This window comes from Paenibacillus guangzhouensis (assembly GCF_009363075.1).
GTDB lineage: Bacteria > Bacillota > Bacilli > Paenibacillales > Paenibacillaceae > Paenibacillus_K > Paenibacillus_K guangzhouensis.
Window position 1 is genome coordinate 4,210,014 of record NZ_CP045293.1, and the last position, 57,671, is coordinate 4,267,684.

51 protein-coding genes (2 of these 51 cut by a window edge) are annotated in these 57,671 nt (G+C 50.9%); 10 read left to right on the forward strand and 41 right to left on the reverse strand.

What is annotated here, in order from left to right:
- The 8 genes from GCU39_RS18945 to GCU39_RS18980 form a co-directional block, all read right to left on the reverse strand.
- A protein-coding gene (locus GCU39_RS18945; RefSeq protein WP_193726545.1) for an S-layer homology domain-containing protein crosses the window boundary here: on the reverse strand, nt 1–2,523 show its 5' portion. It extends 2,121 nt beyond the left edge of the window; the window shows 2,523 of its 4,644 coding nt (coding positions 1–2,523); its start codon is at nt 2,521–2,523; the stop codon falls past the left edge of the window.
- 480 nt (nt 2,524–3,003) lie between these two features.
- Nucleotides 3,004–4,086, reverse strand: coding sequence for a sulfate ABC transporter substrate-binding protein (locus GCU39_RS18950; protein WP_152394951.1), 1,083 nt, complete (start codon nt 4,084–4,086; stop codon nt 3,004–3,006).
- Between the two features lie 38 nt (nt 4,087–4,124).
- Nucleotides 4,125–5,189, reverse strand: a complete 1,065-nt coding sequence (locus GCU39_RS18955; RefSeq protein WP_152394952.1) for a sulfate/molybdate ABC transporter ATP-binding protein — start codon at nt 5,187–5,189, stop codon at nt 4,125–4,127.
- A gap of 2 nt (nt 5,190–5,191) precedes the next feature.
- The gene (locus GCU39_RS18960; protein WP_152394953.1) at nt 5,192–5,989 is read right to left on the reverse strand and encodes a sulfate ABC transporter permease subunit; all 798 of its coding nucleotides are present in this window, start codon (nt 5,987–5,989) and stop codon (nt 5,192–5,194) included.
- Nucleotides 5,986–6,801, reverse strand: coding sequence for a sulfate ABC transporter permease subunit CysT (gene cysT, locus GCU39_RS18965; RefSeq protein ID WP_152394954.1), 816 nt, complete (start codon nt 6,799–6,801; stop codon nt 5,986–5,988). The genes GCU39_RS18960 and cysT overlap by 4 nt, the downstream gene beginning before the upstream one ends.
- Before the next feature lie 227 nt (nt 6,802–7,028).
- On the reverse strand, nt 7,029–7,628 hold the full coding sequence (locus GCU39_RS18970; protein ID WP_152394955.1) for a TetR/AcrR family transcriptional regulator: 600 nt from the start codon (nt 7,626–7,628) through the stop codon (nt 7,029–7,031).
- A gap of 11 nt (nt 7,629–7,639) precedes the next feature.
- On the reverse strand, nt 7,640–8,272 hold the full coding sequence (locus tag GCU39_RS18975) for a YigZ family protein (protein ID WP_152394956.1): 633 nt from the start codon (nt 8,270–8,272) through the stop codon (nt 7,640–7,642).
- 131 nt (nt 8,273–8,403) lie between these two features.
- Nucleotides 8,404–9,759, reverse strand: coding sequence for a glucose-6-phosphate isomerase (locus tag GCU39_RS18980; protein ID WP_152394957.1), 1,356 nt, complete (start codon nt 9,757–9,759; stop codon nt 8,404–8,406).
- 235 nt (nt 9,760–9,994) lie between these two features.
- Between GCU39_RS18980 and GCU39_RS18985 the strand changes: the two genes are divergently transcribed.
- Nucleotides 9,995–10,882: an NAD(P)-dependent oxidoreductase gene (locus GCU39_RS18985; RefSeq protein WP_152394958.1), complete on the forward strand. Its 888-nt coding sequence runs from the start codon at nt 9,995–9,997 to the stop codon at nt 10,880–10,882.
- A gap of 91 nt (nt 10,883–10,973) precedes the next feature.
- Here GCU39_RS18985 and ppnP read toward each other — a convergent pair whose 3' ends face one another.
- From ppnP to GCU39_RS19005, 4 genes are all read right to left on the reverse strand, one after another.
- Complete coding sequence (gene ppnP, locus GCU39_RS18990; RefSeq protein WP_152394959.1) at nt 10,974–11,300, reverse strand: pyrimidine/purine nucleoside phosphorylase; 327 nt, start codon at nt 11,298–11,300, stop codon at nt 10,974–10,976.
- 48 nt (nt 11,301–11,348) lie between these two features.
- The gene (gene tkt / locus GCU39_RS18995; protein ID WP_152394960.1) at nt 11,349–13,364 is read right to left on the reverse strand and encodes a transketolase; all 2,016 of its coding nucleotides are present in this window, start codon (nt 13,362–13,364) and stop codon (nt 11,349–11,351) included.
- Between the two features lie 194 nt (nt 13,365–13,558).
- The gene (purU, locus tag GCU39_RS19000; RefSeq protein WP_152394961.1) at nt 13,559–14,419 is read right to left on the reverse strand and encodes a formyltetrahydrofolate deformylase; all 861 of its coding nucleotides are present in this window, start codon (nt 14,417–14,419) and stop codon (nt 13,559–13,561) included.
- A 21-nt stretch (nt 14,420–14,440) separates the two neighbouring features.
- A complete protein-coding gene (locus GCU39_RS19005; RefSeq protein WP_152397326.1) occupies nt 14,441–15,562 on the reverse strand; it encodes a deoxyribonuclease IV in 1,122 nt (373 codons plus the stop codon).
- A gap of 142 nt (nt 15,563–15,704) precedes the next feature.
- Between GCU39_RS19005 and GCU39_RS19010 the strand changes: the two genes are divergently transcribed.
- Together GCU39_RS19010 and GCU39_RS19015 are read left to right on the forward strand one after the other, a co-directional pair.
- Nucleotides 15,705–16,178, forward strand: coding sequence for a DUF2621 family protein (locus GCU39_RS19010; protein ID WP_152394962.1), 474 nt, complete (start codon nt 15,705–15,707; stop codon nt 16,176–16,178).
- A 26-nt stretch (nt 16,179–16,204) separates the two neighbouring features.
- Nucleotides 16,205–17,113 (forward strand): TIGR01777 family oxidoreductase, encoded by a 909-nt coding sequence (locus tag GCU39_RS19015; protein ID WP_152394963.1) that lies wholly within the window; start codon nt 16,205–16,207, stop codon nt 17,111–17,113.
- Here the strand turns inward: GCU39_RS19015 and GCU39_RS19020 are convergent.
- Genes GCU39_RS19020 through GCU39_RS19065 form a run of 10 tightly spaced genes read right to left on the reverse strand, consistent with a single transcriptional unit; the run spans nt 17,110 to nt 27,630 of the window.
- Entirely contained in the window at nt 17,110–18,732 is a 1,623-nt protein-coding gene (locus GCU39_RS19020; RefSeq protein WP_193726546.1) for a DUF6382 and FHA domain-containing protein, read from the reverse strand. The two genes, GCU39_RS19015 and GCU39_RS19020, sit on opposite strands and share 4 nt — an antisense overlap.
- An 18-nt stretch (nt 18,733–18,750) precedes the next feature.
- Nucleotides 18,751–19,200: an A24 family peptidase gene (locus tag GCU39_RS19025; RefSeq protein WP_227793268.1), complete on the reverse strand. Its 450-nt coding sequence runs from the start codon at nt 19,198–19,200 to the stop codon at nt 18,751–18,753.
- On the reverse strand, nt 19,197–20,141 hold the full coding sequence (locus GCU39_RS32050) for a TadE/TadG family type IV pilus assembly protein (RefSeq protein ID WP_152394965.1): 945 nt from the start codon (nt 20,139–20,141) through the stop codon (nt 19,197–19,199). Before GCU39_RS32050 ends, GCU39_RS19025 begins: the two co-directional genes overlap by 4 nt.
- A gap of 34 nt (nt 20,142–20,175) precedes the next feature.
- Complete coding sequence (locus GCU39_RS19035; protein WP_152394966.1) at nt 20,176–22,494, reverse strand: hypothetical protein; 2,319 nt, start codon at nt 22,492–22,494, stop codon at nt 20,176–20,178.
- Nucleotides 22,495–22,501: 7 nt separating this feature from the next.
- The gene (locus GCU39_RS19040; protein ID WP_152394967.1) at nt 22,502–23,200 is read right to left on the reverse strand and encodes a pilus assembly protein; all 699 of its coding nucleotides are present in this window, start codon (nt 23,198–23,200) and stop codon (nt 22,502–22,504) included.
- A gap of 7 nt (nt 23,201–23,207) precedes the next feature.
- A complete protein-coding gene (locus GCU39_RS19045) occupies nt 23,208–23,399 on the reverse strand; it encodes a Flp1 family type IVb pilin (RefSeq protein ID WP_321575588.1) in 192 nt (63 codons plus the stop codon).
- Between the two features lie 33 nt (nt 23,400–23,432).
- Nucleotides 23,433–24,311: a type II secretion system F family protein gene (locus GCU39_RS19050; RefSeq protein ID WP_152394968.1), complete on the reverse strand. Its 879-nt coding sequence runs from the start codon at nt 24,309–24,311 to the stop codon at nt 23,433–23,435.
- A 30-nt stretch (nt 24,312–24,341) separates the two neighbouring features.
- Entirely contained in the window at nt 24,342–25,232 is an 891-nt protein-coding gene (locus GCU39_RS19055) for a type II secretion system F family protein (protein ID WP_193726547.1), read from the reverse strand.
- Between the two features lie 15 nt (nt 25,233–25,247).
- The gene (locus GCU39_RS19060; RefSeq protein ID WP_152394969.1) at nt 25,248–26,492 is read right to left on the reverse strand and encodes a TadA family conjugal transfer-associated ATPase; all 1,245 of its coding nucleotides are present in this window, start codon (nt 26,490–26,492) and stop codon (nt 25,248–25,250) included.
- Nucleotides 26,485–27,630: a P-loop NTPase family protein gene (locus GCU39_RS19065; RefSeq protein ID WP_152394970.1), complete on the reverse strand. Its 1,146-nt coding sequence runs from the start codon at nt 27,628–27,630 to the stop codon at nt 26,485–26,487. The genes GCU39_RS19060 and GCU39_RS19065 overlap by 8 nt, the downstream gene beginning before the upstream one ends.
- A 408-nt stretch (nt 27,631–28,038) precedes the next feature.
- Here GCU39_RS19065 and GCU39_RS19070 point away from each other — a divergent pair, with 408 nt between their 5' ends.
- Nucleotides 28,039–28,839: a thermonuclease family protein gene (locus GCU39_RS19070; protein ID WP_152394971.1), complete on the forward strand. Its 801-nt coding sequence runs from the start codon at nt 28,039–28,041 to the stop codon at nt 28,837–28,839.
- Between the two features lie 126 nt (nt 28,840–28,965).
- Here GCU39_RS19070 and mgrA read toward each other — a convergent pair whose 3' ends face one another.
- The 7 genes from mgrA to GCU39_RS19105 all read right to left on the reverse strand — a co-directional run bounded on the left by mgrA (nt 28,966) and on the right by GCU39_RS19105 (nt 39,884).
- Nucleotides 28,966–29,952, reverse strand: a complete 987-nt coding sequence (gene mgrA / locus GCU39_RS19075; protein WP_152394972.1) for an L-glyceraldehyde 3-phosphate reductase — start codon at nt 29,950–29,952, stop codon at nt 28,966–28,968.
- Between the two features lie 86 nt (nt 29,953–30,038).
- Complete coding sequence (locus tag GCU39_RS19080; protein ID WP_193726548.1) at nt 30,039–30,464, reverse strand: PaaI family thioesterase; 426 nt, start codon at nt 30,462–30,464, stop codon at nt 30,039–30,041.
- 45 nt (nt 30,465–30,509) lie between these two features.
- Nucleotides 30,510–32,207: a long-chain-fatty-acid--CoA ligase gene (locus GCU39_RS19085; RefSeq protein WP_321575589.1), complete on the reverse strand. Its 1,698-nt coding sequence runs from the start codon at nt 32,205–32,207 to the stop codon at nt 30,510–30,512.
- Between the two features lie 13 nt (nt 32,208–32,220).
- Nucleotides 32,221–34,002 carry an acyl-CoA dehydrogenase FadE gene (locus GCU39_RS19090; protein ID WP_152394974.1) on the reverse strand — a complete coding sequence of 594 codons (1,782 nt, stop codon included), beginning with the start codon at nt 34,000–34,002 and terminating at the stop codon, nt 32,221–32,223.
- A 36-nt stretch (nt 34,003–34,038) separates the two neighbouring features.
- Complete coding sequence (locus GCU39_RS19095) at nt 34,039–35,220, reverse strand: acetyl-CoA C-acyltransferase (protein WP_152394975.1); 1,182 nt, start codon at nt 35,218–35,220, stop codon at nt 34,039–34,041.
- Nucleotides 35,221–35,264: 44 nt separating this feature from the next.
- Nucleotides 35,265–37,670 (reverse strand): 3-hydroxyacyl-CoA dehydrogenase/enoyl-CoA hydratase family protein, encoded by a 2,406-nt coding sequence (locus GCU39_RS19100; RefSeq protein WP_152394976.1) that lies wholly within the window; start codon nt 37,668–37,670, stop codon nt 35,265–35,267.
- 21 nt (nt 37,671–37,691) lie between these two features.
- Complete coding sequence (locus tag GCU39_RS19105; protein WP_152394977.1) at nt 37,692–39,884, reverse strand: (Fe-S)-binding protein; 2,193 nt, start codon at nt 39,882–39,884, stop codon at nt 37,692–37,694.
- Nucleotides 39,885–40,082: 198 nt separating this feature from the next.
- On the opposite strand from GCU39_RS19105, the gene GCU39_RS19110 reads away from it, so the two are divergent.
- Nucleotides 40,083–40,856: an electron transfer flavoprotein subunit beta/FixA family protein gene (locus GCU39_RS19110; RefSeq protein ID WP_152394978.1), complete on the forward strand. Its 774-nt coding sequence runs from the start codon at nt 40,083–40,085 to the stop codon at nt 40,854–40,856.
- Nucleotides 40,857–40,868: 12 nt separating this feature from the next.
- Nucleotides 40,869–41,882, forward strand: a complete 1,014-nt coding sequence (locus GCU39_RS19115) for an electron transfer flavoprotein subunit alpha/FixB family protein (protein ID WP_152394979.1) — start codon at nt 40,869–40,871, stop codon at nt 41,880–41,882.
- A 75-nt stretch (nt 41,883–41,957) separates the two neighbouring features.
- Here GCU39_RS19115 and GCU39_RS19120 read toward each other — a convergent pair whose 3' ends face one another.
- From GCU39_RS19120 to GCU39_RS19175, 12 genes are all read right to left on the reverse strand, one after another.
- Complete coding sequence (locus tag GCU39_RS19120; RefSeq protein WP_152394980.1) at nt 41,958–42,740, reverse strand: SDR family oxidoreductase; 783 nt, start codon at nt 42,738–42,740, stop codon at nt 41,958–41,960.
- A 92-nt stretch (nt 42,741–42,832) separates the two neighbouring features.
- Nucleotides 42,833–43,741 (reverse strand): helix-turn-helix transcriptional regulator, encoded by a 909-nt coding sequence (locus tag GCU39_RS19125; protein ID WP_152394981.1) that lies wholly within the window; start codon nt 43,739–43,741, stop codon nt 42,833–42,835.
- 112 nt (nt 43,742–43,853) lie between these two features.
- Nucleotides 43,854–44,957: a Gfo/Idh/MocA family protein gene (locus GCU39_RS19130; RefSeq protein WP_152394982.1), complete on the reverse strand. Its 1,104-nt coding sequence runs from the start codon at nt 44,955–44,957 to the stop codon at nt 43,854–43,856.
- Nucleotides 44,958–44,961: 4 nt separating this feature from the next.
- A complete protein-coding gene (locus GCU39_RS19135) occupies nt 44,962–46,314 on the reverse strand; it encodes a glucuronate isomerase (RefSeq protein ID WP_193726549.1) in 1,353 nt (450 codons plus the stop codon).
- A 70-nt stretch (nt 46,315–46,384) separates the two neighbouring features.
- Nucleotides 46,385–47,557, reverse strand: coding sequence for a Gfo/Idh/MocA family protein (locus tag GCU39_RS19140; protein WP_152394983.1), 1,173 nt, complete (start codon nt 47,555–47,557; stop codon nt 46,385–46,387).
- A 37-nt stretch (nt 47,558–47,594) separates the two neighbouring features.
- Entirely contained in the window at nt 47,595–48,515 is a 921-nt protein-coding gene (locus GCU39_RS19145; RefSeq protein WP_152394984.1) for a sugar phosphate isomerase/epimerase family protein, read from the reverse strand.
- A 1-nt stretch (nt 48,516) separates the two neighbouring features.
- Entirely contained in the window at nt 48,517–49,572 is a 1,056-nt protein-coding gene (gene uxuA, locus GCU39_RS19150; protein WP_152394985.1) for a mannonate dehydratase, read from the reverse strand.
- Between the two features lie 970 nt (nt 49,573–50,542).
- Nucleotides 50,543–51,238, reverse strand: coding sequence for a response regulator transcription factor (locus GCU39_RS19155; RefSeq protein ID WP_152397332.1), 696 nt, complete (start codon nt 51,236–51,238; stop codon nt 50,543–50,545).
- On the reverse strand, nt 51,238–53,349 hold the full coding sequence (locus GCU39_RS19160; protein WP_152394986.1) for an ATP-binding protein: 2,112 nt from the start codon (nt 53,347–53,349) through the stop codon (nt 51,238–51,240). The genes GCU39_RS19155 and GCU39_RS19160 overlap by 1 nt, the downstream gene beginning before the upstream one ends.
- An 84-nt stretch (nt 53,350–53,433) precedes the next feature.
- The gene (locus GCU39_RS19165; RefSeq protein WP_193726550.1) at nt 53,434–53,937 is read right to left on the reverse strand and encodes a VanZ family protein; all 504 of its coding nucleotides are present in this window, start codon (nt 53,935–53,937) and stop codon (nt 53,434–53,436) included.
- 108 nt (nt 53,938–54,045) lie between these two features.
- Nucleotides 54,046–54,327, reverse strand: a complete 282-nt coding sequence (locus GCU39_RS19170; protein WP_152394987.1) for a hypothetical protein — start codon at nt 54,325–54,327, stop codon at nt 54,046–54,048.
- Between the two features lie 86 nt (nt 54,328–54,413).
- Complete coding sequence (locus GCU39_RS19175; protein WP_152394988.1) at nt 54,414–55,475, reverse strand: FAD:protein FMN transferase; 1,062 nt, start codon at nt 55,473–55,475, stop codon at nt 54,414–54,416.
- A 132-nt stretch (nt 55,476–55,607) separates the two neighbouring features.
- On the opposite strand from GCU39_RS19175, the gene GCU39_RS19180 reads away from it, so the two are divergent.
- The 4 genes in view from GCU39_RS19180 to GCU39_RS19195 are tightly spaced (each overlapping or abutting the next) and all read left to right on the forward strand, a layout consistent with a single transcriptional unit that may run on beyond the window.
- The gene (locus tag GCU39_RS19180) at nt 55,608–56,012 is read left to right on the forward strand and encodes a NusG domain II-containing protein (RefSeq protein ID WP_152394989.1); all 405 of its coding nucleotides are present in this window, start codon (nt 55,608–55,610) and stop codon (nt 56,010–56,012) included.
- A complete protein-coding gene (locus GCU39_RS19185) occupies nt 55,996–56,550 on the forward strand; it encodes a Gx transporter family protein (RefSeq protein WP_193726551.1) in 555 nt (184 codons plus the stop codon). The genes GCU39_RS19180 and GCU39_RS19185 overlap by 17 nt, the downstream gene beginning before the upstream one ends.
- Nucleotides 56,543–57,385, forward strand: a complete 843-nt coding sequence (locus tag GCU39_RS19190) for an ATP-binding cassette domain-containing protein (protein ID WP_152394990.1) — start codon at nt 56,543–56,545, stop codon at nt 57,383–57,385. Before GCU39_RS19185 ends, GCU39_RS19190 begins: the two co-directional genes overlap by 8 nt.
- Nucleotides 57,361–57,671 carry the 5' portion of an energy-coupling factor transporter ATPase gene (locus tag GCU39_RS19195; protein WP_152394991.1) on the forward strand. The gene runs 616 nt beyond the window's last position, so 311 of the gene's 927 nt are visible here — the first part of the coding sequence; the start codon lies at nt 57,361–57,363; its stop codon lies off the right edge, out of view. The genes GCU39_RS19190 and GCU39_RS19195 overlap by 25 nt, the downstream gene beginning before the upstream one ends.

Sequence of the window (57,671 nt, forward strand, 5' to 3'; positions counted from 1 at the left end):
TAGTTTGCTTACCCCATCGTACGTATTCGCCCATGTCGCAAGTAACATCGAGTCGCCGGTTAGCCCCTTCATGGATAGAAACTTCGGATGAATCTGGTTGCCCTGATGGAGGAACGTATCCTCCTCGATCTTCACATCTTCCCACCGCGACCCATCATACCGTTTCATCACGATCTGCTTCGTGTATGCCCGTAGATCAAAATCATATTCTGACGATTCTACCCATATCGCATATAAATGATCGCCATGCGCCATCAAGTTGATTGCCGAAGGCTCAACATTGTTCGGATTCGACAACACTTCGCTCCCGTCGGGCCCTGCTGGAGTCCATGATGTGCCATCCCATTGTTTTACATGAATCTGACGCTTCTCGATCCAAGCGGCAATGAGTCGGTCCTTGTATGATGTCAGTGCAATCGAATCTACGTGCGCATCTGGATCCGCGTTCAGTCCTTGCCCTATGAGATGCCAGGACCGCGACTTCGCATCCCACTGCTTCACGTTCAACTTTCTCGTGTAGGATTCATCATTTTCCGTCCAAGCCAAGTAGAGGCGATCTCCGAGCACTGCAAGCTTGGATTCCGCTGTGTACGCAGCAGGGTTAAGATTCTCTCCTTCTAGATTGTTCGGAACGAACTCCGTCGTGTTCAGCGCCCATTGCGCATAGAGATGCACATTTCCTTGCAATACCATGCGATCGTCGCGTTGATAAGTCGTTCCTTTGCCGTCAGGGTCCGAATTCCAGCCTGTGAATCGGTAGCCCGGATTCAGCATACTGATGTTCGTGCTGACTTCCACTTCATCGCCAATATCATATTTACCGCCATCCGTTACACCCACAGCATCCTTGGACTTGTGGTAATAAAGATGATACCCCTCGTAGCGAGCCACTTGGATTCGGTGATCCGGGTCTTCCCATGCGATATATGCGTCGCTCTCGTTAGGCTTACCGTACGCCGCAAGCACGGGCTTCGCATTCGGTGCTGCGCTAATACCTTGCTCGCCAATCGATGTCCAATTCCAAAAATCATTATTCTTCTGCTTCACGATCCTTAGAACAATTTCATCCAAAGCCAATTGCTCATTCCATGCCGCATAGCGAACTTGATCAATTTCGGCAAGATCCGGGTGGCCAGCTGCATCAAAAGCACCTTGCGGGATCGGATTCGTCGTGGTCCATCTATCATAAGTATTCTGCATATACTGAACATCTTGATCAATGATCATCGCATCCAACCCATTATTCGTGCCTAACGGGGCATAAGACTTGCCTGGCGTCGCAACGGACGCCCCCAGTACTCCCCATTTCACGCATCGGCTCACGATCTCTGAATCACTCTTCCAGAGATAACAAATGTCATTGGTATACGGAAATGAGACGACCTGCGGTTCATACCCATTCGCCTGATTAAGCGCATTCCCCTGTTCAATCGGGTTCCACTGCATCCCATCGAAAGCGATACCTTTAATCCAGTGTTTAGCTCCTTCGGCTTCCTCCCATACGATAGCCATTTGCCCATATGCGTTGCTTACGATATCCGGATTCTCGGCATTCGCATGAGCAGGGTATTGCATACCTAATTGTCCCTGCGGTTCAGCAGACACCCAATTGCCATTCTCCAGTTTTTTCAGATGGATCATGGATTGTCCCCACATCGTCTCGCTCCAGACGACATAGAGCTGATCATTGAACACGGTCATTCGAGGCGTATTCGCGTCTTCCTGTTTATTTACGTTCAAGGCGTCACCTACGGACTCCCAAGCTCCACCATTATACTTTTTGACATAGATCTGACTTTTCTGATTCGTCGCATCGCCCTTTTCAGACCATACCGCAAACAACGCATCGCCCCATTGCAGCATATCCGGCGCAGTCGCTTCCGAATCAGGGAAATGATTCAGCATGCCCACGGAAGACCAGCTTTGAGGTAAATTTACTCCAGGGGATCGCATGTTACGCAGCTTCGGTTTCGCTGGCATGGCCGCATCCGTCACCGTCACATAACCGGGGATCGTATTCACGGTGTACTCACGAGCTTGCGCGTTCGTAACACGGAAGGTTTCCGGTTGAATACGGATCGGTGTGTCCCCCAGCGATGCTGTGCCCTTAATCTGGAATTTTAGGATATTCACAACCTGATTCAGGGCCATTGTTGCATCCTGCTCCTGAGACCATGCAGCATGCGCCGTTCCTTCACTAATCATTTGCAAGTTGAAGGTGCCTCCGATTTGGTTCGCCATGCCGAGCAGCTCGAGTGCTTCATGATCATAGGTAAAGGTCATCTCATAAGAGCTAATCGTCCCTCCTGCAGGGAAGGTAATCGGCACTTCAACCTCTTGATATACTGCCCCAGTCACGCTGCCAACGGCGGCTGTTATCGATTCAACCTGCGGTGCTGCATCCGGGTTCGCGAATGCTTGTCCGCCGTACGGGATCATAAGACATATCGCCAGCACGATGGATAAGAGCGGTCGAAACCTTGCTGTGTTTGTCCGTTGATTCGGGTGAACATTCCACGACATTGATATTTCCATCCTTTCCCACACTTCGTTGTATTGGTGACATTTTAACAAAACCCTCTCTCAAAATTCTCACAAATTGTCGTATCGTGTCGATGAATGACCAAACATGAGAAGAACCGTCCAGCTTATCACTGGGCGGTCCCTTTAACCTTATATACCTTTACCTCTCTTCACCCACCATCCTATCATCATGGATATTTGCAGGATAGAGGACCTTCACGACGGCAATTTTCCACCTATAGTGGATATCTGCACGAACTTTCCCACTAGAAGTCACTCTGATGGCGAATTCGACACGCTATCGTGTATGAACTCCAACATAGAACACGATGAAGTCAAAATGGCGCTCCTACACTGTATGAAATCCATTGTAGCCTCCTACTCAACACATCTAAGAAGAAAGACTTCGCCGCCACACATTATCTTTCAAAGGAAAAAGCAGGAGCCCCAGCCCCTGCTTCTCATCATTATCCATATACGTTAAATCCCAGCCAGCACTTGATACCAAACGCCGCGCTTGGAATACAGCTTCTCCCGTACTTCCTTCCAACCGCCTAAATATTGAATATCGAATAATCCTGCCGGCGTTGCATACCGATCTTTGACTGCCGCATAGACCTCTGGATTCACGGGTCTAAACCCGGCATCCGCGAATGCCTTCTGCGCCTCGTCTTGCACGAGATAATCGATGAAGGCTTCAGCAACTTCCCTCGTTCCGTGCTTATCGACGTTCTTATCGACGACCGCTGCCGGATTCTCAATGCGAATCGTATTCGTCGGCACAACGATATCATACTTCTTCCCTTGCCCAATGCGTGCGAGGAGTTCGTTCTCATACGTCACAATAACATCTCCAACGCCGTATTCGAACGCAGCCATCGATGCGCGTCCGCTCTTATCGAGCGACTCAATGTTCTGATGCACGCGTTCCAGATACTGCTTGGCGAAGGCAGGGTCCTTCGCGCCCTTGGCTTCCGAAGCCTTGAGACCCGCGCCATAGATCGCATTGATATCCCACTGTGCGCCGCCGGATGTCTTCGGATTCGGGTACAGCACCTTAACCCCCGGCTTCATCAGGTCCTCCCAATCCTTAATCCCGAGCGGATTCCCTGGACGTGTACCGAGCACCACGATCGAATCCGTGATCATGCCTTGATTCGCACTCTTCTTCCATTCGTGCGTGATCAATTTAGCCTTCGTTAATTTGTCGATATCGCCTTCCATTGCGAGCAAGGTAACATCGGCCTCGAAGCCGCCGACAATCGCTCTCGCCTGCGTTCCTGAAGCCTCATAAGACTCTTGGAACGTAACGCGCTGGCCCGTCTTCTGGAGCCAATACGCCTGGAACCCCGGCAAAATATTCTGCAGCGCATCTTTCACCACGCTATAAGCGCCAATCACGAGTGTCACCTCTTGACCTTCAGCCGACGATTTCGGTGCGGCCGCAGCGCCGGCCGTCGAAGCCGAAGGCTGTGATGCGCCGCCGCAAGCCGTCGTAAAGGCGCTAAGCAGGCAGATCATTATGAGTAATATCAGCGCAGAGCGCGCACGCTTCGGTTGCATCACATTTCCTCTTTTCTCGGTTGTATTGGAGGCCTCATCTAAATATGAACCGGCATCGGATCAACCTTCATCCGATTCTCCATCATCCAGCTGTCCTGATCATTAAACAGATAAGCACGATGAATCAGCACATGGATCTCATCCCCTGGATGCAGCACTTCCTTCTCCAAAGAACGATACGTAATCAACGTATGCTGACCAACCACCACTTCAACCATCCATTCACTGCCGCGGAAATGAATATGCTTAATACGCCCTCTCTCCGTCGCAGAAGCAATCGGGAACTCCTGCCGACTGCCAATCTCGATATACTCCGGACGAATGAGCGCTTTGGTACTCGGCCAATGCGCCGCATCCTCGAAGCCTTTTAATTCTGAAATGTTGTCGACGATCGACGACTCACCGATAAAGCTCGCAACGAAAGGCGTCTGCGGCGACTTGTATATATCCCAAGGGGTACCCTTCTGCTCGACACGCCCCTGACTAATGATCATAATCTCATCAGCGACCTCAATTGCTTCATCCTGGTCGTGCGTAACAAAGATCGACGTAATGCCTACACGCTCAATCAGGTCGCGCAACCAAGTTCGTAGCTCCTGCCGAATTTTCGCATCAATCGCGGCGAATGGCTCATCTAACAGCAGCAATTGCGGCTCGGGAGCAAGTGCCCGCGCGAACGCCACACGCTGCCGCTGTCCGCCTGACAGCTGATGCGGATAACGATGTTCGAACCCGGACAGCCCCGTCAATTCGACGAGCTCCATTACGCGTGATTTGATCTGCTGCTTCGATTGCTTCTTAATTTTCAGACCGAACGCGATATTATCATAGACCGTCATGTGCTTGAATAATGCATAGTTCTGGAACACGAATCCAATGCCGCGCTCCTGCGGAGGCAGATCATTGACGCGTCGTCCATGGAAGAGGATATCCCCGGAATCCGGGGATTCGAGCCCCGCCAGCATCCGAAGAATCGACGTTTTTCCGCCGCCGCTCGGACCGAGCAGCCCGATCAAATGTCCTTTTTCAATCGAGAAGCTAACATCTTTCACCGCGTGAAATTGACCAAAATGTTTATTTAATCCCGACACTTCAATATGCATCGTTAATGCACTCCCCTTCTTCTTTTGGCCCATTCCATAAACAACAGCAGCAGCACGGAGAACACCGCAAGCACCAATGCCACGCCATTCGCGGACACCACATTGAAATTCTCGACATCTTGATAGACGAGGGTCGTCGCGGTCTGGGTCTTATTCATCACGTTCCCGGATACGACGAGCACCGCACCGAACTCTCCAAGCGACCTTGCAATTGTCAGTACGACCCCGTAGATCACGCCGAACCGAATGAGCGGCCACGTGACTTTCCAGAATGTCGTCCAGCCATATGCGCCAAGCGTCGAAGCCGCCTCTTCCTGCTGCGTACCGACTTCTTGCAGGACTGGCATCACTTCGCGCACCATCAGCGGAAAAGTAACGAATAGCGTAGCCAGCACCATGCCCGGGAACGCATAGACGATTTTGAAGCCGATCGATTCGAAGAACGCCCCAATGGTCGTACTCGGACCAAGGATCAACACAATCATCAATCCCCCGATGACCGGCGATACGGCAAAAGGTAAATCCACGATGCTATTTAAGAACTGTTTCAGCCGAGAGCCCATCCACGTCCCTCGAACTAAATACATCGCGAGCATGACGCCAAAGATCGTATTCAATAACGTCACGACCACGACAATCCAACCGGTCATCATCAGTGCGTGAATGGCCTCTGGTCTGGTAATCGCATGGATAAGTCCATCAAGCCCTTCCTGCCAGGCACCCGTACCAATTTTAATAAGGGGGACAATTAGCAAGACGATGAATACGAGATAGGTTAGCATGATTAACATACGTCTCACTTGGCATGCCTCCTCATCTGCACCCAGTTCACAAGCCATAAAATAAGGAACGATAACGACAATAATAGAATCGATACCGCTGCTGCACCCTGGGGATTATCACTCTCAACCTCGCCAAAAATGTAAACCGAAGCAATGAGCGTCTTGCCCGGAATATTCCCCGCGACAAGCACCACTGCACCAAACTCTGCCAGCGCACGCGAGAATGCGAGCATCGCTCCACTTAACACGCCTGGAAGAATCGATGGCAAAATGACACGACGAAACACATGGAACCTCGAAGCGCCGAGCAAATAAGCTGCTTCTTCTTCGGATTTATCTAGTTCTTCAAGCAGTGGTTGAATGGCACGAATAACGAATGGAAATGTCACGAAGACCATGGCGATCACGATCGCCGGCTCATGGAATACAATCGGCATACCCAATTGCTCTGCCAATGAACCTACCCAGCTATTCGGGCCGAGCAGCAATAGAATCATTAATCCGCCGACAGCGGTTGGTAAAGCGAAGGGGAGATCCACGAGGCTGTTCAAGAAGGTACGACCTATAAATTGATATCGATTCAATACCCATGCAATCATCGTGCCAATGAGTATATTGATCGCCGTTGCAATCAGCGACAGCTTCAAGGTCAATAGGATTGACTTCCAAGCAAGCGGATCGCTTACGCTATCCGTGAACGCGCTCCATCCGAGCGAGAATGACTTGGTGTATACACCGATAATTGGCAAGGCAATGAGTACGATAAAATACAGCATGACTGTACTCCGAAATCCCCAACTCCATCCTTTGTGACGCAAAATGCCATTCATGCCTAGATCCTCCTCGTGCAGCGAAGTTCATATAATTCCTATTTATTTACTTGGTATTATGAACACTCTACCACTTGTTACCGAATAACGTCAATGACTAAATCTCATATCCGTTTATCAGGTTTTCTAATGCATTCTATTCGTTTTCCTTATGATGTGTGAATGCCTATTATGCTATCTCCACGCAAACATGAAAAAACCGACCACCCTTATCGGGTAATCGGCTGCTATGGTTGAATCGCAGGTGATTCAATGATTTTCAATAATGATTGAATGTGGGATAAGGCCGCGGGCTTTACGTCGTCAAATGAGACGCGATCCTGAATATAATACGAAATGAATCCATGTACGGATAAAAATAGCGTTAATGGGAGCGTAAGCTTTAACGTCTCGGGATGTTTAGGTCCCATACTTTGACGAACGATGACAGAGAACAATTCCAGACTGCGAGCTTGCTCCGTTCTGCAATAAGCCAGCATCTCTTCTTCACGCATGAGGAACATAATCTCATAATGATGCGGCTTCTCAAGACCGAACCGGATTAACTCAAGCATGACATGTTCCAGCTTCGCAATGCCTTCTCCTGGCGCATGGGTATAGACACGTTCCATGACACGGATCAACGCATTGAAATCCTCTACGACGAGTGCATAGAACAGTTCAGCTTTTTCTTTAAAATGATAATATAATGACCCATGGCTGTAACCAAGTTGCTGTCCGATGCTACGCATCGAGATCGCACGATACCCTTTGGTTACGAATAAATGCCGAGCGACTTCCAATATGCGTTCCCGGGTGAGCTCCTGCTCAACTGCTCTTCTCGCCATACCCTTTTCTCCTATTCTCCCTCGATGAAATACACCTGTTCTCCAATCGTTATCAATCCTTGACCTTGCGTTAAATCCGTCATCCATGCGATGAAGTCATCCGTATCCTTCGCCTCTGGCAAGCACCGCAAGGCAACCTTATCGGTGAACGCTGTCTCGCCCATTCGCATGCCGCGATTTCGGAGTTCATTCTCAAGCTTCCCCAGCCAAGTGTATTCCACTTCCACGAATACTTCCTGATGCAGCACCTTCGTAATCGACTCCGCTGCTTCGATCGCAGCCACAGCACCGTCTGTATAGGCCCGGACAAGTCCGCCTGCACCTAACATGATTCCGCCGAAGTAACGCGTCACGACGATGGCAACATTTTTCAAACCTTGATTCTTCAAGACTTCCAGAATCGGCTTTCCGGCTGTGCCGCTTGGCTCACCGTCATCCGATTGCTTCTGAATTTCATCACGCTCGCCGATCATATAGGCGGAACAGTTATGTGTGGCATTCCAGTGCAATTTCTTGATCTCATCAATAAAACGAATCGCTTCATCTTCCGTCGCAACAGGTCTGCCGTAACCGATGAACCGTGACTTCTTAATGACGATCTCCTTACTGCCAAACGCCCTAACCGTCTTATATCGATCTAACATGACTGATCATCCTCTGCTAATACTACAAAAAGAGAAACAATTTGTAGACTTATATATTCCAAGAAAGCAGTCCACGCTGCCGTGAACTGCTTCTTGACATGATCCTTATCTGGTTGCTGCCTGGTTCAAGATTATTCGGAAAGTCTCGATTCGAGCTCCGCTTTTTCTTTTTCATATCCTGGCTTACCAAGAAGTGCGAACATGTTCTTCTTATAGGCTTCTACGCCTGGTTGGTCAAATGGATTGACGCCGGACAAGTAGCCGCTGATACCACAAGCAATTTCAAAGAAATACACGAGCGATCCGAATGCGTAAGGTGTCATATCCGGAATCGTCACGATCAAGTTCGGCACATGGCCGTCTGTATGCGCAAGCATCGTACCTTGGAAGGCCTTCTTGTTCACGAAGTCCATTGTCTTGCCTGTTAGGAAGTTCAAGCCGTCCAAATCATCTGGATCGCTCTCGATCGTAATGTGGGATGGCACTTCTTCCACTTGGATGATCGTCTCGAACAGGTTGCGGGATCCTTCTTGAATGAATTGTCCCATCGAGTGAAGATCTGTCGAGAAATCAACGGATGCCGGATAGATGCCTTTGTAGTCTTTTCCTTCGCTCTCGCCGTACAATTGCTTCCACCATTCGGATACGAAGTGAAGTGCCGGCTCATAGTTCACAAGGATTTCGATCGCTTTACCTTTGCGATAGAGCGCGTTACGAACAGCAGCATATTGGTACGCTTGGTTCTCCGCAACATTCGGGTTGTTATATTCTGTTGCTGCATCGGCAGCACCTTGCATCATCTCATCGATGTTGATGCCTGCTACCGCAATTGGAAGTAGACCAACGGCTGTTAATACGGAGTACCGGCCGCCTACATCGTCAGGAATCACGAATGTCTCGTAGCCTTCTTCATTCGAGAGCTTCTTCAACGCGCCTTTCTCACGATCTGTTGTCGCGTAGATGCGTTTGCGAGCGCCTTCCTTGCCATATTTCTTCTCGAGCAATGCGCGGAATACGCGGAATGCAATCGCTGGCTCTGTTGTTGTACCAGATTTCGAGATAACATTCACGGAGAAGTCGCGATCGCCGATCAATTGAATCAGATGATTCACATAGTTCGAGCTGATGTTGTTCCCTGCGAAGTAAATTTCTGGCGTTTTGCGTTCTTCTTTTGGAAGCATGTTATAGAAGGAATGCGACAGCATTTCGATCGCTGCACGTGCGCCAAGGTATGAACCGCCGATCCCGATGACAACTAAGACTTCGGAATCCGATTGAATTTGCTCTGCGGATTTCTTAATGCGTGCGAATTCTTCTTTATCATAATTAAATGGCAAGTCGATCCAACCTAAGAAGTCGGAACCTACGCCGGACTTATTATGAAGCTGTTCATGAGCAAGACGAATCGGTTCTGCGAAATAATCGACTTCATGTTGCCCTACGAATGCTGCTGCTTTGCTGTAATCAAACTGGATTTTTCTACTCATGGTATTTCCTCCTAGCCATTCTTTTTTTCTCTATAAACTTTCGTCCTTTAAACCGTCACATTATCGGTTAGCATTAGGATACTGGATTTCCGCCAATAATACAAGTTCAGACGATGCACTTCTTGCAACTTTTATCCAATGTAGACAAAACTCGTTTCCTCGAAACTTTAACTATACGATTGTGGTAAAATGATCTAAGCGTTTGACTACAATGTGTAAGGACGAGGTGAGCCTGATGAAAAACATCGGTTTTATTGGACTCGGGACCATGGGGGCCCCGATGGTCGCAAATCTACTAAGCAAAGGGTTTGCCGTAACGGTATATAACCGTACAGCATCCAAAACAGAAGAATCACGTGCACTTGGCGCAAAGGTTGCCAATACACCAGCAGAAGCTGCGCAAGCATCGGATGTTCTCATATCCATTATCAGCAACGATCAGGCAACGGAAGAGGTCTATTACGGCGAAAACGGAATTTTCGCAGGCCTTCATTCCAATCTGACAATCATTGATTGCAGTACGTTGTCGCCTGCGCTCGTGAAGCGTCTATCGAAGGATCTCTCCACGCAAGGCGTACGCTTCCTGGATGCACCGGTTACCGGTAGCAAGCCTGGAGCGGTAAACGGAACTCTCCTCTTCATGATTGGCGGAGAAGAATCCGTCATGCAGCAGCATATGGATGTATTCGAAGCGTTAGGCACGAAATTCTTATACATGGGTGAGAACGGCAGCGGTTCAATCGCCAAGCTCGCACATAATACGATTGTCGGTATTAACAACGTAGCGCTCGCCGAAGGCTTCTCGATCGCAGCCAAAGCGAACCTGCCCATGTACAATTTCATGGAACTCATTCAATCCGGTTCCGCCGGCAGTAAAGCCGCTGAACTCAAAGGCCGCAAAATCATTGAACATGACTTCAGCAATCAATTCTCACTTAACCTCATGCTCAAGGATATGAAGTTGTCTTCACAGCTTACCGATGAGATGCAGCTTCCTACACCGATGCTGGAAGCAGCGAAGAGCATGCTTCAGATGGGACAGACTCAAGGCTTCGGTGAAGAAGACCTGAGCGCCGTCGCCAAAGCCTATGAGCAATGGATCGGCAAACGTATCGGCGACTAGATCGATCATGATTTGGAAAAGGGTGGCTCGTCAAAGGTCCTGCGATGGACTGACGAGCCACCCTTTCCATATTCATGAAACATGTCGGTGGTTATTCTGTGATGTAAGAGCAGCAATAGTCCGTAACGGAAGCAATTTGCAGCTTGAATTTCGCGTTCGCCGGAACGGTGAACTCGCCTTCGCCTTGAATATGAATCCATTCATCGCTGCCAGGAAGCTGAACTTTCAGATCCCCAGCGAGAATTTCCATAATCTCAACGCAATCGGTACCGAACTCGTAATCCCCAGGCAGCATAATGCCGAGTGTCTTCTTCGTTCCGTCTGCGAACAATACGGTGCGGCTCGTCACCTTACCGTCGAAATAAATATTTGCTTTTTTGACTGCAGTTACATTCTCGAATTGTTTACTCTCCGCCATGTCTCTCTTCCCTTTCCCAGGAACCAATATTTAATTCGTGACTACCTCTTATAACAATGCTTTTACTTTGTTAACAACATTCTCAACCGTGAAGCCATATTCTTTGATCACGCGGTCGCCAGGAGCGGAAGCACCGAATGTGGAGATGCCAAGGATATCGCCTTGATCGCCAACATATTTCTCCCAACCCATTGGATGTGCCATCTCGATCGCAAGGCGTGCTTTGACGCCAGGCAAGATAACGGAATCCTTGTATTCTTTGGACTGCTTATCGAATAGATCCCAGCTCGGCATGCTGATAACACGTACTTGAATGCCTTCTTCAGCGAGTGCTTTTTGGGCTGCAACAGCCAATTGAACCTCAGAACCTGTTGCGATAAGTTGAGCTTGCGGCGTACCGCTCGCCTCAGATACCACATAAGCACCTTTCTTGATGCCTTCGCGGGACAATTCAGCCGTTGTCTCCAAGATTGGCAAGTTCTGACGTGTTAACACAAGCGCTACTGGGTTCTTACGGTTCTCAACCGCGTATGCCCAAGCTGCCGATGTCTCGTTGCCGTCTGCAGGACGAAGCACCGTCAAGTTCGGAATAATACGAAGCGAAGCCAATTGCTCGATTGGCTCATGCGTAGGACCGTCTTCCCCTACAGCGATGGAGTCATGCGTCAAGACATAGACCACTGGAAGTCCCATCAATGCAGACAGACGAACTGCTGGACGCAGGTAATCGGTAAATACGAAGAATGTACCGCCGTATATACGAACACCGCCGTGCAGCATCATACCGTTGATTGCCGTTGCCATACCGAACTCGCGAACGCCAAAGTAGATATTACGTCCTGCATAGTTCTCTGCATTGTAGACATCGATTCCTTTGAGGTGAGTCATCGTGGAGCTCTCTAAGTCTGCAGAACCACCCATCAAGTTCGGAACGTTCGGTGCAAGACCGTTCAAGGCATTACCGGAAGCAACACGCGTCGACAACGCTTTGTCTGCTGCTGTATATTTCGGAAGGTCGCGATCCCAACCTTCAGGAAGCTCGCCATTCACGGCTTGCTCGAATTGCTTCGCAAGTTCAGGGTAAGCTGCTTTGTATGCTTCAAACTGCTCATTCCATGCTTTGTTAGTCGCGATACCGCGATCTTTCACTTCTTGGAAATGAGCACGTACTTCTTGCGGTACGAAGAATGGCTCTTCGGAAGACCATCCGTAGAATTCTTTTGTTAATTTCGTCTCGTCAGCGCCAAGTGGAGATCCGTGCGTACCGCCATGGCCGCCTTTACCTTGTTTGTTCGGGCTGCCGAAACCGATGACCGTTTTCACTTCGATCAATGTCGGTTTGTTCAGCTCTTGTTGTGCAGCTGCGATTGCTGCTTCTAGCGCCGGAAGATCATTACCGTCTTCTACGCGAAGCACTTGCCAGCCATACGCTTCAAAACGCATTTGAGCGCTCTCGGAGTTCGATAAGCCTAGTTTACCATCAAGGGAAATATCATTGGAATCGTACAGAACGACTAATTTGCCAAGCTTCAAATGGCCTGCAAGGGAAGCTGCTTCATGGGATACGCCTTCCATCAAGTCGCCATCGCCGCAAATCGCGTAAGTGAAGTGGTCAACAACTTTAAAGTTATCTTTGTTATACGTTGCGCCGAGTTGCGTCTCAGCAAGCGCCATACCGACAGCCATCGCAATCCCTTGACCCAGTGGTCCAGTCGTTGCATCCACGCCTGCTGTGTGACCATACTCTGGATGTCCTGGTGTTAAGCTTCCCCATTGACGGAAATTTTTGATTTCTTCGAGAGGAAGATCATAGCCGCTCAAGTGAAGCAAGCTGTACAATAACATGGAACCGTGTCCCGCAGATAGAACGAAACGGTCGCGGTTGATCCACGTTGGGTTCGCTGGGTTATGGTTCATCACTTTCGCGAATAATTCATACCCCATTGGTGCTGCACCCATTGGCATTCCCGGGTGACCTGAATTGGCTTTCTCGATCGCATCGATCGCTAACGTACGAATCGTATCGATGGATAACTGTTCTACAGACTTATTGCTCGCTGTCATGTTGTGACTCCTCCATTCATTACTTTTAATAATATCAAATTGAGTATATTACATTGCTACTATTGTACCACGTATCTCCGATACATTCCAATCCTCATTTTTTGAGCAAGGAAAATCTGCCCATTGGCCCTTAATATCATAACCACTTTTTGAAAAAAATCCCCTCAATATTGAGGGGATTCCATGTGATGTCTTTAGTTGAAAACAACCGTTTTATTCTGATGTACCAAGACGCGGTCTTCAATATGCCAATGTACGGCACGCGCGAGAACGACGCGTTCAATCGTACGCCCGATGCGCTTCAGATCATCCACATCATCGCTGTGGCTTACGCGCTGCACGTCTTGCTCGATAATCGGGCCGCCGTCAAGCTCTTCCGTTACATAGTGAGCCGTTGCGCCGATAATTTTGACGCCGCGCGTATAAGCTTGCGCATAAGGCTTGCCGCCGACAAAGGCAGGCAAGAACGAGTGATGGATATTAATGATTTGGTTCCGATAATGCTCTATAAATTTCGGAGAAATGATCTGCATGTATCTCGCCAGAATGATCACGTCGGCTTTGCCGTCTACGACCTCAATCTGCTTACGCTCCGCCTCCGGCTTATTGTCCTTCGTCACTGGAATGTGGTGGTATGGAATACCGAACTGCTCCACATATTCGCGCATGTCATCATGATTGCTGACAACCATGGCGATATCCGCATCCAAATCTCCCGCTTGCCATTGCCATAGCAATTCCACCAGGCAGTGGTCTTCCTTCGATACAAAGATGGCGAGACGCTTCTTCTTGCTTACTTCGTGGATCCCCCACTTCATCTGGAATTTGCTCGCAATCTCTTCGAAATCTTGCTTCAGCTTCGGCAATACGTTGCTTAGCTGCTGCAGATCAAATTCGATGCGCATGAAGAACATGCCGCCTTCCGGATCCATCGTGTATTGGTCCGATTGTACGATATTGGCACCGTGGTCAAAAAGAAAGCGCGATACCGCTGCTACAATTCCAGCCTGATCCGGGCATGAAATAAGCATTCTTGCTCGATTCTGTTTATCCATCTCTCTACCCTCTGTTTCTATTTATTTAATAAGTTGTTTCCCAGCGAACCATCCCATAATACGTCGATTGATCTCTTCTTCGCTCAGCTCCGGGAACACGCTTGCTTCTGCCACCATATCATAGAGGCGGTCCATCGGTTCGCGAGGATCAGCTTTCTTCGCTTTGGCGTCATTCTTAAGCGTCGTCCACGTCGACAAGACGAACTCACGAGGATCTACCTCTGCTTTGTCATAGAACGCGTGCAGTCGCTCCACGTCCGCCAGATAAGCTTGTCCAAAGCGCTCTCCAATATCACCGCGGAGAAGCGCGATTTCGGCTTCATACATCGGACGTTGTTTTTTGTCGTCTTTCCCGATCCAAGGCGTCTCCAGGATGAACGGTCTGCCAGCCAACGCTTCATGGGAGATGACGCGTTTCATGGCATCATAGCCGATCCAGCCTGCCCCTACCGGAGCATGTCTGTCTTTTCCTGCGCCTGTCGGATTTTTACTATCATTCATATGAACGACGGCGATGCGATCCAGACCAACCACTTGATCGAACTTCGTCAGCACGCCGTCCAGGTCGTTCACGATATCGTAGCCCGCATCGTGAATATGGCATGTATCCATGCAGACCGTCAAGCGGTGATTGTCTTGTACCTTCTCAATGATCGAGGCAATCTCCTCGAAGCTGCGTCCGATTTCTGTCCCTTTGCCTGCCATCGTCTCGAGCGCAATGTTCACGTCGAGCTCTTTCGTTCCGTTCAGTACCAGATTCAAGCCTTCCGCAATGCGGTTAATGCCGTACTCCGGGTCTTTCTCGGTATATGCCCCTGGATGAAGGACGATATTGCGAACGCCGATCGCTTGGGTCCGGCGAATCTCTTCCTGTAAGAAGTTCACCGCCAGCTCGAACGTATCCGGCTTGTACGACCCGAGGTTAATAATATATGGCGCATGCACGACAATCTCATCGATGCCATGCTGCCCCATTACATCTCTACCTTCAGCAATGTAGAGCGAATCGATCGCTTTACGGCGTGTATTCTGCGGTGCGCCTGTATATATCATGAATGTGCTTGAGCCGTAGGAAATCGCTTCTTTTGCAGCCGTGAGCAAGCCTTTGTCTGAAAATGATACGTGTGATCCGATTTTCAACATCATTCATACCCCTTTTCCAAATAATCAACCCTTATTTTACCTTGAATATCGTCATAAAGCTAGAAATACGTTATAATTCTTAATATCCAATATTGCTCTATTTTCGGGCAATGCAATGCATTTACATAACGGTGGGGTGACGATGGTAGTGCAATCTACAATATTTTTCGCTGCAGCAGACAATATGCCAGGCACGGGTTATATGCGTTTTATCGCAATCTGGACGTTTGTGCTGATTTTCTTTATGTCGATCGGCGGATTTTTCATGTTCCGCAAATTCTTCAAGGTGCTCCCGAAGCAAGATGGGAAATCGAAATTGGATTGGCAGAATCACTGGGTGGATGCAAGCCGTCATCTCTGGACAGAAGACTCCAAAACATTTCTCGATCTCCTTGTGTCGCCTGTGCCAAATGCATTCCGCGATATTGCGAAGCATTCCATCGCAGCGAAGATCGGCCAGATCGCTGTGGAGAGCGGTGCGACTGAAGTTACACGCGATCATTGCCTCCAAGGCTATATTGAAGCAACGCCGAAGCGCGACTATCGCAGCTTAATTTCGTTCTTGGACAAACATCAAATTGACTATCAACCTTATAAACATCTATTGAATAAATAAATGATTGGGCGGGGGAGAGGAAAACGATGAAGATCGCGATATGTGGAGGAACGGGATTCATTGGAACGGCCCTGACAACCTATTGGCTGAATCGGAAGGATGAAGTCATTATTATAACGCGAAGAGTTCCTGAAGGGGCCAAGGCTAACCCACGTGTTCGATACGTGACATGGACGCAGTTAGATACAGAGCCTCAGCTCATCTCTGGGACGGACGCCATCGTGAATCTGACCGGCGAATCGATCAATCAGCGCTGGACGGCGAGTGCAAAGGACCGTATACTCCAATCTCGATTGCAGGCTGCTGCGCGCGTCGCCTCACTAGTTCAGTCACTCGATCCGAAACCCTCGGTCGTTGTGAATGCATCGGGCATTTCGATTCATGGTACATCTGAGGTGGAGGTCTTCGACGAGACGAGTCCCCACCGTATCACCGACTTCCTTGCCGACGTCGTGGAACGATGGGAACAAGCCGCGGATGCGATTCCTGTGGATCGTCTCGTGAAGCTGCGTGTGGGTTTGGTGCTGGGGAATCATGGCGGAGCCTATCCGCTCATGAAGCTGCCTTACTTGCTCGGCGCAGGTGGCCGCGTAGGCAGCGGGAGGCAATGGTTCTCGTGGATTCACCTCGAGGATATGGTACGATTAATCGACTTCTGCATCCGACATGAGACGATTACCGGACCTGTCAATGCAACCGCGCCAAGACCCGTTCGAAATGATGAATTTGGGCGTACGCTCGGCAAGATTTATCATCGGCCACACTGGTTCCCTGTCCCTTCCGTCCTCTTCAAGACATTGTTCGGCGAACTCTCCATTCTCTTACTCGAGGGGCAGCAAGTGTTGCCAAATGCAGCGTTACAGCAAGGGTTTGAATTTCGATATCCGACGCTTGAGACAGCACTCACTGCATTGAAGAACGATAAATCCTATTAAGTTATGCGAAATACATATTCCGACTCCGCAATCTTAAAACAATCCCCATCCTTTAATGGATAAGGCGTATACGGCACCATCGGCTCCTCAAGCAGCCGGGTGCCGTTTTTGGATCCAAGATCTTTCAGTTGATACCCTTCCTCTGTCCGAATAATCTCAACATGAGAACGAGAAACGCCAGCTGAGGAATCCTGATAATGCGCAACATCCCCGCTTCGACCAATGATAAAATGATTCTGATTCACGAGGATACGTTCATTCTCGCCATGCCCTGACAGCCGTCGTTCCAGGACAGGTTGCTTCACCGTCGTTGGCGCAGCCAGGACTTCGGTCTGTCCGTCATGCAGCATTACGGTTGCTTCATATTGCGAGCTATGGTTCACAGCTGCAGCTGGAAATCCTCTTCTTGACTTGAGGCTCTGCTCATCCTGTATCGGTCCTTCCATCAGCGCTCTCGCTTCCTGCCCTGCTGCCCGCAGCCCACTGGTCAATCGATCCGCTGTAAAAGCAGGTGCTTGGAACAACAGGCCCGACGCGTCATCGTCCTGTCCGTTCCAACGCCACGAATTCGCATTCAACGTACGGCTATCCGCCATCCCTGCTTCTACGGCAAGCGGTGTCTGCCTCTTGAACAGCCACGAAGGACGATACCCCCGCCAAGCTAGAAAAGCAGCATCCCCCAGCAGAACCGTAAGCCCTACGGTAATATAAAACATGCCTTGGATAGAAGCATACGCCTCATAAAGAAATTTCCATAACAGGACAATGACCAACAATATGCCGCCGATCATATAAACCGTATGTTTCGATGCAGCTGGCATGGGTGAAATGACCTCATCCTCTGCTTCTAATTGCTCTCGGGCACGATCTGCTGTTGGGTAATGCGGCTCCATCCGATTGTTCATTCCCTTGTTCAATGTCTGTGCTGCATTAGCTGTAGATTGAACCGACTCGCGTACTGGTGGAAATTCGTTCGACGCCAAAGCAGGCTGACGATCGACACGTATGGCGTGATCTTGTCGCTTCGTCGTCGGCACGCCTTCCTCATTCGTCAGAAGCTGAAGAAGCAGCGACTTCAATCCTTGGAGACTGAAATGGTCTTCATGGCAATAATGAATCAGCTGCTGAATGCCTTTGCCCGTGAGCTCCGTTACGGAGGCCATAAACAACGTCAACATATTGCCTAATCGATGCGGCAGCGATTCTGCCTGAATGGATTCCTGCGTCGGTACATAACACAACCACAACGAGCCCATATCCAAGGACCCTTCCACGAACATATAATCGGCGTGAAGAATATATTGTTCTGGTCGCAGCATATATCGCCGACTATCGTCCAGAATCGTTACAAGCTGCATGAGAAGCGTATAGTACGTCGTAAGAGACAACTTCTCACTACGAAGACATTGCGACAGCATTCTTTTGCCGGAGATGTTGTAACGAAGCTGAATCTGAAGATCCAGCTCATGCATATGCAATGGAATGAACTGCGGAATCGCCTGAGATTGAATCATTTTCACTTCGAGGCGCGCCATGTGACCAGCCTTTAACCCCTCTGCTCTCTCTAGAATCATCCACGTCGAGCCATCTTGAATAAATCGAACCCCAAAGTCTATCATCCACATCCTCCTCTCCTATCAGGGCATATATAGAAATGCAGTTACCGCGCCAGGCAGCACAGCATACATAAATGGAAACTTCAGCATCTTCCCCTCTTCAAACGATATCCACGTTTTGCGTCGAACTAACATGATAATCAATGCAATCGCCCCAGCATATAACACCGAATACATGAGAGACTGAAGCGTAAATTGCAGACCCGTTACTGCGCCAAGTGCAGCGAATAACTTTACGTCTCCGGCCCCAACCGCTCTGAACAAATAGAGCACGAATAGAATGGCAAAGCCGGCCCCTGCACCATATATTGCATATAAAAATCCAGTCCAGCTATCCGTCGCGACATGCAGACCCACCCCAAGAATGGCTATCGGTACCGTCAATCGATTCGGGATTTTCGAACGCGTCACATCTGTATAAAAAGCAATACATAAATAAATTGCGCATAATACTTCTACGATGATCGTCAACCTTTGTCCTCCTTCATCGATTCTTGGACCCCAACCTGCATCTCTGTTTTCTGACCATCTTCCGTCTCGATGACAATCTGCACCGTACTTCCCTTGGTCGTATTGCCGGATACGCGCCATGTCCACGCCACGTTGCCCTCCGCATCGGCGGTCTTCTCGCCCAAATATTTCGCCGTACTCTTCCCGCTCTTATAATAGACGACCACTTGCACCTTCTGATTTGGCTGTACTTTCACTCGTACCGTCGCGTTCGACCCGGGCTTCATCGGATTCGGTTCCATCCCGACGATTTGCGGCTGACCCGTTGCCCCCTCTGAACCCGTCCCTGCACCTGCGCCGGATGTATCACCGATCCATGCCCGTTCAGCCGCTCTAGTTCGTATAACCAGTTCCGTATTCAGAAACGGAATCCGCATCGGCATCGTGTACGAGAGCTCTAAGGCAACGAAGACATTCGACTTCGTCTTCAAGTTCGGAAAAGCAAACCGTGTTACATGGATTCGATCTTCACGCAGCGTGGCCTCTTGAAGGTATGGCTTGAGCAGCGGCTTCACGAGCGTATCCCCTGCGGCTTGATAAATCGCATCTTCTGTACGGCGATACAGCTCGGTATTCTTCACCCAGTCGCCAATCGGTGGTGGCAGAATCCGGTCATACGTCTGCGCAACCTCTTCCATCGTCAGTGATCCTCTATTACCTGTCTCGGTCCCTGAATCTGCGGCCACGCGATCCATGACAATAGAAACTGGATACAGATGGGCAGCCAGCTGTTTAGCCGTATTCGAGACGGTTAATTGCAGTGCCATCAAGGTATATACCATCTGGATCATATAAATTAGAAAAATAACAAAGAACAAAAAGATCGGCAGAACCATGGCAGCCTCAACCGTCATGCTCCCATGCTCTTGGTGCCGCATCTTCTTATAGAGTTGCTGTAGCATGCTTCGCCTCCTTGGGAACAGCCATGGAAAGTTCTTAATAAGTAAAAGCAGCTGATTTGGTTACATAGTAACGGCTCCCCTCCACTTCGCCTTGCGAGATCACCTGCGTAAGCCGCAGTGTCTTCATGACGCCAGGTAAGAACCAGAGCCGAATGGACGCCCTGACATCTCCAGCAACTGTCGTCGCACGTTGATTCGGATTAATGTTCGTATTGAATTGGATGACGGCGAGCATACGGGACATCATCGAAGTGTTGCGGCTATGCAGCATGAGGAACATTCGAAGATAGTCTTTGTACGTCAGACGCACCGGTACATATTTGGACAGCTCGATATCACCCTTGTTCACCAATTCGAGCATATCCTGAACGGCATGTTCAACCCCATAGAGAATCGCAGCAGCTAAAATTAAGAGTGGATTCCCAAGCTTACTGCATTCCACCAGCCCTTCCATCGTTCGAATCGCAAGTCGAACACTGAAAATCTCACCATAAGATGCCGCTAGATTACTGCCAGGGTGATGAAAACCATAAAGAATATATTCGAGTTCTTGGCTCGGCACTTGCATGGCTCCAACCAATTGATCGCTCATATTATTTGAGGTAAATAGCTCCTTCAGCTTCTCTGGCTCAAATCTCGTAAAGCGATTAACCGCATATTCATTCCGATAGAATTCATCTCGCAAGCCGATCAGCATCCCGGCCATCCCGCCATATAAATCGTCCATCATCGACATGGATTCCTTACTCGCGTCTTCAGGCTGTTCGTTCAGGCTAGATTGACTTGATTCTTGTTCTGCTGCTCTTGCATTGAAGTTCAAATTATCATTGTAATATTGCTGCAGCTGATTGAATTGCTCCTGACCTTTTCGCGCGCCCGCTCCTACTTCCTTTAACTTCTTCAACAACCCTGCAACTTCACCGAGCTTCGCTTTGGATTTGGCCTCTGTCTTCTTTCGCTCGGCATCCGAGCTGCGATAGGCTAGAATAGCCGCTTCACGAGCTTGCAGTACATTTACACCACCGTGCCTTACATAAGCATTCAAATAATCATTAATCGCGTGGCTAAGTCGGATCACGGCTTGCTTCAAAGGATAGGCGCTTCCGCTCGTACTTGGCACAGCCGATGATACGGCTGAATCAAAATCACGACTGACGCGTTCAAATCGCTCGAAAGCCTGCATCTGTCCTTGAACTTCCCGCTCAAATTGTTGAATGAATTCATCTGGGAGTACCAATTGATCCACTTGATTCCGAATATCCTGAATGGTCGACGATGTGTCGCTTGGGAGCGCTGGAAGACCACCATTGGGTGTGCTGCCTGTTCCTACCTGATCGTAAGCTTCTTTGTTCTGCGCCCTTGCTTCGGCGATCGTCCGCTTCATCTGCTCATTGACCGCTCTGATCTCGGCGAATTTCGGCAGCACGGCTTGCAACTTCTCTCCGTGCTCCCGCCGCACACGTTCTACAAGATCTCTAAACTCTCGCAGGAATGAGCGCACATCCGATTCATACCCCCATGTCTCATCCGAATAGGACGGTGATTCATCCTCATCCCGTATCGAGTCCGCATACTTCATCCGTATATAATCTTCATATTGTGCTGCAATATCGACTGCACGGCTAACCGTTCCTACCATCGTATCGGAGATGCTATAATGACCATTCGCACCTACATAGCGGACATCAAAATTGGCACGGGAAACTCGATCGCTAACTTGCTGCTGCGTCCTAAGAACCTCATCTATCAGCTTTTCCCTTGCCTCATATTGCTTCTGGAGTGATACAAGTAACTCTGTAGTTCGCGATGCTTCCTTCATCTGCAGCGACATCGGCTTCAACCGATTGATAATCTCAAGTGTAAAATCAATCGGTGCTTTATATTTCATATCCTCCTGAATCTGACGCTCGAACACAGGATAACGCCCCAGCTGATTACTCCCCTCGATACTCTGCGTATCAGGTGTGGCATCTAGTATTTGGACAGCCACGCCTTTGAGGGATTTCATGCCGGTTGCTTGTTTCACTGCGTCAGCCAACAAGGCATTCGAATCCGCTCCACCTTGGGCGAACAACCCATATTTTTCTTGCAAAATAGGTTCATAACTCGACATTACCGAACGCATACCGGATTTCGCCAGCTGCTCCGTCTGAAATTGAAAAGCAGCGATCCGGGCATAATCAATAAATACCGCAATAAACAAAAATATAAAGGCCACAATCATAATTAGAAATACTGTAACAGCGCCATGCTGCTGATCCCTGAACCCCCGAAAGGGGAGATAAATGCTTGAGGCGCCACTGTTCTTCTTTCGCTGTTTACGCAACTTCTCTCCCCCATGAATACGAATCATACCCCAGTTACTTCCTGCCTTTACTCCGCTGCTGCTCAAGCACTTGCCTCGCTTGATCTTGGGTGACTGGCGATCCTCCTCCACCGCCCGCGTTCTTGAACTTCGCACCGTAGTATCGAACCAACTCTACGGTCCGAATAAATTCGACGGGGTCCACAACAGAACTACGAACCTGTGTCTGCAAGGAGGCCTTCCCGCCTACCAACCACTCCAGCGGCCTAAATCGCAGCGGATTCAATACCTCCACCGTCACCGAACGTTTCCAACCTTGGTTCTGATACAGCATAGTCCCTTGAACGGCCTCAGGAACGACAGCAGATGCATTCGCCATCTTGCGGATCGGCAAACTGCTTCCTTCGTCACCAGGTCGATGAAGTGCGTAGGACGTTCCTAGTGCCTGCCCCGTTAAACCGAATAGAACATCCAAGGTCTGGTCGTCCGTCAACCGCCAATACAAGCCGTCGAACTGGCCATATGGGAAGGCGCCTGTCGAAGCTTCCTTCGAGGAATTATCCCAGTTATATACCGTTCGTTCCGCAGCCACCGATCCGATATAGACAAGAAAGACTTTCTGATAGGTATAGAGACAGAAGAAGAGCAGTCCCACAATGATCATGAAAATAAACGGGAACAACATCGATGCCTCGACGGTGAAGCTGCCTTCCTCTTGACTAAACTTGTTAAATTGCCGTCTGAAGTTACGCATCCTTAGCTTATCTGCTGAACAATTTATCCGATTCTTTTGTTGCATTCCCCATCAATGTCTTAATGAAAGTCATGATTTGATCCCTGAACAGGATAACGATGACCACCAATACAGCAATAATAAAAATAATTTCTACTGTTCCGAGCCCTTCTTCTTCTTTCCAGATCGCCTTAAGCGATTTCCCTAGATTAAACATCATCCAACACTCCTCATCTTTGTTAATCCCTTCGCCTTATGCATTCATCATCATGAAGACTGGCGTACACACCAATACCAACAACAAAAAAAACACAACGACCATGGGAAACACCAGCTTCGAGGAAGCCTCCTCCCCGCGAACGCGGCTCACGGCTTTCCGTTTCTCCCATAGAATGCGCGACAAATCGCGCAATGCAACGACGAACTCACCTCCTCCTCTTCGATAATTGAGCATGATGGTCGTCGTGAAGATCGATACTTCCTGCACCGCGCATCGTTTGCTAAATTGCTCGAAGGACTGCTGAAAGGAATAGCCCCCGCTCCATTCATGAATCATTTGAATCAGCTCTTTGTATAGCGGATGCGTCACTTGCGATCTTTTTCGATCGACACAGAGCGTAAGTGCTCGCTGTACGGTCTCCCCCGCATCCACGAGCAAGATCATTTGATTCAAAAACTCAGGCAGCTCTAGCAAAATTTCCTGTTCCCGATTCTTCACACGCTTGTCCAGTTCTTTCAACTGAGCCAGCGGCAGCAGAACTGCGAGTACCAGTCCCGCACCAAATCCAGCCGCACCGCCATCCGTCATCATCGGCAGCAGACAAGCAAACAGAAGCATAATGAGCGCATAGTTCAGCAATTCCGCCATGAACAATGCACTATACACGGCTGATACCTGGCTCCCGTATAACACCTGCATCGCACGTTGAATGCGATAGAAGATCGCTGGTACACGTTCAATCCAACGAATCCTTTCCAGTAGATACAGCATTGGCGGTGCAATTCGCAGCAACTTCAGATTCGGAACCGCCTCCGGAATTCGTTCCTTGAATCTCCCCCCTGCTCGCAGCCCGCACATTCCCCACCCGATCAACAGCAGCACAGCAAGGATCCCCCATCCTAGGGTCGGCATGGGATTACACCTCCTTTCCAAGGGGACAGATCATACCCGGATATCCATAATCTTCAAAATCCAGGCTGAGCAGGCCGTTAACCCTATCAGTACGATCGTTGAGACAACCAGCCCAATGCCTTGATACATCGGTTGCATATAGTCTGGTGAGCTCATATTCAAAAAAGCGAGGAACCCGACCGGCGCAATCATGATAATCTTGGATTCGAATTTCTTCTGAGCCACCATGACCGCAATCTCCTGCTTCACGTCCATCTTCTCTCCAATGAGATTCGACGTTCGTCGCACAACTTCAACAAGATCACCGCCAGTACGTTTGCATGCAGCGAACACTTCAGCGAAGTTCGTAATATCTTCGATGCCTGCCCGCTGACTGAGATCGAGCAAAGCTTGCTCAATCGGTTCTCCATTCTCAAGTCGTGAACGGATGATTCGAAATTCCCGGATCAAGTCAGTGTTCACATCAGGATACAAGAGCTGCAAATCTTGGATCACCTCATGGAAGCTATTCTCGACCGATCTTCCCGCGGCAAGGGATGAAGAAATCGAATACAACGCTTGCTTAAATTGCAAGCTAAGCTCGGTTCGGCGACGGAGCAGCAACGCTTCACGCCGGAATTTCGGATATAATGCACCCGCAGCGAAACACAGCACAGCAGCGACAACACTGTGGTAGAACAAATACCCTACGATGCTGAAGACCAGTCCCGCCCCCGCAAACGCAATCAACCACTGCATCTGAGACAGCTTATACTCGGTATAGATCGATAACCCGTCAGGCATGTGCCCTCCGAATTCCGGCGACGATGCCACTCGGTCATCATTCTCACCCTTCAACCGACGTCGCCGCATCCGTTCCTGCACTACGAAGAACGCGCCTGTAGCCGCAGCAGCGATGAACGCCAAGACTAATATGTTCATTCATCTCCCCCTCTTCTAACCACCCACTAGCTCACCATCGAATAATAAGCCCGCCATCTGAAGCTTGCTCCGATCCTGCAATGCATGACCCGTCGCTTGCAGCTCACCTTTCACTTTACCGGCTTCTTCCCCCTCTTCTTCGAATCGGAATAACGGAATCAACCTCACCTCCCCATGTTCAAGTCCGATCACTTCACTAATCTCCATCACATGTCTGGACCGATCACGAAGCCGTGATAAATGAACGATAATATCGATCGCAGAACAGATCTGCTGACGAATAACTTCAATCGGCAGCGGCGCACCGCTTAGCACCATCGTCTCCAAGCGGCTGATCATATCCTGCGGTCCATTGCTGTGACCTGTTGATAGCGAACCATCGTGTCCTGTGTTCATCGCCTGCAGCATGTCGAGGGCCTCCGCCCCGCGCACTTCCCCGACTACTATTCGGTTCGGACGCATCCGAAGCGAGGATCGAATCAAATCCCGGATCGATATCTCTCCTTTGCCTTCCGTATTTGCGTTCCGCGTCTCCAGCGCGACCAGATTCGGAACCGTGCGAATTTGCAGTTCGGCAGAATCCTCAATCGTAATGACACGTTCATCGCTCGGAATATACTGCGATAAGGCGTTCAAGAAGGTCGTCTTCCCTGAACCCGTTCCCCCGCTGATAAAGATGTTGTATTTGCCGCGAACGAGCCGCTGCAGAAATTGCGCCGCTTCCAAGGTCAGCGCCCCCTTCGCCACTAGATCATCCATCGTCATCGGCTGGTCCGGAAATTTCCGAATCGTCATCGTCGGTCCCTTCAGCGCAATCGGCGGCAGAACCACGTTGACACGCGATCCATCCTTGAGCCGTGCATCGACAATCGGTGATGACTCATTTACTACCCGGTTCACTTGCGCAACGATCGATTGAATGATATCTTCAAGCCGATCTTGGGATTCAAATACCACCTTCGCGCGCTCAACCTTCCCATCCATCTCAATGAAAATCTCGTCATGGCTGTTGATCATGATCTCGGTAATCCGGCGATCTTCCACATAAGGCTGTAATACGTCCAGTCCGCGAAACGTGTAGTATACGCGACGAACAATCCGCTGTTTCTCTGACGCCGTCCAACTCTGAGCATGCTCATGCCTGAATACGGCTTGTTCAATCATCTTGTACAACTCGTCATCACTCGTTGACCCTGATAAATTCAGTCCCGTCCGTACGGTCTGGCGAATCGAAGACACCCACGCCTCTTGCTCATCCATACATCGTCGCCCCTTCTTCAACGCACAACTTCATCACCGCCGATTGGAAAGTAGCTGCTTGCAACAAGACTTGCGGCTGATCGATCTGTTTCCATGCCGCAATATAGGGAAGATGAGCGCTTACGCGAATCCGCGATGATCGGACAGGATTCACCATCTGTCCAAGATATTTATTCACCGCAAAACAGGTCTTGTGCAGCAGCGCCGACAACGATTGGCTGGATTGATGGAGCTCCAAATACTGGAGTACCTGCTCTGTCTTCCAGAGCATTAAAGCATCGTCTTGCAGGAGCCAGAAGAGCTTATCACTGTATTCCATTGCTGCAATGGTCCGCTCCTCCATGGCTGAATCCAAATCTACGACAACCGTGTCGTACGCTCCCGATCGTTGAATCAGATCAAGTAGACGACGTGCATCCTGCTGATTTATCTGCTTCATTTCATCCAAATTATGCAGTGGATCAAAATAATCGAAGTTCATCGTAGCCCCGCTCGACTTGAAAGCATTCCACTCCGTTAACAATTCGTCCACGCTTCGCTCCGATTTCAAATAATAGAGGAGCTTCGACAAACGATTAGCAGGATCCACAGCTGGTGGACTGCGATATGCATCGAATAATAACGCGGATCCGTTCAACATCTCTAGACTCAAGTAGAACACCCGTTGCCCCTGTAATGTCAGCTGCCTGCAAAAGTTCAGCGCGAGTGTCGACTTGCCCATCCCAGCTACCGCAGAATATATTGAAATCACCTTCGTGCGCCCCGTCTTGTCTCCATCATTCAGACTCAGATTACGCTCCCCGCCGTACTTCGACAGTAAGGTGGAGAGAAGAACATGCAGCGGCTGGTATTTGCCAATCTTCTTCCCAGTCTCCGTCGCCCCCGATCCCCCAATATCTTCACTTAGGAGCAGAATTGGACACGCACAATTTGCGGTACTCTCCATTGCGAGAAATGCCTCCTCTCCCAAGATGAGATCCACCGAGGATTCATGCTGCACGTAATACCGGAAAGACTCCAGCTGCGTGAACGACTTCATCGTCACTTCATGAACAAATTCCGAGGACTGCACATAATGCATGAATAACTCCACATACTCTCGATCTGCGGAAGCTAATACAAGATTTAATTTCTTCATGCGTTCTCCCTCCTCCCATACCTGGATCTCATCACATCATGCCTGCCATCTTGAGCACACCGCCAATACAACACACCACACCTATCACAGCCATGAATACTGCCGTCTGAAGCTCCCATCGCTGCAAGCAGCCCCCTCCTTTCGCTCCGCCAAAACGCAAAAAAACCGCCACCAAACGCAGGATACCTGCGAATGATGACGGTGCTTCCGTTCATCTGTTCTGTATTTAACGATAGATTAGCATAAAAACACACGCATGACAAGAAGATTTATCCAATTCTACACGTAACTTACACTTCGAACCTGTGTTGTAAGACTTTGTTCGCTTGCCAAGGCCGCTTTTTGTGCGCATACTTAAGTTCACGATGTCAGTTCACGATGCCATCAAGAATTACATAAGGAGTGCCTATGAATTTGAAAAACCGATTTAAGAACTCATTCACCCCTGTCCGTCTAACGACGGCTATCTTATTGATCTTCATCATTGTATTAACTGGTTGCAGTACTGCTTCCACAAACGCCGGCGATACCAATGCGAAAGTCGTGAAGGTCGTCGACGGCGATACGTTAGATGTCGAGTTCAATGGCAAAACAGAGCGTATCCGGTTGCTGCTCGTCGATACGCCAGAGACCGTGCATCCCTCCAAGCCGGTGGAGCCCTTCGGACCTGAAGCATCTAAATTCGCCAAAGAAACGCTCTCCAATCAACGCGTGAAGGTAGAATTCGACGTCTCGGAACGTGATAAGTACGGTCGACTGCTGGCCTACGTCTGGATCGACGGCAAGATGTTCAACGAACTGCTGCTAGAAAAGGGCCTGGCTCGGGTCGCTTACGTCTATCCTCCTAACGTGAAATACGTAGATCAATTCCGCGCCATTCAATCCAAAGCCCAAAAAGCAGAGCTTGGCATCTGGAGCATAGAAAATTATGCAACCGATCGCGGGTTCGATGATGCAGCGGCGAAGAAATCGGAGCAGGGCGCAAAGTCGACAACCAAAGCGAAGGATACATCCGCGACGGACAATGCCAAAAAGCCTTCAACGATCGGCTCCTGCAAGAAACCAACGATCAAAGGCAATATCAGTAGTAAGGGCGATAAAATCTACCACGTACCCGGCGGTCAATCCTACGAATCGACCAAAGCGGAAGAAATGTTCTGCTCTGAGGCGGATGCCGAGGCAGCCGGATTCCGTAAAGCAAAGCGCTGATCCTGTGCCAGCTGACCCGCAAATGGGCTCTTTAAAAGGGAGCCATCTTGCGGGTTTTTTTCATTTTCTAGCACGTTCTACGAAAAAAGATGACCCCTCAGCCATTGAGAAGTCATCTGGTTTCCTCTATTTCAAAATCGCTTCAATCTCCGCCAGCTCATCGCTGCTGAAATCCAAGTTATTAATTGCTGCGACGTTCTCCTCGAGCTGCGGCACACGGCTCGCACCGATCAGCACCGACGTCACGCGACCGCCGCGAAGCACCCAAGCCAGCGCCATTTGCGCAAGCGATTGGCCGCGTCTAGCTGCAATCTGCTGCAGTTTGCGCGCCTTCGCAATCACTTCATCGGTCACGTCCTTCTTATTCAGGAACCCGCCGCGCCCTGCACGGGAATCTTGCGGAATACCATCGAGATAGCGGTCCGTCAACAACCCTTGCGCAAGCGGTGAGAAGGCAATGCTGCCAACGCCGTTTTCTTCGAGCACATCCTGCAGCCCATCTTCGATCCAGCGGTTGAACATGGAATACGAAGGCTGATGAATCAATAACGGCGTGCCTAGACTGCGCAGAATTTTTACCGCTTCCGCCGTCTGCTCCGCATTATAATTGGAAATCCCCACATACAACGCTTTCCCTTGACGCACAATCAAATCAAGCGCTGCCATGGTCTCTTCCAGCGGTGTATCCGGATCTGGGCGGTGATGATAGAAAATATCGACATAGTCCAGGTTCATCCGTTTCAGGCTCTGATCCAGGCTCGATACGAGATATTTCTTCGAACCCCATTCGCCATATGGCCCTTCCCACATGTAGTATCCCGCTTTGGTCGAGATGATGAGTTCATCCCGATACGGTGCGAGATCCTTCTGCATCATCCGGCCGAACATCGACTCCGCTGAACCCGGAGGAGGTCCATAATTATTCGCCAGATCAATATGCGTAATCCCGAGATCAAACGCTCTACGCAGCAGCGCTCTGCCGTTCTCCTCGGTGTCCACACCGCCGAAGTTATGCCACATGCCGAGCGAGACGGCAGGCAGCTTCAACCCGGATTTGCCCGTGCGATTGTATTTCATCGTGCTGTAACGCTCATGATTTGCCTGATAAGTCATTGTACTTGCCTCCCATGGATCTTATTGAAGTACATGCTTCTTCAACAAAATGGTAAGCCCAAGCAAAGGCAAAGTCAAATTTTACCTTAGTCGCCCGAAATAATACGAAATGTCCCCGTTCCAATCGAGCCCAACTGGCCCTCGCTGTCCGTAATGGAGCCGTAGACGGTTAACATTTTGCGGGATTGATGCAATAAGTCTGCGGTGACGATCAATTTTCCTGCATACATCGGCGCGACATAATGAACATTCAGATTCGTCGTTACCGTCTTCGCACCTGGCAGCAGGGAAGCAATCAACACCCCCATCGCATTGTCTAACAGTGATGACAACACACCGCCGTGCACCATGCCGATCAAATTCATATGATGCGTCGTCGCTTCGAGACTAATGATCGCTTGCTTCGGCGTCAACGACTCCACCTGGCAGCCCAAATACCCCCAGAATGTCTCCTCTGCTGCCTGCGCAATTTTTGCAATATAGGCCTCCCGTTCAGCCTCGCTCATATCCATCCTTCGCACCTCCCTACAGCCAACCGAGCAAGCACTTGCACCGTGCTATTTCCCTTTCGGGGTTTTATTCAATTCTTCCTCCAAGAGCTTGCGGCGCAGCACTTTTCCGATAATGTTCTTCGGTAGTGATTCACGGAATTCATACAACCGCGGTACTTTGTAAGCAGCCAGTCGCTCTCGGCACCATGCGGTAATCTCTTGCTCCGATGTGAACTCCCCATCCCGCAGCACGATGTACGCCTTGACCGTCTCGCCGCGGTAATCATCCGGGACGCCGACCGCAATCGCTTCTTTGATGCTTGGATGCTCGAAGAGCACTTCGTCGATTTCGCGCGGATAAATTTTGAACCCGCCAGCGATAATGACATCCTTCTTCCGATCTACAATGGCAAAAAATCCGTCCTCGTCCATCGTCCCCATATCCCCGGTGTAGAGCCAGCCATCCTGCAGCACTTGCTCTGTCTCTTGCGGGCGATTCCAGTACCCTTTCATCACTTGCGGACCCTTGACGAGCAGCTCGCCTACCGAACCAATCGGCAGCTCCTCTCCCGTATCGGGATCGATGATTTTGGCATCGGTATCGGGCAGCGGAATGCCGATCGTTCCGATCTTGCGCTTCTCCCAGACCGTATTCGCATGGGTGACGGGAGCAGCCTCCGTCAACCCGTAGCCCTCAACCAATCGTCCACCAGACAAGCCTTCGAACGTCTCCTGCACTTCAATCGGCAACGGCGCAGATCCGCTCACGCAAGCCTTAATCGAAGACAGGTCGTATTTCGCAATGTCCTTATGGTGAATAAGTGCGATATACATCGTCGGCGCCCCAGGGAAAATCGTCGGTCTATGCTTATCGATCGTCTTCAGCACTTGGCTGACCTCGAATCGCGGCAGTAGAAGCAGCATACCTCCGGAATACACGCACTGATTCAATATGACCGTCAGGCCAAAGACATGGAAGCAAGGCAGGGCGCCGAGATAACGTTCTTGACCGAACTCCGCGCGATAGAACCATTTGGAGACTTGGTACGTATTTGCAATGAGGTTCTTATGGGTTAGCATCGCACCCTTCGGAACCCCCGTCGTACCTCCGGTATACTGCAGAACGGCAAGATCTTCGTCTGCGTCCACCTGCACCATTTCGAAGACGGGAGAAGCACTTGCGAGCAGCTTGCGAAAGGAATGCACGGACCTGCCGTAGGTAACGGACAAGTTCTGACCGTCTTTTTTTGCTTTGACCGGATAGAGCCATTTCACCGGAATGGGCAGCACATCCCGCAGCGAGGCGACAATCACATGCTGAATCGAAGTCTGCGGCTGAACAGCCAACACGCGATGATGCATGAAATCGAGGGTTACAATGGCCTTCGCGCCGGAATCCTGCATCTGATGCCGCAGCTCCCCCTCCATATAGAGGGGGTTCGTCTGGACGACGATGGCGCCAATCGACAGAATGCCGAAGTAGGCGATCACCATCTGCGGGCAGTTCGGGAGCATAATCGCTATGCGATCCCCTGCCTTCATACCTAAGGCGAGCAGCGCATTCGCGAAGCGATTTGACTCGCATAGCAGTTCACCATACGTCATTCGTTTGCCCATAAAATCTATCGCTGGACGACTGCCGAACTTCGTGGCGGAATCGACGAGAAATTGAGCGACGTTCTGATCCGGATAATCATTCGATGGAGCGACTTCTTGCGGATAGTGCCTTAACCAAACCTTGGATGAATGCAATATCGAACACATCCCTTCCTATGGATTAAGACTGATATTTCTCCCCATGAATGACCCGAGCCCCGATCGCCCGTTTCAACTGCGTCGTATTGACCGGAGTATGACGAGCCAGCTTCTTCAAGATCGACAGCTGCGTCCGCAGGACATCGCCTGTTTCTAGCGTCGAGAGCGTAATTTTCGCTTCGGATTCGATCCGTTCGAACGCTTCCTGCGCGAACACCTGCGTCATTTGAATATAGTTCAGCGATTCCGCCTCGGATGATCTAGCGACCTGCTTCTCTGCGCGCAGCAGCGCGCTCTCGAGCGCATAGATCTGAATCATCATGTCTGCAAGGCTGCTCAGAATCTCTTGTTCCGCTTCGATGCGCGTACCGACCTTCTGAATCGCGACGCCGCCGGCGAACAAGAAGATTTTTTTCGCCATGCTTAGCAAATGACGCTCCTGTTCCAACACGCCGTCAAAGGTCTGGCCGGGAATCAGCTGCAGCAGCTCAGACTGTAAGGCTTCTGCTTTCTGGATGAGCGGCAATTCGCCTTTTAATGCCTTCTTCAGCAATGTTCCTGGAATTAGGAGCCGATTGATTTCATTGGTACCTTCGAAAATTCGATTGATGCGCGAATCCCGGTAGATGCGTTCAATTTTGTACTCTTGAATGAAGCCGTAGCCGCCATGGATTTGGACGCCCTCATCCGCGACGAAGTCAAGCGCTTCCGAAGCAAATACTTTGTTGATCGAGCATTCCAGCGCGTACTCCGATATTCCTTTGGCCGACTGCTTCCCCGCGTCCGGACTCGTATGATCCAGATCGCTGAGAATATGATCGATGTATCCAGCGGTGCGATAGACCATGCTCTCCATGACATACGTCGTTATATTCATCTCGGCTAGCTTCTTCCCGATCAACGGGAACGAGGCGATCGGCTTGCCGAACTGAGTTCGCACATTGGCATATTGCGCTGCGATGTGAATCGCTTCCTTCGCACCGCCTAGGCAGCCTGCCCCAAGCTTGAACCGACCGATATTGAGGATGTTAAATGCAATAAGATGCCCTTTGCCTATTTCACCGAGCAAGTTATCGACAGGGACATGCGCCTCTTCGAAAAATAAAGGCCGCGTCGAGGAGCCCTTAATCCCCATCTTTTTCTCTTCGGGCCCAAGGGTGAAGCCCGGCGTATCCTTCTCCACGATAAAAGCAGAGAAATGTTGCCCGTCAACCTTCGCGTACACGATAAATAGGTCCGCAAAGCCCGCATTCGTAATAAATACCTTTGAGCCGTTCAAGATGTAATGCTGGCCGTCATCGGACAGCTTCGCCGTCGTCTTCGCACCCAGCGCATCCGAACCCGATGTAGGCTCCGTGAGGCAATACGCCGCGATCTTTGCGCCTGTTGCCAGGTCAGGCAGATAGCGGGCCTTCTGCTCCGGCGTCCCGAAGAACACGATCGGTAATGTGCCGATCCCGACGTGAGCGCCGACGGACAATGCGAAGGAAGAAGCTCCTGCCAGCACTTCGTTAATGATGGTCGAGCTGACTTTGTCTAGGCCGAGCCCGCCGTAGATTTCCGGGATATCCGAGCTGAGCAGCCCGAGCTCCCCTGCCTTGCGCATGAGCTTCACCGTTAATTCATAGTCCAGCTTCTCCAGCTGCTCATCCTGCGGCAGCACATCCGTCTGCAGAAATTGCTTTGTCGTCTCGACGAACATCCGCTGTTCTTCGGTGAAGTCCTCCGGCGTAACAATCCGATCTGGCGAAATGTCTTCAATGACGAAGCTTCCGCCAATGATTCGATCGATCACTTTCCCCATCTTACTCCCTCCATGTACGCAAATTGTTGAATCGATCTATTCATGTACTTCAAATACCCCTGCGGCGCCCATCCCTCCGCCAATGCACATCGATACGACGCCAATCCCGCCGCCGCGACGTTTCAGTTCATAGATTAAGCTCGCGGACAGCTTCGTCCCAGTGCAGCCTAGGGGATGCCCCAGCGCAATGGCTCCGCCATTGACATTTACCTTCGATTCATCCAGGCCCAGTTCCCGAATGATATGGAGACATTGCGAAGCGAATGCCTCATTGATCTCGAATAGATCGACCTGATCGATTTCAATTCCCGCGCGTTTCAACGCCTTCGGGATCGCCTCAACAGGACCGATGCCCATTACTTCTGGTGCAACACCGGCCACCGCAAACGCACGGAATGTCGCGAGTGGCTTCAGCCCCAGCTGCTCCGCTCTGGCTCTGCTCATGACGACCGCTGCGGCGGCTCCGTCGCTGGTCTGCGACGCGTTGCCCGCCGTCACCGTCCCACGGGCTGCGAATGCGGGCTTCAGCTTCGCCAAGACCTCCTCCGACGTATCGGGCCGCACCCCTTCATCGCGGTCGAACACAATCGATCGCTCGACGAGCTGGCCCCGCTCATCCACATGCCGCAGCTTCGTCTCAAGTGGAACGATCTCCTCCTCGAACTTCCCAGAGGAGAGCGCCGCAGCTGCCTTATGGTGACTACTCGCGGCGAAGCGATCCTGATCTTCGCGGCTAATATTGAACTGCTTCGCCACCTGTTCGGCGGTATGCCCCATCGCCATGTAGACGCCCGGCAGATCCGAGACGATCTGCGGATGCGGAGACGGCTTAAATCCCGCCATCGGCACATGGCTCATACTCTCTACACCGCCTGCAATCACGACATCGGCTTCGCCAAGCATGATGCGATCCGCCGCGAAGGCGATGGACTGCAGCCCCGATGCGCAGAATCGATTAATCGTCAGTGCCGGGACCGATACGGGGAATCCTGCATACTGCGCCATAATCCGCGCAAAATTAAGTCCCTGCTCCCCTTCCGGCATCGCACAGCCGATGATTATATCCTCAACGTCCCCTTTCGAGAGTCCAGGCGCTCGTTCCACAACCGCATTTAATACCGTTTTTCCCAAGTCCTCAGCCCGCGTCTGTGCCAGACTTCCACGCTTCGCCCTTCCGACCGCCGTACGGGCGATTGATACGATGACAGCCTCCTGCATCACCCTTGCACCTCACTTTCTTCGAATCTTTCTCTCTTTACCTGTTAGTTGCGAAGCGGCTTCCCTTTCGAGAGGGTATATTGAATCCGCTGCATCGTCTTCGGTTCGCCCGACAGACTTAAGAAGGCTTCCCGCTCCAGATCGAGCATGTATTGTTCGGATACGAGTGAGCCCGCGGGAGCATGGCCTCCAGCCAGCACATGAGCAAGCTTCTTGGCGATTAAGAGATCGTGGTCCGAGATATAGCCGCCTTGATGCATTTGCAGCGCACCGAGCTGCATGACTGCGCGGCCATCCTCGCCAAGCACACGAATCGGCTCCTCCGGCGGCAGCGTATAACCGCTCCGGTCCATGGCCAGAACCGCCTGCTTCGCTTCATAGATGCGATAGTCGGGATGGATAATGACACGATCATGCAGCTGAGCAAAATGCAGGTTACGCGCATCATCGCCGCTGGTCGAGACTTTGGCGAGCGCAATCGTCTCGAACACCTTATTCATAAACGGCTGCATATCTTCATCACGGTCGATCGCGGATCGGCTGACGCGAAGCGCCATCTCTTTGCAGCCACCGCCCGCAGGAATTAACCCCACACCCGTCTCTACGAGCCCGAAATAGGTCTCTGCCGCGAACAGAATCTGATCTGCTGGCATACACACTTCCACACCACCGCCTAATGTCATGCGATGCGGCGCGGCAACGACAGGCTTATCGAGGCGCTTGAGCGTAAGCATCGTGTTCTGGAAGGTGCGAATGATGTTATCCACTTCATCCCATTCTCCATCTTGGGCTTCCATCAGCAGGAGCATCAGGTTTGCGCCAACGCAGAAGTTTTTGCCTTCATTCGCAAGTACGAGTCCGCGCCAATTGCGGCGGACCTCCTCCACGCTCTGTTGAATCATCGACAGAATATCAACGCCGATCGCATTATTCGGGGAATGAAATTCGAGACAGGCTACCCCATCCCCTAGATCAATTAAACTCGCACCCGAGTTGCTGCGAATGATCTTCTTCTGCTGCTTCAGCTGAGCAAGGGAGATGTATTCCGGATTCGCTTCGATGCCTTCCCATGTTTGCTGATGGGTGTAGAACAATCGGTCTTCCTGCTGCTGATAGAAGGTGTCATGCCCTTGCTCCACCCATTCCTTCACCCACGCAGGAACTATCGTCCCTTCTGCTTCCATCCGGGCGATCGAAGCGCGGACTCCGATCGCATCCCAGGTCTCGAACGGTCCCAGATCCCAGTTGAAGCCCCACTTCATCGCTTGATCAATCTCCACGATCGAGTCTGCAATTTCCCCGACTTTCTCCGCGGCATAGATCAAGACAGGTTTGACGATATTCCATGCCAGCTGGGAATACGTATCATTCGTTCCGAGCAGCGCCTTGATCCTCGCACGCGCGCCCTTCGCATTTTTCGCAGCCTCAAGGGAGGCGGATGTAATCTTGCGCGATGGCTCATACGTCAGCGTCTCTAACTGCAGCGCTTCGATGACGGATTTGCCGTCAGCGCCTTTCACCTTCTTATAGAATCCCTGCCCCGATTTCTCGCCGATCCAGCCTCGCTGCACGAGCTCCGTCAACACGCGCGGCGACTGAAATACAGCCCGTTCCTCCGCGGCACTCTCTGGCAGATTCGAATGCACATTGTTCGCGACATGCACGAACGTATCGAGGCCTACCAAATCCAACGTACGGAACGTGGCGCTCTTCGGGCGGCCTAAGGCTGGTCCGGTCACTGCATCCACTTCCTCCACGGAGTATCCCCCGCGCTCCATCTCCTGCAATGTCACGAGCAGCCCGTACGTCCCAATCCGGTTGGCGATGAAATTTGGCGTATCCTTCGCCTGTACGACCCCTTTACCAAGCCGCTTCTCAGCAAATTGCTTCATGAATGCCAGAATTTCCGGGTCGGTGTCCGGTCCCGGGATAATCTCGAGAAGCTTCATATACCGCGGCGGATTGAAAAAATGCGTCCCGAGAAAATGCGATCGAAGCCCTACGCCGCAATCCGCGACCATCTCGCGAATCGATATCCCCGACGTATTCGAGCTCACGATGGTCCCCGGCTTCCAGACTTGCTCCAGCCTTGCATAGAGTCCTTTTTTGATCGGCAGCGACTCCGTTACGACCTCAATAATCCAATCCACATCCGATAGGCTCGGTAAGTCGTCCTCAATATTCCCGATCTGAATGCGCTGCACAAATTCTGGACTATAGAGCGGAGACGGGTTCGTCTTCTTCAACCTTGCCACCGCATCCGCAGCCAACCGATTGCGAAATGTAGACGAGGCCGGATTCAAGTCCGCTGCTTCCTCTTCCTTCGTCCGTGAATCCGGTACGCGATCAAGCAATAAGCATGAGATGCCCACATTCGCTAGATGCGCAGCAATCGCTGCTCCCATCACCCCGGAGCCCAGCACCGCTGCTCTTCGAATCATTCTTGTCATTTCGTCCATCCCTCCACTTCACTAGAGCCGCAATACTTCATCGCCAAACACCGCGAGCGCCAAAATCTCCGCAATATCCATCGCCCGCACCTGCTCTTCCACGCCTTTCTGCTTCGTCCCATCCGATAGCATCGTTAGACAATAAGGACACGCGGACCCAATCATCGTCGGTGATACGGCAAGCGCTTGCTCCGTGCGAGCTACATTCACTCGCTTGCCCTCCGTCTCTTCCATCCACATTCGCCCGCCGCCAGCGCCGCAGCACATCCCATTCTCCCGAGACCGCTCCATCTCGAGCAGCGTTACCCCTGCAATTGCTCGCAGGATCGCGCGGGGCGGATCGTACACCTCGTTATAGCGTCCCAGATAGCAGGAATCGTGATAAGTAATTCGCTCTTTCAGCGCATGTTGTGGTGTAAGCGCTCCCGATTCGATCAATTGTGCGAGCAGCTCACTATGATGGATCACCTCGGCTTTCAATCCAAAGTCTGGATACTCATGCTTGAACGTGTTATAGGTATGAGGGCATGCCGTGACGATTTTTTTCACACCGTATTTCTCGAAGACAGCGATATTCTCTTGGCACAATTGCTGAAATAGCAGCTCATTCCCGAGCCGTCTAGGCGTATCGCCCGAATTACGTTCCTCCTGGCCGAGTATCGCAAAATTTACATGTGCTTCTTGCATAAGTCTTACAAAGGCTTCCGTGATTCGCCGTGAGCGAATATCATATGAACCCATTGAGCCGACGAAGAACAGGTATTCAAAATGCGGATTCTCTTGCACCGTTCTCACACGGTATCGATCAGCTTCATTCGCATTGACATCGGCACTTTTCCGCTTTGCCGCATAGTCCTCGGTCCATTTCGCTCGATCCATCCGACTCATGCCCCACGGGTTGCTCTGACGCTCAATATTCTGCATCGCCCGTTGACCGTCATGCGGCATGCTTCCCTGCATCAGCACGAGATGACGGCGCAGATCGATAATTTTATCCACGTGTTCGTTATCCACCGGGCATTGGTCCTCGCAATTCCGACAAGTTGTGCAAGCCCAGATCTCTTCCTCCGTAATGACATCGCCGATCAGCTGGATCGAATCGATCGTTGCAGTCGAATCTATGTGCCATGCCAATTTCTGTGCAAGCATGGTCGGTTCGATATTGGTCGCTTGATGCGATTCGGCATGGAACATGACGGCGGGTGCATCTTGCCCTATCTTGTGCACGCCCGTACTACCGAACCCAAAGGCAGGTACCCATGCGGAGCTTGAAGTCATCGCAGCGCCTTTGTCTGTGAGATGATCGCGAAGCTTCGTGATCAGATGCATCGGGGAGAGCCATTTGCCCGTGCTCGCTGCAGGGCACACATTCGTACATCGACCGCATTCCACGCAAGCATACAGGTCCAGCAGCTGCTTCTGGGTGAACTGCTCAATCTGATCCACGCCAAAAGTCTCGGCAGTTTCATCCTCTAGATCCAGCTTGGCAAGCCGCCCCGGCGGACCTTGTCTCCGGAGCCAGATATTCACGGGCGCAACGATAATATGGAAATGCTTCGATTGCGGGACATATACGAGAAATGCAAGAATCGTAAGCAGATGAATCCACCAGCTCACCTCCATCCCCGCGCTCACAGCATTCGAAGATAGACCTTCAAACAACCATGCGGCCATAGAAGAGAGCGGGGCGGTGAGCGATCCCTCCAGGTTGTTGTGCACCCGATCGAACCCGAGGAAGGCAACGACGGACAACATTAACGTACCGATAAAAAACACGACCAAACTCGGCTTAAAATCCCGCTGCAACCGCTTGAGCTTCTCTATGTACCGCCGATAAGCTGCGTAGAGGATGGCGAAGAGCACGAGTCCGACGGTGACTTCTTGGGTTATGGTGAACCATGCTGCTTCGAACCAAGGGATTCCTCCTCCGGCAACCCCTCTGACCAGAATGTCAATCGCTCCAAATTGCACAATGATGAACCCATAGAAAATAACAACGTGCATCACTCCACTGCGCCAATCCTTAAGCAGCTTGGATTGACCAAAGACCTGTGCTGCGAATCCATTACGCGCCGCGCCTTCGCGGGTCTGCTGTTCCATCGATTGACCGAGCCGGATATATTGCCATCGCCTGAACACGACTATGCCGAATAAGGATGCCGCATAGACCGCTACCGCAATCGCGATGAGCAGGCGCACAATGGATGGGCTCATAGGATATCCCTCCCTTTTTTACTTCTCATGTGGTGTGTGGTCACGTTTGCGAACCTCAATACTTGTATATGTCCAGTAAGGTTGAAAAATGAATTTGGATGAGCGGTATTTTAGCAGTGTTCAATTAATAAACTTACGGAAGAGGATGCTGTTGTGGGACTTACCCTAGGGGTGAAGCAAGCGAAAGGAGAATAGAGGATGAACATTTGGGTATTGCTCAAGCAAACGTTTGATACCGAGGAGAAAATTGTACTCGCAGGAGACGGAATATCCGAGGCTGGTGTGAAATGGATCATCAATCCATACGATGAATACGCCGTGGAGGAGGCCATTCGCCTTGTCGAACAACGTGGCGGTAAGGTTCATCTGTTATCGGTAGGTCCTGAACGGACAGGGGAAGCGCTTCGCACCGCACTTGCGATGGGAGCCGATGAGGCGGTGTTGATTCATGATTCACGCATCCCGCAAGATGAATGGGCCGTCGCTAAGGTGCTCGCAACCTTCTTAGCCGATCAAGGGGCTGATCTGATTCTCGGCGGCAACTTCTCCGTCGACCATGGCGCAGGGCAAATCGCGATTCGAATCGCAGAGCAGCTCGGCTTGCCGCATATTGGATCCATTACGAAGCTGGATATTGCGGCAGGAGGCGAAGCGGTCGTTCACCGTGATGCCGAAGGCGATACAGAGATCATTAGCGCTCCGCTGCCTGCACTGTTCACGGCGCAGCAAGGCTTGAACGAACCTCGCTATCCGACACTGCCGGGCATTATGAAAGCGAAGAAGAAACCGTTCAAGCAGCTGTCGCTGGACGATATCGCAGGCATCTCGCCTGAAGATCTGGCGCCTCGAACGACAAGAGTATCCTTAGGCTTGCCGAAGGCCAGACAGGCCGGGGTGATCCTGCAGGGCGATCTGGCTGCCCAAGCAGCGGATCTTATCCGTCGATTGCGTCAAGACGCCAAAGTGATCTAGGAGGGAATGATCATGAGTCGTACAATACTTACATTCGCGGAAGTACGGAATAACGAGCTGCGCCAGGTAGCTCTGGAAGCTGTCAGCGCAGCAGTGACCATCTCAGAATCCGCCCCTGCTGATATTGCGAGCTGTCTGCTCGTTCAGGAGAATACCGCAGCAGATCTTATTGCACGTTATGCTGCGAGTCTCTTCGCGCAGGGAGCTCGCCGCGTATATGTCGTGAAGCATGCGGGCTTTACAGCGTACCATGCGGAGCTCTATACAAGTGCGGTGCAGCAGATTGTCGCCGCAGCAAGCCCGGAGTTCATGATCTTCGGCCATACGGCGGTTGGCCGCGACCTCGCACCGCGCCTCGCTTCAGCACTGCAAGCGGGGCAAATCTCGGATATTACAGCCATTGCGCATCAAGATGGGCAGCTGCGCTATACGCGCCCGCTCTACGCCGGCAAGGCCGTGGAGCAGCGTGCCTTCGCAGCAGGCTCTTCCGCCGCCTCCATCCTGACGATTCGGCCGAATAACATCCCGCTTGGTGCGGTAGATCCGTCTCGAACCGGCGAGGTCATCGAGGTTGCGTTCACACCGCCATCCCTGCGCACCATCGTTCGCAATGTTGTTCGCAAGACAAGCGGTGCACTCGATCTATCCGAGGCGAAGATCATCGTCTCCGGCGGACGCGGCGTAAAAAGCGCGGACGGCTTCAAGCCGCTCGAAGAGCTCGCTGCCGTGCTGAACGGTGCCGTCGGGGCTTCTCGCGGCGCCTGCGATGCAGGCTACTGCGACTATGGCCTTCAGATCGGCCAGACCGGCAAGGTCGTCACGCCGGAGATCTACATTGCCTGCGGCATTAGCGGCGCGATACAGCATCTCGCCGGCATGAGCGGTTCCCGCGTCATTATCGCGGTGAACAAAGATCCCGAGGCTCCGATCTTCAAAGTCGCCGATTACGGCATCGTCGGGGATCTTTTCGAGGTCGTACCACTGCTTACGACGGCGTTCCGCGAGTTCCTGGAACATGAGGCCTAACGTTAGCGCGTTCTGAACATGAAGAAGCGTGGCAGATTCCATATCTGCCACGCTTCTTTTGGGTTTGATTCCATCCTAGATCGTTACCGCGCCGAACCCTCCGTCGACCCGAATGAGCGACCCCGTCACGAAGCTGGATGCAGCCTCCGAGGCGAGCCAGACCACTGCGCCTTGCAGCTCTGCCGGATCACCAAAACGGTTCATCGGTGTATGGCTCATGATCGAAGCAACGCGCTCAGGAGACAGGATCGATCGATTTTGCTCCGCTGGGAAGAATCCCGGCACGATCGCATTCACCCGAATCTTGTTCGGCGCGAATTCACGTGCAAGGTACTGCGTCATGTTGTTCAACGCCGACTTGGATGCGGAGTAAGAAAAGACACGCGACAGCGGCGGTCCGGAAGATACGGAGCTAATGTTAATGATGCTGCCCCCCGTTCCGTTATCGATCATCGCCTTGCCGAACACCTGACATGCGAGCATTACGCTCTTGGCGTTGACATCCATAATGCGATCCCATTCTTCCTCCTCGATCTCGAAGAACGGCGTTGCACTGTTCACCCCGGCCGTATTCAACAAAATGTCGACGCGGCCCGTCCATGCGTTGATTGCATGCAGCGCCTGCTGCAATTCCAGCTTACTGACAGCATCTGCCTTGAACAACCTCGCCTTACCGGTATCCAGCAGCGGCTGCAGATCTGACGCAGACTTCTCCAAGTTGCGGACGACAAGCGCCGCATACGCCCCATGGGCGATTAATGCTTCCGCCATCACGCGCCCGAGCGTACTGCCTGCACCAATGACAACTGCCGTCCGCCCAGACAAATCAAAAAGTGGGGATGGTGTGTAGATTTGCATCGGAACGTATTCCTCCTTTCCGTTTAATCATCATCAGGTCCCAGCAAGACATGCCCCAGCCGATAGATATACGACTCAACCATCGATTGACGTCATTTCCACTCCTGTATCTGCGACAAGAGCGCTTCTTGACCGGTTAACGACGATGCTTTTATGATGCCTTTGCGGTATGCCTCCGGACTGCACCCGGCCACCGCCTTGAACAATCGGCTGAAATGCGCCAAATGCCGGAAACCGACCATACGGCTAATATCCGACACCGAACGCTCCGGCTGCAGTCTAAGCCAGATTTTTGCCTGATTGATGCGACGGTTGTATAGATATTTGAATACCGTGGTACCCGTAACTTCTTTGAATAAATTGGATAAATATGGTTTGGATAAATGAAGCGTCGAAGCTATCGTTTCAAGCGTCATTTCCTCTGCGTAATGGTCCTCCAGGAATGAGATCACCCGCTGCACGTACCGTTCCTTGTCCGAACGATGCTCCCGCTCCTGCACATGATTTTTGCATAACCCGCCAACCACGTGCATTAATTCCATAAATCGCAGCGTAAACCGTTCATAAGCCGCATGAACCTCGGAGCTGTTCCGCTGCCGATACAACGTATTCATCTCGCTCAACAGCCGGTCGAATTCCGTCCGATCCCGCTCCTGTAGATGAATCCGAATATTGCTCAGTTCCTCGAACGGGCGCAGCAGCTGCGCAACCAGATCCGGCTGCAGCACGGTCGTCAGGTAGGACGGCTCGAAATGGAGCGTCGATCGTACATAAGGCATGTGCGGCGCAGGATTCGGACAATGTAGCGTCATCCCGTGCATTAAGATCAAATCGCCAGGAACAAGCGTCATAATTTTGTCTCCGATTAAATACGTGCACTCTCCCTGATGAAAAAAATACAACTCATAATAAGCATGGGCATGAAAATGCGCTCCTTCGATCGGATGCGCATTACGGTATGTGAGCTCGATGGGCTCATGCCATTGCAAAGATTGCGGCACAGAATCAACCTCCAGAAGCACGCGACGGCGCTCTTTTCAGATGGTATGCGTAGTTGTCATGATTTTACCATACGCGCGTCCTTTCGGTTACCTAACACTTTCGTGCTCAGTCCTACCTGATCACAACCGCTTGATTCTGTGCTTGAATACACAATTCAGCCGCTTTGAATGCATGTTCCTGTGTCATCGCGATTTCCGTACGATTCAGACAGTCCAAGATCAGCTCTCCGAAAAACGGAAATCCAACCTGACCCGCCACGGCAAAATGATGCTCTCCTTCATGATTCACCATATAGACTTGATCTCCTCGCGGATCGCGTGCCACATCAATATACTTGCGCAGCTCGATATAACCGTCTGTACCGAGCACGATCGCCCTGCCGTCCCCCCATGTGCCAAGACCATTTGGCGTCATCCAATCCACGCGAAAATAATTCGTCGCCCCGTTATCGCCGATCAGCGTCGCATCACCGTAATCCTCCAGCTCCGGGTAATCCGGGTTATTGTAGTTCGCTACCTTGCTATGCGCAACGCGGGCGTCCTTACAACCGGCATAATACAAAAATTGCTCGACCTGATGACTGCCAATGTCGCAGAGAATGCCGCCATATTGTGCCTTGCGGAAGAACCAATCCGGACGTGAAGCAGCATTCAAACGGTGGGGCCCCGTGCCAATCACCTGCACCACTCGGCCGATGGCGCCTTCTCGGATCAGCTGTCCCGCGTAAATGGAACTCTCCGAATGGAGACGCTCACTGTAATAAACCATATACTTACGCCCGGTCTCAAGCGCCTTGGCTCTAGCCATAGCAACCTGCGCAAGTGTCGTGAACGGCGTCTTGTCTGTAAAATAATCCTTGCCATGATCCATGACCATCAGTCCGAGTGTGCACCGTTCGGAAGGAATCGCTGCCGATGCGACGAGCCGAACCTCCTCGTCTTGCAGAATAACGTCAAGCGATGACGCCACCTGAGCTTGCGGGTATGTGCGGCAAAATGCCGCCAACTTAAACGGGTCCGGATCGTATACCCATTTGAGCGTCCCTCCCGCTTCGATCAACCCATTACATTGGCCGTAGATATGGCCGTGATCCAGCGCTACCGCGGCGAATACGAATTCGCCGGGGGCGCATACAGGCTCAGGCTTAGCGGACTTGGGAGCATAGGTCATGCCATCTTTGTTCTGAAATTGGGGTGTTCCTGCCGCGTCTGTCATGCTATCATCCCTTCACTTTCTTGGCTCGGCTTAACACCTGCTGAAAGACGCCGCCGAAATATTGCTCCGTATCACGGCGAATGTCGCTCTCGCTGACAAACCAGCGATCTTGATGCAGACGGGCAAATTTGTCGTACAACACGCCTGTAATAATGGATCGTGAATGATCCCATTTATTAATGAGCTGCTCCAGCACCCGGCAGTCGGAATGTTGAGGAATATAGCTTGTGCCTAGCAGTTCGGTACGGAATGCCGTCATTTCCCGAATCATCGATTCCGTATGAAGGAACCACCAACAGCCGAATGGGGTCAGGTTGCGGAACTTCCGCGCCAATACGGCTAATTCATGCTGATTTTCCCTCGCAAGCACCGTCACGAGCAGCTCGAGATCCGGATACCGCAAGCATAGCCGTTCCAGCAGCCGCAGGTCGGCATGCATACTCATGTCGCCAGCAAGGCGGAGCGCCGGGTTCACCTGACGTCGAACGCCGATCATCAATGCCAGCGGCAATCCGAGCTCACGGCAGACCGGTACGACCGCTTCGTCTAGCAGCGTCGTTAACGCGTTCCCCGGTACGGGATACTGGATGTCGCCCGGCAGCGACGCCATGATGTACAACGCGCCGATACGGGAGCACCAGTCCCGCAGGAAACGCCGGACTTCAGCAAGCGTATCCTCTTGGAAGAAGGCCGAAGGATCATCCGTCGGCACATCATAGCCAAGGCTGCGCAATTCAACCGCCGCTGACGGTAAGTCGAGCAGCAGCTTGTCGATGCGCAGCGCCGCCTGGAAGCGCGCATCGGTGCAGCCGCTGCCTTCCAGCCATACCGCTCGTTCAACAGCATCGAATGGATCGTTCGTCATGACGACCGACTTCACTCTAGCTGCGGTAAGCACATCGTTCACTTGTGCGGCAGCTGTCTTATTCTGCCAGGCCGCACGGTAAGCATCCAAATTGCGCCCATAAATGGCCGGCGATAGGCCAAGTCGGTTGAGCGCGGTAATGACGCCGGAAGCTGCTTCACTAACAGGCATCCGGTCGACGAATAACGCTTGCCAGACCTTATCGGCTCTGCACGCATCGTCTAACGCCCAAAATTCATCATATGATAATTCACCCTGGCGGAAATACTCCGCTGTCAGATAATGATACACAAGCAGCTGATCGACGCCCCACAACAGCCGCTCCTCAAAATCAGCGGCGTACAAATGGGTGTGGATATCGATAACCGGCGTTTCCGAGACGATCTGCCGTACCGCTTTCTGCAGCTCGGCTAACGTTTCGATCGGCGTATCCGGTCGGCGCGATACGTTAGCATACGTAGGATCAGCATAGGTCGCAGCATGTTGTTCCATCTTGCCCTTTCCCCCTTTGTGTACGTGCGATTGATTCTTTCCACAAGCAGCTTTGCAACAGCGGCCGTTCTTAGAACGTGCCTTTCAAATTAACCGGCGCCGTACCGCTCGTAACCGCTGCTTCTGGCTTGCGATACCTTGACGATGCGATACGCTTGCGCAGCTCGGATTCATAGAGGTCTTCACTCAGCGGCAGCTCGACCCAATCATCCAGCCAAGTCGACAAATGCATCGCATTGGAGATCATCAACCCGTGAATGCCTTCCTCGCCTGGTGCAACAAGTGCTGTGCCTTTATGGATGGCGTCAACGAAATTCTGCACAATCCCGGCATGCTCCAAACTCGTGCCGTGAATCGGCACTTCGCATTTCCAATGCTCTGGCGAACCGAACGCTTCGCGGTTACGTGCATTAAAATCGCGCTCCGATTCACGCAGCCGCCAGAATGTCAGCTTGCCATCCTCAATGACAATCTTGCCTCGATCACCCGCTACTTCAAATCGGTTCGTTCCTGGCGCTTCCCCCGTCGTTGTGATGAATACGCCTGTTCCCCCATTCGCATATTCCACATACGCCGTTACGTCATCTTCCACTTCGATATCACGGTGTTTGCCAAAATGACAGAAAGCGCGAACCCGTACCGGCATTAACCCTGTCGTCCATTGCCACAGATCCAGCTGATGCGGACATTGGTTGATCAGTACACCGCCGCCTTCGCCAGCCCACGTCGCCCGCCATGAACCGGAATCGTAATAACTCTGTGATCGATACCAGTTCGTGATGATCCAATTCGTACGGCGGATTTCGCCGAGCTCACCGTCCGCAATCAGTTCCCGCAGCTTCCGGTACAGTGGATTCATGCGCTGATTGTACACAATGCCGAACACGCGGCCGCTCGCCGCTGCAGCTTCATTCATCTCCCGTACCTGCTTCGTATAGACGCCCGCCGGCTTCTCGATCAATACGTGCAAGCCATGAGCCAATGCGCGCTTCGCCTCTACCGGATGATCATAATGCGGCGTTGCGACGATAACCGCATCGACCTTGCCGGAAGTCAGCATCGCCTCGACATCCTCATACACGGGTACGCCAGCATACGTTTCCGTCGCCCAAGCGCGTTTCCCGGCGTCGCCATCGCTAATGGCCGACAATACGGCGCCTTTGATCGTGCCTGACTTTAAATGATTCGCATGCCCCGCTCCCATGTTACCTATACCGATAATTCCAATTCGAACATCACTCATACTCTTTCTCCTCCCCATATTGGATTCCGGCTGCTGCTTAATCCAGCGCATCCCACCATGTTCTCATTTGCTGGGCATATAAACTTAACATCGTTTTGGTATCATACGCTTCGCTAAAATCCTCAACGCCTAACCAGCCGTCATATCCTACAGCCTTCAGATCGGAAAGCACACGCTTCCATGGCACCATCCCCGATGCGATCGGTCTCCAGGAGCCTGACCACGTAATCGGATTCAACGGTTCGGTTTCCTTGCCGCCACGCTCCGCTTGCTTCAAATTCGGATGTTCGGCGCCGCTGGCATCCTTCGCAATCGGAGCCCAGCCTGCATTTTTGACATGAACATGTGCGAGGTAAGGACCTAGCAGCTCCATGCCCATGCGATAATTCTCGAATCCCTCGTGCACCATATTGCCCGGGTCATATAGTACGCCCACTCTATCGGGGTTCAGCCCTTGCACAAGTCGATAGGCTGCGCTTGCACTTGCTGCAATTGTAAAATGATGCGTCTCCACCAGCGCCTTCACACCATAATCACCGGCTAGTCCCTCGACAGCCTTCAAATAATCAACTGCTTCTTGGAGCAGCTCATTGTAATTGCGCGTACCGTTATACCCCGGGACGCCAACGCGAACCATCGTCGCACCGATCCGAGCCGCAAGCTTAAACATCGCCTCTGTTCCATCCAAGTCCCCGCAAGTAAGGTATGGCGTCAACGCGATCGATTGCAACCCATGCCGATCTGCCGCACTAGTAAACACAGCGAGCTGCTCGTCAGTCACCCGAGGATCGATCGTGCTTAGGTTATTGCCCCAGAAGGATGGAGTCTGCTGCTCATGATCTTGCGGCAGCTCTTTGCAGCGCCATTCCAATCCTTGAATCCCTGCGGTCGACGCTGCCCCAGCAAGCTCCTCCGGCGTTAAATCCGGTGTTGCAACGGTAAATACGGATAATTTCATCTTATTGTCCCCCTCGCTTTAATTTATCAATGGTCTCCCAAATGCCGTTCAAATACGTAGCCCCGAGTGCGCGATCATATAATCCGTAACCAGGTCGTCCTTGCTCGCCCCAGATCATCCTGCCGTGGTCCGGGCGCAGCGGCCCTGCATAATCGGTATCCCACAGCGCCTCCAGCACGCGCACCATATCGATGGAACCATCCGATGAACGATGCGACGATTCTTGGAAGGAACGTTGTCCGGTGCGAAGAATATTGCGCGTATGGGCAAAATGAATCCTTCCCCGTTCTCCGAAATCGCGGATGATCTCGATGAGATCATTATCGGGATCGGCACCCAGCGAGCCCGAGCAGAAAGTAATGCCGTTCGCAGGACTGTCGATATGGTCTACCAGCCTGCGCAGCTGTCGTAGATTGCCAACAATGCGCGGCAGCCCGAAGATCGACCATGGTGGATCGTCCGGATGAATCGCCATTTTCACACCAGCTTCTTCAGCTACAGGAATAACACGTTCCAGAAAATATGCGAGATTCGACCATAAATCATCTTCGCTCATCCCGCGGTACTGCGTAAGCAGGTGCTGCATGTCTTCTTTCGTATAGCTGGAATCCCAACCGGGCAGCGACAAATCGCCCTGCATCGGGTTCATGCGCTGGATCTGTTCATCTTCGAAAATGAGCGTTGTCGAGCCATCCGGAAGCGTGTAAGCTAGATCGGAACGTGTCCAATCGAATACCGGCATAAAGTTGTAGCACACCACAGGTATGCCTGCTTCGCCTAATCGCCGTATGGTTTGACTATAATTTTCAATCAATCGGTCGCGATTCGGCTTTCCGAGTTTAATATCTTCGTGAACCGGGACACTTTCGATGACTGCCAGCTTCATGCCATGCGACTCGATTTGAGACTGTAGAGCAGCGATCGCTTCACGCGGCCACACCTCGCCGACAGGCACATCGTATACTGCCGATACGATGCCACGAACACCCGGAATTTGCCGAATCTGCGCCAATTTCACGGGATCGTTATCACCGAACCAGCGAAACGTCATTTCCATGATCAACACCTCTTTCTAACCGTCGTTGTATCTTGCTTCATGCACGTTTTCGCTCAATTTCAGTTCATTCAGCCCCATTGTAGCACACCAAATTTACCGCTTTGGCGCTTTTTTCCATCATCTTAACCACAGTCAAATAATATGGCGAAGATCTGCGTTTCAATCAACAGTTGAAGAAATAGATTAGACACAAAAAAGAGCAACCTCACAATAAAGATTGCCCTCCCCTTCTTATAGATACTGTTCGTTTGAACCCTAGTATGTTATTATCCAAGTCATTCGATGGATAGCTATCCTGTATTCTATACAACATACCCCAGCCATTTTTACCGATATCTGCGTTATCATGGATATCTGCACTAACTTTGATAGAAACAGGGCATTAAAGCGGATAAACAGCCCTCTATCCTTCAAAAATCCAGTATAGCCCTGCTCGAAGCTCAATATCGCCCACCTATCCTGCAACAATCCAACATAGCAAGAGAGCACCGCATAATCACCCACAACAAAGGCCGTCCTTGAAGGACGGCCCACGGGTTGCCCCAGCTTGGATCATTGAATATACGTAGGAGAGAGGAATCTCTTAAAGGAGCCTATGTTCGCTCTTTGGTAGCCATTTTCACCCTTCCATCTCATCATCGAAAATGGCGGACAAGAAGCGACCGGAAAGAGATCCTCGCTCCGTCCCACTTATTCAATGATCCAATCCCCCCTGCCTCACCCACAACAAAGGCCGTCCTTGAAGGACGGCCCACGGGTTGACGACATCTCACTCAGCGATCAGCACTTGCAGGTGAGGAGGGGAATCTCCTGGAAGAGTCTACGTCCGGCATTTGGTAGCCCATTGCATCCTTCCAATCTCATCATAGCAATGGGCGGACAAGAGCCGGCTGGAAGGAGATCCCCTCCCACACCCTTGTGCAAATCGCCCCGCACGAGATCGTCAACCCCCACCGTCTTCACAGACGGCCTACTCCATATTGAACTTATACCCATACCCCCGCACCGTCTGCAGCATCTTCGGATTACTTGGGTCGAGCTCGATTTTTCGCCGCAAATTGCTCATATGCACCATCACAGTACGTTCATCGCTATCCTTGCCTTGGCCCCAGATCGTATCGAACAAATGCGAGACGCTGAAGACACGATTCGGATTCTGCAGCAGGTACATGAGCAGTTGACGCTCCTTCACGAACAACGAAACGCTCTTGCCATGCACATGGACTTCTTCGGTACGCATATCAATCTCCAAATGCCCGTGCCGCCACAGGCTCTCCTGCTCGTCCATTTCGCGTTTCATCGCCGACCGGCGCAGCTTCGACTTCACCCGTGCGACCATCACCGTCGGATTGAACGGCTTCGTAATATAATCATTGCCACCCAAATCGAGTCCGTTCACGATATCCTCATTATCCCGCTTACAGCTGATGAAGATGATCGGAACATCCGACACCATTCGAACCTGATTGCATACGTCCATCCCGCTCATCCCAGGCAGCAAAATATCCAGAAGAATCAGATCGGGATGCTCCAGCGTTAACCAACCGAGTCCCTGCTCACCGCTCTCTGCATGAACGACACGATAACCTTCCCGCTCAAGATATAACCCCATCAGCTCGCCAATTTCTTGATCATCTTCAATGACTAGAATCGTCTGTTCTTGCATCAACCTTCAACCTCCACTCTCTGCCTTACCTGCACCAAGGGGATCGTAAAATACACGTCACTGCCTTCCCCGAGCATACTGCACATCTGAATCGTCCCTTCATGAGACGCGACAATTTCTTTGCAAATGGATAAGCCGAGCCCTGCGCCCTTCTTACCTGATCGCTTATTCGCGCTTCCCCGGTAGAATCGGTCGAACAAGTGAGGAATTTCCGCCTCGGACATGCCTCTGCCTGTATCGATAACATGAACCGTAAATTCGTTCGTATCGATCTGGGCAAGAATTTGAATTTTCCCGCCGGGCTCCGTATTATTCTTCGCATTGTACAGCAAGTTCGAGACCACTTGTTCGATTCGAACAGGATCTAGAATGGCTGCGGCCGATTCCTGCTCTGGGTGGTCTCCTTGGATCTCAAATACGTAATCGTATTCGTCCAAATCGAATTTATATTTATCGTAGACTTTCCGCACAAAAGGAACAATCAGCGTTTCCCTTCGATCGAATGTAATCTGCCCCGCTTCCAGCTTCGAGAGCTCGAATAAGTCTGCGATGAGCCGATCCAAGTATAAGGTTTTCTCGAAAATAATCTTCATCGATTTCGGATCGCCAGGAGGTACGACGCCATCCATCATGGCTTTGACATAGCCTTGAATCGATGTCATCGGTGTACCTAGCTCATGCGAAATGTTGGACAGCAGATGTCTGCGGGACTGCTCCATTTGACTAAGCGATTTATTCGCTTGCAGCAGCTCGGCATTCGATTGCTCCAGCTCCAACGTCCTGCGCCGAATTTTGGTTGCGAGCGTCTGGTTCCATTCGCTTAACTCCTCGGATAGCCGCTCCGACTGCTCGAACGATCTAGAGAATTGATGAGCGAGTAAAATCCCTTGCAGAATAAGACCAATAAACATCCCAAGCGACAAAATATCTGCGAACCCAAACGTCGTCTTATAATAGAGCAATTCACTTATCACACACGGGACAATAATGAGGATCGTGGCAAGATGCATCTTCGACCCTTGCACGCCTCGTCCAACCGCCATCCCGCTAAGATACAACCAGTAAATCGTGACCGCGATAAAGACGAACAGGTAGTACGGTAGGGTCTGCGTGAATAGAAGCGCTGGCGTGAACATAACAAGCAAGCCAAGTGCTACATGAATTCCGATAATAAGGGTTGCAGCCCACCGATTGAGGAACTTCTTAAATTGATTCTGGATATAGCATGTAAAAAAGATAACACCGCCATATGCCGTCAAATATTCAAGTTTAACCGCAAACTCCCACGGCAGCTGTGGAAAGAAAGAGATGAGCAGCGACTGGCCCAGCAGCAGCGTACGCAGTCCGATCGCGAGACAAGTCAATCCGAAGAAGAGAGGCGCTTTATTCTTACTGCGCTGCAAATAAAGCAAGATATGGTAGGAGCCGAACACGAGCAGTGTCCCCGCCAAGAACACCTCGTAAGCAACACTGGCCTCACGACTGCTCATGATCACCTCAGGATCACCGAATTCGATCCGTTCCCAGATCCCCGCCTTTCGCTGCACGAAGCTCGATACCTGAATCACAAATTCCAACTCGGATTCGTGCGGTTGAAAACTAGCCATCTTCGCATAATTCGCAGGCACCGATGACTTGGTGTTCGGACCAACTACCCCGTTCTCCAGTACGAGCTCACCATTGACCCACAGCTTGTACGCCGTAGCAACGCCGTGAACGTAGACGGACTTCATCCGTCCGACCTCGGAAGACGGCAATTGAACAACGAGCCGATAGGTCGCGTAACCTTGATTCGGCAATTTCTCGTTCGCGAGCCGATAATTCGTCCAGGAATCTGGTACCTTGACCCACACGGGTTCAGGCAATACCGCCTTATCCTTCCATTGCTGCGGTTCGATCAACGACTGCCAGTAGAAGGCCCATTCGCCGTTCAATGGCAGTACGCGATCCCTTAGATGCGTCCAATGCTGTATGTTCAATACGCCATTCGACGCTGTAGGCGCCTCTTCTTGTACGGCTGCTAACAAATCCGCCCCATATACGGTTATCCCGCCGCCGCATATTCCTAATACCATGATCCATATCATGAACCAACTTCGCACCGTACGCATTTCCTCATATCCTTCGTATCAAGTCATGAACATTTCATTACATAATTCACCAAATGACGCTAAATTCCTGCATGATCTGACGGGTTAACGTGCCCTTTTCCACCTGCGCAGAAGCAGCACTAACCCATATCCGCATGCGACGAGGATCACGCCCACCGAATCCATGCCGACATCAATCGCATGCCCTGTCCGTCCTGGAACAAAGGATTGATGCCATTCATCCGAAGCCGCATAGAGAACAGAGAGAACCGCCCCCAGTAGAATCGCAGTACTGCGGAATCGCTTGGTCGCCCGCAACGTCTTGATCCACAACAGTGTCAGCAGGGCGTACTCCGCGATATGGCCCCCTTTTCGAATGATAAACTCGATGAAGTCGTACGGTTCCTTCCATGTCACAAGCCCGCCGTCATATGTAAATTCGATATGCGGCATCCATTGGTCGACGACCGATTGCGGAATCCATTCTGAGAGCATAGGACGAATATCTTGCTCCTGATATGGTTCAGCTGATTTGTAGAAAATGAACCCCATCCATAACACGGTTAGAATAAGCCACACGATAAATGATCGATGATTGCGTTGCATCATGCTGCACCCCTTTATGATTGATAAATAAGTCCATACAAGAAAAAAACATGCCAATTTATCGTTGACATGTTCGTGAAGTTGATTGTTTCTAATTGTAATTGAAATGCATTAAGCTTGCGATAGCACCGAAGAGATCAATTCGCGTTCTTGAACTTGCGCATGAATTTGATCCACGACATTCTCCATACATTTGCAAATGTAATCCTTACGGCAGATCGGGCAAGGTGTCGTGTGCAAGCGGCTGATATTTTTGACCGTCCATTCCGGATATCTATTGTAGAACATTCTGCATTTAATACCGTCCTGCAGTTCAACAACAAATTGGTAAAGGCCTTCTTTTTCGTTATAATCGGAAAGTTTGAAATCATTTACTCGAGGAATGTATGCCATAGGACCACCTTTTTAAATAAGAAATTTTCGATACGAGTTTACCGATACTCTATGATAAAGAAAAATGCGTCACGTGTCAAATACAGCTATTCCCCTTTTACGACGACATAATCCTTGTTCGTCATATGGAATTTCTCGCTCATCCCTGACGTCATGTACACTTTCTTATCCTTCGTAATAAAGATCGCTTCCGTATTCTTCATATTCTCTACGAATTTTATGCCCTCTTCTTTTCCTAATGCGAACAAAGTCGTGGACAAAGCATCCGCATCAATCGAATGATCCGTGACGATGGAGACGCTGTTCAGATCGTTGACGACCGGATAGCCCGTCTTCGGATCAAGGATATGATGATACTGCACACCATTCTCGATAAAGTATCGCTCATAGATTCCTGACGTTACGACCGTCTGGTTCTGCACACGCATGCTGCCAATTTGGTTCCCCCGACTCTCATTCGGATCTTGAATACCAATCGTCCAGTAGTCACTGCCCGGCTTCACACCAAGCGCAAAAATGTTACCGCTCAAATCGATAATGGCATTCGGCATGTCATGCTTCAATAGATATTCCGCAACTCGGTCTGCGGCGTACCCTTTGGCAATGCCTCCTAGATCCAGCGCCATTCCTTCCTTCGTCAGCTTGATTGTCTTGTTCTTCTCGTCCAGCACTAAATTCTTGTAATCAACATGTTTGAGCGCATCATCAATCTCGCTCTGCTTCGGCACATGGGCCCCCTCATTATTAATGTTCCATAGACTGACGAGCGTTCCAATCGCAACATCGAACCGCCCTTTGGAAGCTTCTGAATATTTCTGGGCCGTTTTCACAACATAAAATGTCTCGTCCGATACTTTGATCGCCTTTTTACCTGCGTTCGCATTGATCTGATAGATATCGCTTGTCTCGATCGTGCGGCTCATCTTATTCTCGATATCGTCGAGCATGGCTTTGATTTCTGTGAAATGCTGATCCGTTACTTTCTTATCGTATACCTTAATGGTGACCACCGTATCGAATACGAAGTAGGTTTGAGATTTCGGGTTGATACTCTCCGTCGCACCCTTGGATGGCGTGGTTCCGCCACAACCTGCAATCGTCACCAGACAGAGAATGAGCAGCGAAATGATAGCTTTTGAACGAAGCATGATGTTACCCCCTTAAATTGTAGCCGAACATTATACCATATATGATGCCATTTTTCAATTTCATCACGCATAGTTTAATTCAATTTTTAAGTATATAATCACAAAATAACTTAACATAAGGAGAAAAACGCGATGATGAAGCTTAGACGTGGAGATATTATGCTCATCGGTATTGTTCTACTATGTGCGATCATTTTCATCATCATAAAAGCATTTCCGAATGAAGTAAGTGACGAATCGCACAGCAAAATTGCCAAAATTACGGTAGACGGAAAAATATTCCGAACCGTTGAGCTGACGGCCGAGCCACAAGAAATTAAAGTTGAAACCGAAGACGGCCACTACAACCTGCTCAAAGTTCACGATCACGGCATCGAGATGATCGATGCGGATTGTCCAGACAAAGTCTGTCTCACCTTCGGGTTTATTACGAATCCGTCGCAGACCATTGTCTGCCTGCCGCATCGTGTCTTAGTCGAGATCGAGAACAACAATCCAATGGATCAAGGAGATGATATCGATGCCGTCGTCAAGTGATACGACATCTGCAGCGCTGCTGAAGCGTACCGTCATGATTGCGATCTTCGCTGCCGTAGCTGTCGTCTTAAGCATCATCGAATCTATGATTCCACTGCCCTTCTCGGTTCCCGGCGCGAAGCTTGGTCTTGCGAATATAATGGTGCTGACTTGTCTCTATTTCTTAAATGGAAAAGACACGCTACTGCTCATTATATTGAAGACGATTTTGACTGCCTTTATATTCGGAACCTTCTCTAGCTTCTTATTCAGCTTCTTTGGCGCCATCGTCAGCTTCGTTCTGATGTACGGCATGATGCGTATGGGACGTGAATTCTTCAGCTTGATCAGCATTAGTATCGTCGGAGGAATAGGGCATAATATCGGCCAGCTTACGGCTGCGATGATCATCTTCAAGACATCGAAGATGTTCTACTATTTGCCGGCGCTTCTACTCACAGGGGTTGTAACGGGGATTTTTATCGGCCTTGCCGTCAAATATTTGATCTCAGCCCTATCGAAGCTAACCTTATTCCAAGGGTGGACTGCACATGAGTAGCCCGATGATTCAAATGGAAGGCGTACATTTCTCCTATCAGGGGTCAAGCAGCCCGCCAATTCTGCACGATATCTCCCTCACGGTTCATCCAGGGGAATGGGTATCCATTATCGGAGCGAACGGGTCAGGCAAGTCAACCCTCGTCAAGTTATTCAATGGGCTCCTGCGCGCTACACAAGGACAAATCTTGATTCAAGGCACGCCGTTATCGAATGAGAACTTATACGATATTCGGCAGCAAATCGGGTACGTATTCCAGAATCCGGAGAATCAGTTCATTGGCACCACGGTGATGGAAGATATGGTCTTCGGACTCGAGAATCTCTGCCTCGACCATGCCGAGATGGAGCGACGCGTGAATCACTATGCTGCAAAGCTGAACATCATCTCTCTTTTATCGAAGCATCCAGGCGAGCTCTCAGGAGGACAGAAGCAGCGCGCCGCGTTAGCCGCGATTCTAGCGATGGAACCTCGCATCGTCATCTTCGATGAAGCGACTTCGATGCTGGATGAGCAATCCCGAATGGATGTCATTCGAATCATCCGTGACATGCATCAGAGCGGCGACTATACGATCATCTCTATCACCCATGATGCAGACGAAATCGAAGCATCGGATCGTGTACTGGCACTCGCCGATGGGCAGATCATAGCAGATGCGACACCAGCCAGCATCGTACAAGAGACTGAGGTGATGAGGCGATGTAACTTGATTCCGTCATTCTACATTCGACTCGCGCAGCAATTGAACACGTCATATGATTTACCCGTCCGCCATCATGCTGATGAACATGGACTACTGGAGGAACTATGCCAATTGTATTCAATGAAGTAAGCCATGCATATGGAGGAAGTCTTTCTGAGCAGCTGGCACTCGATCATGTACAATTTCATATTGAAGATGGACAGTTCGTCGGTATTATCGGTCCGACCGGCTCAGGGAAATCAACACTGCTGCAGCATTTCAATGCCATTCTACGTCCGACAGGCGGCAAGGCACAGGTGCTGGATTTTCTAATCGTCCCAGGTGAAAAGATTCACGAAGTTAAACGGCTTCGGCAGCGCGTCGGCCTTGTCTTTCAGTTCCCGGAGCAGCAGCTCTTCGCCGAAACAGTAGAACG

Coding starts and splice junctions, on each gene's coding strand:
- GCU39_RS19070 (WP_152394971.1), top strand. CDS start 28,039: ATGAATTTGAAAAACCGATTTAAGAACTCATTCACCCCTGTCCGTCTA.
- uxuA (WP_152394985.1), bottom strand. CDS start 49,572: ATGGAAATGACGTTTCGCTGGTTCGGTGATAACGATCCCGTGAAATTG.
- GCU39_RS19180 (WP_152394989.1), top strand. CDS start 55,608: ATGATGAAGCTTAGACGTGGAGATATTATGCTCATCGGTATTGTTCTA.
- GCU39_RS19115 (WP_152394979.1), top strand. CDS start 40,869: ATGAGTCGTACAATACTTACATTCGCGGAAGTACGGAATAACGAGCTG.
- GCU39_RS19185 (WP_193726551.1), top strand. CDS start 55,996: ATGCCGTCGTCAAGTGATACGACATCTGCAGCGCTGCTGAAGCGTACC.
- cysT (WP_152394954.1), bottom strand. CDS start 6,801: ATGAATGGCATTTTGCGTCACAAAGGATGGAGTTGGGGATTTCGGAGT.
- GCU39_RS19060 (WP_152394969.1), bottom strand. CDS start 26,492: ATGGATGAGCAAGAGGCGTGGGTGTCTTCGATTCGCCAGACCGTACGG.
- GCU39_RS19015 (WP_152394963.1), top strand. CDS start 16,205: ATGAAGATCGCGATATGTGGAGGAACGGGATTCATTGGAACGGCCCTG.
- GCU39_RS19055 (WP_193726547.1), bottom strand. CDS start 25,232: ATGAACATATTAGTCTTGGCGTTCATCGCTGCTGCGGCTACAGGCGCG.
- GCU39_RS19110 (WP_152394978.1), top strand. CDS start 40,083: ATGAACATTTGGGTATTGCTCAAGCAAACGTTTGATACCGAGGAGAAA.
- GCU39_RS19005 (WP_152397326.1), bottom strand. CDS start 15,562: ATGTTGAAAATCGGATCACACGTATCATTTTCAGACAAAGGCTTGCTC.
- GCU39_RS19165 (WP_193726550.1), bottom strand. CDS start 53,937: ATGATGCAACGCAATCATCGATCATTTATCGTGTGGCTTATTCTAACC.
- GCU39_RS19010 (WP_152394962.1), top strand. CDS start 15,705: ATGGTAGTGCAATCTACAATATTTTTCGCTGCAGCAGACAATATGCCA.
- GCU39_RS19050 (WP_152394968.1), bottom strand. CDS start 24,311: ATGCCGACCCTAGGATGGGGGATCCTTGCTGTGCTGCTGTTGATCGGG.
- GCU39_RS18980 (WP_152394957.1), bottom strand. CDS start 9,759: ATGAGTAGAAAAATCCAGTTTGATTACAGCAAAGCAGCAGCATTCGTA.
- GCU39_RS19020 (WP_193726546.1), bottom strand. CDS start 18,732: ATGATAGACTTTGGGGTTCGATTTATTCAAGATGGCTCGACGTGGATG.
- GCU39_RS19095 (WP_152394975.1), bottom strand. CDS start 35,220: ATGCAGGAGGCTGTCATCGTATCAATCGCCCGTACGGCGGTCGGAAGG.
- GCU39_RS19145 (WP_152394984.1), bottom strand. CDS start 48,515: ATGAAATTATCCGTATTTACCGTTGCAACACCGGATTTAACGCCGGAG.
- GCU39_RS19085 (WP_321575589.1), bottom strand. CDS start 32,207: ATGTGTTCGATATTGCATTCATCCAAGGTTTGGTTAAGGCACTATCCG.
- GCU39_RS18985 (WP_152394958.1), top strand. CDS start 9,995: ATGAAAAACATCGGTTTTATTGGACTCGGGACCATGGGGGCCCCGATG.
- GCU39_RS19190 (WP_152394990.1), top strand. CDS start 56,543: ATGAGTAGCCCGATGATTCAAATGGAAGGCGTACATTTCTCCTATCAG.
- GCU39_RS18975 (WP_152394956.1), bottom strand. CDS start 8,272: ATGTTAGATCGATATAAGACGGTTAGGGCGTTTGGCAGTAAGGAGATC.
- GCU39_RS19140 (WP_152394983.1), bottom strand. CDS start 47,557: ATGAGTGATGTTCGAATTGGAATTATCGGTATAGGTAACATGGGAGCG.
- GCU39_RS19175 (WP_152394988.1), bottom strand. CDS start 55,475: ATGCTTCGTTCAAAAGCTATCATTTCGCTGCTCATTCTCTGTCTGGTG.
- GCU39_RS19155 (WP_152397332.1), bottom strand. CDS start 51,238: ATGCAAGAACAGACGATTCTAGTCATTGAAGATGATCAAGAAATTGGC.
- GCU39_RS18950 (WP_152394951.1), bottom strand. CDS start 4,086: ATGCAACCGAAGCGTGCGCGCTCTGCGCTGATATTACTCATAATGATC.
- GCU39_RS19170 (WP_152394987.1), bottom strand. CDS start 54,327: ATGGCATACATTCCTCGAGTAAATGATTTCAAACTTTCCGATTATAAC.
- purU (WP_152394961.1), bottom strand. CDS start 14,419: ATGGATAAACAGAATCGAGCAAGAATGCTTATTTCATGCCCGGATCAG.
- GCU39_RS19160 (WP_152394986.1), bottom strand. CDS start 53,349: ATGCGTACGGTGCGAAGTTGGTTCATGATATGGATCATGGTATTAGGA.
- GCU39_RS19040 (WP_152394967.1), bottom strand. CDS start 23,200: ATGCGTAACTTCAGACGGCAATTTAACAAGTTTAGTCAAGAGGAAGGC.
- GCU39_RS19130 (WP_152394982.1), bottom strand. CDS start 44,957: ATGACAGACGCGGCAGGAACACCCCAATTTCAGAACAAAGATGGCATG.
- GCU39_RS19105 (WP_152394977.1), bottom strand. CDS start 39,884: ATGAGCCCATCCATTGTGCGCCTGCTCATCGCGATTGCGGTAGCGGTC.
- GCU39_RS19035 (WP_152394966.1), bottom strand. CDS start 22,494: ATGATTCGTATTCATGGGGGAGAGAAGTTGCGTAAACAGCGAAAGAAG.
- mgrA (WP_152394972.1), bottom strand. CDS start 29,952: ATGACTTATCAGGCAAATCATGAGCGTTACAGCACGATGAAATACAAT.
- GCU39_RS18970 (WP_152394955.1), bottom strand. CDS start 7,628: ATGGCGAGAAGAGCAGTTGAGCAGGAGCTCACCCGGGAACGCATATTG.
- GCU39_RS19090 (WP_152394974.1), bottom strand. CDS start 34,002: ATGGGGAAAGTGATCGATCGAATCATTGGCGGAAGCTTCGTCATTGAA.
- GCU39_RS19045 (WP_321575588.1), bottom strand. CDS start 23,399: ATGATGTTTAATCTAGGGAAATCGCTTAAGGCGATCTGGAAAGAAGAA.
- GCU39_RS19100 (WP_152394976.1), bottom strand. CDS start 37,670: ATGACAAGAATGATTCGAAGAGCAGCGGTGCTGGGCTCCGGGGTGATG.
- tkt (WP_152394960.1), bottom strand. CDS start 13,364: ATGACAGCGAGCAATAAGTCTGTAGAACAGTTATCCATCGATACGATT.
- ppnP (WP_152394959.1), bottom strand. CDS start 11,300: ATGGCGGAGAGTAAACAATTCGAGAATGTAACTGCAGTCAAAAAAGCA.
- GCU39_RS32050 (WP_152394965.1), bottom strand. CDS start 20,141: ATGCTACAGCAACTCTATAAGAAGATGCGGCACCAAGAGCATGGGAGC.
- GCU39_RS19135 (WP_193726549.1), bottom strand. CDS start 46,314: ATGGAACAACATGCTGCGACCTATGCTGATCCTACGTATGCTAACGTA.
- GCU39_RS19065 (WP_152394970.1), bottom strand. CDS start 27,630: ATGAAGAAATTAAATCTTGTATTAGCTTCCGCAGATCGAGAGTATGTG.
- GCU39_RS19080 (WP_193726548.1), bottom strand. CDS start 30,464: ATGGATATGAGCGAGGCTGAACGGGAGGCCTATATTGCAAAAATTGCG.
- GCU39_RS18955 (WP_152394952.1), bottom strand. CDS start 5,189: ATGCATATTGAAGTGTCGGGATTAAATAAACATTTTGGTCAATTTCAC.
- GCU39_RS19120 (WP_152394980.1), bottom strand. CDS start 42,740: ATGCAAATCTACACACCATCCCCACTTTTTGATTTGTCTGGGCGGACG.